This window comes from Candidatus Accumulibacter sp. ACC007, assembly GCF_907163205.1.
Classification (GTDB): domain Bacteria; phylum Pseudomonadota; class Gammaproteobacteria; order Burkholderiales; family Rhodocyclaceae; genus Accumulibacter; species Accumulibacter regalis.
Map to the genome: position 1 here is coordinate 2,352,467 of NZ_CAJQUD010000001.1, position 46,323 is coordinate 2,398,789.

Here is a 46,323-nt window from a genome sequence, read left to right on the forward strand (position 1 = left end):
GACGGCGAGCATCACCAGCCCCATGCCGACCATGATGCGAAAGGCGAAGAACGGGATCACCACTGGCGGGCGGTCTTCCTTGACAAACGATTCCAGCCCGACCTCGGCCGATGTCCAGTTGCCCGAGGCGATCATGCTGCCGAGCCGGGGTACGGTGATCGCGAACAGGTTGCGCTCGTTGGCCTCGTCGGGCCAGGCGATGAGCACCTCGCTGGCCGGCTGCTCGTTCTTCCAGCGTGCTTCGATGGCCGCAAACTTGGCCGGCTGGTGCTTGAGCACGTACAGCCCCGTCAGGTGACCGAAGAAAAGCTGCACCGGGATCAGCAGCGCCACCAGGGCCAGCCCCCAATGCAGCATCACCCGGCCTTCGTCGCGGTGCACCTTGCGCAACAGGTACCAGGCGCCGGTGGCGGCGACGCACATCGCGCTGGTCAGGAAGGCGGCGAGCAGCATGTGCGGCCAGCGCACCATCTGCACCGGGCCGAGGACGATCTGCATCCAGTCGGCGGGGACGATCCTGCCGTCGATGATTTCATGGCCCAGCGGCACCTGCATCCAGCTGTTGTTGGCGAGAATCCAGAACGACGAGAACATGGTTCCCAGCGAGACCATGCAGCAGGCGAAGAAATAGAAGCGCGGCGACACCCGCTCGCGCCCGAGCAGCATGACGCCGAAGAAAGTGGCTTCGAGCATGAAGGCGGTGAACGCCTCGTAGCCGAGCAGCGGGCCCTGGATCGAGCCGGTCTTCGCCGCCAGCACGCTCCAGTTGGTGCCGATCTGGAAGGCCATGACGATGCCGGTGACCACGCCCATGCCGAACGACACCGCGAAGACCTTGAGCCAGAAGTCGAAGACCCGCCGGTACAGCGCGTTGCCGGTGAACAGGCGTGCGCCTTCGATGGTCGCCAACCACGCTGCCAGCCCGATGGTGAAGGCCGGGAAGATGATATGGAAGCTGATGACGAACGCGAACTGGATTCGCGACAGGACAACCGGATCGAGTTCCATGGCGGTTCCCCTGCTAAAGGCCGGGACTTCCCTGCATGATGCCGCCGTCGGCGAAAATGGTCGTCGCCGTGACATAACTGGCGCCGTCGCCAGCGAGGAAGGCGACAACGCTGCCGATCTCGGACGGCTGCGCCATGCGGCCCAGTGGAATGGCGTCGTCGAGTTTCTTGAGCAGCGCGGGATCGTTCATCGTGGCGGTATTGATCGGCGTGGCGATGGCGCCCGGACCGACGCCGACGACGAGGATCGCGTGCGGCGCGAGTTCAACGCCCGCCGTGCGCGTGAGCATGCGCATGCCGCCCTTGGACAGGCAATAGGGCGTGTTGCCGGGCATCGGCCAGTCTTCATGCACCGAGGTGATGTTGATGATGCGGCCGCCCCCGCCCTGCTTGATCATCTGGCGCGCGGCCAGCTGGGTGCCGAAGAAGGCGCTCTTCAGGTTGATGGCCATGACTTTTTCGTATTGCTCCTCGCTGGTATCGAGAATCGACGTGCGCGTTTCCACGCCGGCGTTGTTGACCATGATGTCCACGCGACCGAAGGCATCGACGGCGGCGGCAATCAGCTTTTCCAGCTCAGCCACCTGGCTGACGTCGGCGTGCACGCCGATGGCCTGGTCGCCAAGGGCGCGAACCTCCCGTTCCAGCGCTTCGGCGGTCTCCGGATGGACGACGTAGTCGATGACGATGTTGGCGCCCTGGCGGGCCAGTTCGAGGACGATGGCCAGGCCGATGCCGCTGTTGCCGCCGGTGACAATGGCGACTTTTCCTTTCAGGTTCATGCTCGTTTTCCTTTTCCGATGGGAATCATGGTCTGCACAAAGGGTGGTCGGTCTTCGCGCTCGTCGCCGGGCGCGACGTTTCACGGCCCGCTCGGCCTGCGTTGCGGGCTGCGGACGACGAGAACGGCGAGCGCCGCCAGGCCCAGCGCGACCGCCGTCGTCGCGCCATAGATGACGTTCAAGTCGAGTCCGAGCCGGCCTTGCAGCGGTCCGACGCCGAAAGCCGCGATACCGTAACCCATCTGGTAGAAGGCGATCAGCCCGCCGGCCACCGAACTGGCCATGCCCGGCAGTTGCTGCTGGCCGAAGCTGATCGCCAGCGGCAGCAGCGCCGAGCAACCGAGACCGGCCAGCGCGAAAGTGGCAATGCCGAGGAGAGGGTCGCTCCTGGGCAGCAAAGCGGCGCCGATCAGCGCACCCGCGACGACCCAGGGCAGCAGTTGGCAGCTTCGCCGTGGCGGGAGGAATCTCTCGATGGCCGCGAAGAGCATGCGTCCGCCGGTCACCGATCCCCAGAAGACGGTCAGCGCGAGCGAGGCCATGGTCGCGCTCGCGCCAAGCTCACGGCTCATGTACAGCGACGCCCAGTTGGCGTTGATCGTTTCGCAGACCCCGTAGAGCAGCGCGAAGGCGGCGAAGAGCCAGAAGCGCGCCGGCAGGCCGCTGCTCATCGGTGCATCGTTCCCGCCGCCGATCGCCGGCGCGCCGGCACAGAATGTCAGGCGCCGACTGAAAAGCAGCAGCCCGACGAGGGCGACCGCGACGAGTAGCGGCAGGCCCCACCAGATTCCCAGCCCGACGAACAGGGCCACGAAGAGTGGCGCCAGCGCGGTGCCCAGCCCGAGCAGGGCGTTCAGTCCGAGCACCGCCCGGTCCACCCGCTGCGGGAAAAAGGCCGCGGCAAGCGTGTTCAGCGTCGGCACGGTGAACCCGAAGCCGACCCCCAGCGACGCCGTGGCGAGCAGTAGCAGCCCGTAGGCCAGGGTGTGCTGACGCATGACCAGGCTGCTGACGATGAGCAGCGCCATGGCCAGCAGGTTGGCGAGCAGGCCGAGCAGGTAGATGCGCTTCGCGCCGAGCCGGCGCGCCAGGCCGGCGCCGAGCAGCGAGGCGCCGATGGCGGTGATCGCCTGCGGCACGAACATGCCGCCGTACTCGGTACTCGACAGCCCGTAGCCGGCGGCGGCGGTGAACACCGCGCTGGCCGCCGGGAAGGTCACCAGGGCGACGCCCTGAGCGACGCCGGCCAGATAGACGGCCGCGATTTCGCTGCGCTGTGCCATCGCCACCCCTCTCAGCGCAGACGTTCGAGCAGGTGGTCGCCGACGCGCAGGGCGTTGGCGATCGCCGTCAGCGAGGGGTTGACCGCGCCGATACTGGGGAAGAAGCTGGTGTCGACGACGTAGAGGTTGTCGACTTCGTGCGTCCTGCAGTTCACGTCGAGCACCGAACTGGCCGGGTCGCTGCCGAACCTGCAGGTACCCGCCTGATGGGCGACACCGGCGATCGGGATGTGTTTGCCGAAATAGAGGTTGTTCGGGATCAGATGCGGGTGCATGTCCATGTCTTCGAGCATGGACTGCAGTTTCCGGCGCAGGCGAGCGAGGGGCTCGAGGTTGGTGAACTCGTAGTGCAGCTTGATCTCGCCCCGGGGATTCAGCGTCACACGGTTCTCTGGCAGCGCCAGGTCTTCGCTGGTCAGCCAGAAGTCCACCGCGTGCCTGGCCATCTGATCGAGCGTGAACCCCGGCGCCAACCTGGGCGCATCGTCCCTGAACATCGGCCCCTTGGATTTGCCGAGCATCTGGATGTTGCCGAGCGGGAACTCGTAGTCGGGTGCGCCGCGGTAGAAATCGTTGATGGTCAGCGTTTTCTGGAACTCGGTGCTGTTCTCGCGCCGGGACAGCGCAACCAGCGCAATGGCGTTGTGAAACATGTAATGGCGGCCGACCATGTCCGAGCCGTTACCCAGACCACGCGGATGCTTGCTGCCGGCCGACATCAACAGCAGCCGCGCCGAGTTGGCCGCGCCACAGGAAACGACCACCACGCCAGCGGTGAATTCCTCGCGCCCGCCGTTGCGGTCGACGATCACCCTGCTCACCTCGCGGCCGCTGGCGCTGGTCTCCAGTCGCTGCACATGCGCGCCAGTCAACAAGCTGACGTTGGGGTACTGCAGGGCGGGACGAACGGCGATGACTTCGGCGTCGGCCTTGGCGTGCACCAGGCAGGGGTAGCCATCGCAGGAATCACAACGGATGCAGCGGCTGTTCGCCCGGTCGGCCTCGTCGAGCAGGATCGCACTCGGCGCATACGACGGGTGATAGCCGGCGCGGCGCAGGCCCTCGGCGATTTCGGCGATGCGCGGCTCGTGGCTGACCGGCGGATGGGGATAGGGCGCGCTGGCCGGCGGATCGGTCGGATCGTCGCCGCGCTGGCCATGTACCTGATACAGCTGCTCGGCCTGCGTGTAATACGGTTCGAAGTCGCGGTAAGCGATCGGCCAATCGGCAGTCAGGCCGTCGGCCGTGCGGTGCGCGGTGAAATCGTGCTCACGCAGGCGGAAGAGCGCCGCGCCATACATCTTGGTCGCGCCACCGACGAAATAGTGAACGCCCGGCTGGAACGGCTTGTCGTCCCGGTCATGCCAGGTGTCGCGGGAAACGTAGCGATTTCTGACGAAGACCTCGTTCGCGTCCCAGTTCTGCTTTTCGCGCGGCAGATAGTCGCCACGTTCGAGGATCAGGATCCGTTTGCCCGACGGGGCGAGCTTGAGCGCCAGCGTGCCGCCGCCGGCGCCACTGCCGATGATGATGACGTCGTAGTCGTTGCTCATTGTCTTTCCTCGCTCGCTGGCGCCGGCCTTGCTGGCGCCCGGGCAAGCGGCAGTTCCTCGAACTGGCTGCTGCCGGGCTGCAGAAGTTTCGCGACCAGGCCGGTCCAGCCGGTCTGATGGGCGGCGCCCAGGCCACGACCATCGTCACCGTGAAAATACTCGTGAAACAGGATGCAGTCGCGAAAATGCGGGTCGGTCGCCAGCTTGGGATGCGTCTTGAGCACCGGCCGCTGGCCGTCTTCGCCCTTGAGGAACAGGCCCGTCAGGCGCTGGCTCAGTTCGTTGGCCACCTCCTTGAGGGTGAGGAGCTTCCCCGATCCGGTCGGGCACTCGACCTTGAAATCGTCACCGTAGTAGTGGTGAAACTGCTGCAGCGACTCGATGATCAGGTAGTTGATCGGCATCCAGACCGGTCCACGCCAGTTCGAATTGCCGCCGAACAGGCCGCTGCGCGACTCACCCGGCCAGTAGTCGACTTCGTAGCTCGCACCGCCGACATCGACGCGGAAGGGTTCGTTCTGGTGAATTTTCGAGAGCGCGCGCACCCCGTAGGGAGACAGGAAGCCGCTCTCGTCGAGCATCCGGCGCAGCAGGGCCTTGGTGCGGTGGCCGCGCAGCAGCGACAGCAGAACGCGATTGGCGCAGCCCGGGACGTGCCAGTTCGAGATCAGCGCGGCCAGTTCGGGACGATGCTCGAGGTACCACTCCATGCGCGCCGAGAATTCGGGCAATTGCTCGACCAGTTCGAGGTCCGCCGGCTGCACGGCAAGCAGGGGAATCAGGCCGACGATGGAATGTACGCGCAAGGGGATGTTGCGTCCGTCGGGAAGGCTCAGGTGGTCGTAGTAGAACTGGTCGGCCTCGTCCCAGAGGCCGGGTGATTCGTCGCCAACGCCGTTGATCGCGCCGGCGATGGCCAGGAAGTGCTCGAAGAACTTGCTGGCGATGTCCTCATAGACGTGGTTGTGGACCGCCAGCTCGACCGCAATGCGCAGCAGGTTGAGGCAGAACATGGCCATCCAGCTGGTGCCGTCTGCCTGGTTGATGAAGCCGCCGGTCGGCAAGGGCTTGCTGCGGTCGAAGCAGCCGATGTTGTCGAGCCCGAGGAAGCCTCCCTGGAAAATGTTGCGTCCCTGTTCGTCCTTGCGGTTCACCCACCAGGTGAAGTTGAGCAGCAGCTTCTGGAAGACGCGTTCGAGAAAGACCAGGTCGCCGGGGTCGGACGGGTCGCCCTGCTCAGCCTCGCGGCGCTGGCGGCGGTCGATCTGGAAAACGCGAAAGGCCGCCCAGGCGTGCACCGGCGGATTGACGTCGCTGAACTCCCACTCGTACGCGGGTAGCTGACCGTTGGGATGCATGTACCACTCGCGGGTCAACAGGACCAACTGCGCCTTGGCGAACTCGGCGTCGATCACCGCCAGCGGCAGGCAGTGGAATGCGAGGTCCCAGGCGGCGAACCACGGATACTCCCACTTGTCCGGCATCGACAGGACCTCGGCGCTGGCGAAATGCTTCCAGTCGCAATTGCGGCCGTGTTTGCGCGCCGGCGGAGGCGTTGGCTGGCCGGGGTCGCCGGCAAGCCACTTCTCGACGTCGTAGTGGAAGAACTGCTTGCTCCAGACCATCCCGGCGAAGGCCTGGCGCTGGACCAGGCGCGCGTCGGGATCGCCGATCTCGCGCTGCAGGTCGGCATAGAAGCGATCGGCTTCGCCGCGCCGGCGTGCGAAGATGGCATCGAAGTCGGCGAAGGGCGGCGCGCGCTTCCCGCCTGGTGCGCTCGCCGTCAAGCGCAGCCGCACACGCACGCTGCCACCTGCCGGCACGCTCAGTGAGTAATGCGCTCCGGCCTTGGTTCCGGTCTGCGCGGGATTGACCGCCGTGATCCTGCCCTCGACGACGTACTCGTGAAAGGCATCCTTGAAGAAACCCGTCGCTTCCGGCTGATCAAAGTGGCGCCTGGCGTTGGTTTCGTTGTCGCAAAAAAGCAGTGTGGGTGCGCAATCGCCGTCGGCATCGCAGTCGAGGCGGAAGCTGCCCAGCTCCGGGTGTTCGATGCTGACGCCGCCGGCCGCTGCCGAGAGGGTGGGTTTCAGGGTTCCCGCGCGCCACGACCAGGTGTTGCGGCAGCACAGTTGCGGCAGCAACGACAGCTTCGCCGTCTCGGCGCCGCGATTGTGCGCGGTCACCTGCATCAGGATGTCGTCGGTTGCGGCCTTTGCGTACTCGACGAACACGTCGAAGTAAGCGTCGGCGTCGAACAGGCCGGTGTCGAGCAACTCGAACTCCGCCTGCTCCGCACTGCGCTGCCGGTTCTCGTGCAGCAGCCGGCGGTAAGGGAATTCCCCCTGCGGGTATTTGTACAGCATCTTCAGGAAGGAATGCGTCGGCGTCGCATCGAGGTAGTAGTAGAGCTCCTTGACGTCCTCGCCGTGATTTCCCTCGCTGTTGGTCAGCCCGAACAGTCTTTCCTTGAGCAGCGGGTCACGGCCGTTCCACAGGGCCAGCGAAAGGCAGAGGTGTTGCCGGTCGTCGCTGAAACCGGCAATGCCGTCCTCGCCCCAGCGATAGGCACGGCTGCGCGCGTGCTCGTGCGGCAGGTAGCTCCAGGCGTTGCCGTCGGGACTGTAGTCCTCGCGGACGGTGCCCCATTGCCGCTCGGAGACGTAGGGACCCCAGCGACGCCAGTCGGCGCGACCGGCCTTGTCGTCGGCCAGGCGCTGTTTTTCAGCGGCCATCGTGTCCACGCCTTGCTGCCGGCGAGGCGGGATGATGACCATTGCCGTGAACAGCATCTTTACGGCAGCGCAGGGCGTCCGGGTAAAGGCGCCGGCGCAGGGTTGGCACGCCGTGGCAGGCGGCGTCCGGCAGATCCCTCCCGCCCGGGAAGTCCTTTTTGACCCGTACCACTGCTGCTCCTTTCGCTTCCATGAGGGGCGGCCGCCACAGCCGTCCGACAGCCGTGTTGGAGAATAAGGTGACGAGCCGTGTCTGCAGGGGGCTTCCTTGCAGGCCTCGGGTGCTGACTCATGCCACGTCAGAGCCCGCCACTCCCGTGCCACCGGCTGCTAGCGCCGGACTGATTCTAGTCGATGCGCGCGACGCTGGCTGAAGTTTGGACGCCCCCGCTTGCGGCGGGTCGATCACAGCGCTACCGCCCTTCCCTGCTACCGCGTCAGCGCCATGAACAGCTCCGGCAGCCGTTCCGGCAGGCGCTCGATGTTGTCGATCACCGTATAGCGCCGACCGAAGATGTCACCGACGTAGTCGTCGGCCTGGCGGTCGAGGTTGATGCAGTAGCTGAAGATGCCCTGCTGATCGAGTTCCTCGACCGACTTGCGGGCGTCTTCGATGAGCAGGCGCTCGTCATGGACGTCGACGTCGGCGGGCTGGCCGTCGGTGAGCACGAGCAGCAGTTTCTTGTCCGCCTTCTGCGCCGCCAGGTAGTGCGCGGCGTGGCGCATGGCGGCGCCCATGCGCGTCGAGTAGCCGGCCTGCATCGCCGCCAGACGGCCCTTGACGACGTCGCCCCAGCGCTCGCTGTAACCCTTGAGGTGCAGGTAACGGACGTCGTGGCGGCTGTCGGAGTGAAAACCGGCGATGGCGAAGGGGTCGCCGAGTTGCTCGATCGACCAGGCGAGCAGGGACACCGCTTCCTGACTCAGTTCGAGAATGCTCTGCTCGCCGCCGCCGGCGCCGACCTTGACCTTGTCGGCGAGCGACTGTGAAAGGTCGAGCAGGACCAGAACGGCCAGGTCGCGGCCGTTGCGGCGGTGACTCATGTTGATACGCGGATCCGGGCTGGCGCCGCCCTTGAAGTCGATCAGCGAGCGCAGGGCGACGTCGAGGTCGAGTTCGCTGCCGTCTTCCTGGTAGCGAATGCGCACCTTGTCCTGCGGTTTGAGGGTGTCCAGCAGACGCTTCAGACGCCTGGCCAGCACGGCGTGTTTTTCGAGCAGACGGTCGATCTCGGCGGCGTCGCCCGCCGGGTGCAGCGATTCGTAGAGGCTGACCCAGTCCGGCCGGTAGCTTTGGCTCTGGTAGTCCCACTCCGGGTAGTGGCGTGGCGGCAGGCGGTCGACGTCGGCAGCGACGGGCGTCGGACGCTGCTCGTCGACCATTTCCTCGTCGTCGCTGAGTTCGTGAAATCGCCACAGGTGGCGGTTGTCGTCACGATAGCTGACCTCGGTATCGGCAAAATGGACGTCGGCCAACTGGTCGCTCTGGCGGCGGGTACGGGCGATGTAGGCCAGCGCCAGGTCGGCGATTTCTTCGCTGCTCGACTCGCCCCGCGCCATCGTCTCGCGAAAGTGACGCACGAATTTTAGCAGCTCGGCGTCCTGGTAAGCGTGTGTGGAATCGAGCAAGGCGCGCGAGAGCATGCTCAGGCGATGGCGTAGACAGGAGGTGGTTTCCGGGTCGCAGGCGCCGGCGCGCGGCGCCGGGTGCAGGGCCAGAAAAGTCCGCCGCAGGCCGGGGTAGGCGCGCATCACCAGCGTCTCGATGCGGCTGTCTTCGAAGACCTCGATCGCCATGCGCTGCATCGGGCTGCAGTTGTCGGCGAACATCGGCGTGCTCCAGCGGCGATGGCCGGCGATGTGCGCCAGCGTTGCACGGTAGCGGTCGATGCCGGAAACGCCGTGCGCATCGTCAAGCACGTCGGGCAGGCGGATTCCGGAAGCGTCGTAATAGGGCAGCGATTTCTGCGGCGGGTCGAGGTGGCTCGAATACGGCACCAGTTGCGTGCTGTCGCCCCAAAGCCCGCGCAGGTAGAGGTCGAGCAGGCGTTCGTTGTCGACCAGCAGCGTGCCGTGCCGCTCGCGCTGCAGCACGGCGCGGCTGTCCGCCGACTTGAGGCTGAAGTAGTCGCGTTGCCGCTCGGGATGGTTGGGGTAGTTGCGGATACCGTAATCGACCCAGTTGCGCAGCCCGGCGATCGACAGCTGGTCGAGAAGCGTCGGTGCCTGGGCAAGAAAATCGGGCAGGCCGGGGCTGGCGAAAGTCTGGTGAATGCCGTGGATCGAACCGGTCGTGCGCTCGCTGAACTCCTGCGTCAGGTCCAGGTAGCGCTGCAGCTGCTGGCGCGAAGGCAGACGGCGGACGACAGCGGCCAGCGTCTGCAGGAAGGGCGTGATCGCCTTGGCATTCGGCGACTTGCACAGGGCATGCAGACTGGCGGTGATCGCCGGCAGGGCCGCTTCGCCGACCAGCGTGGCGATCGGCGGCCATTCTTCGAGGAAAACCAGTACCGGCTCGACGCCACGGCCCATGCCGCCGAGGAAGCGCGCCGTATCGAGATAGCCGTCGACACCCTCGGCCGAGAGTACGGCCAGCGCTTCGCGCATGCACTCTGCGAAGACGTCACCGACCTGCGGGAAGCCACAGGCGAGCTGTTCGCGGTAGCCGTGCAGGCGCTGTTCCCAGGCCGGGCCGGCAGTATTTTCGGGAGGGGCCATGGCCTGGACCTGTGCCTGGCGACCGCGCTCAGGCGAAGGTGGCGTCGATGGCATGATCGAGGGTATCGCGAATGTCGCGGTCGTCGGTGATCGGGCGCACCAGCGCCATCCGGCAGGCATCCACCGGGGCGACCCCCCCCTTGATCAGCGTTGCGGCATAAACCAGCAGACGCGTCGAAATTCCCTCGTCGAGGCCATGCCCCTTGAGGCGCCGGGCGGCGGCGCCGACGCTCACCAGTTGCGTGGCGGTGGCTTCGTCGATGCCGCTTTCGCTGACCAGGATGGCGATTTCCAGCGCCGCGTCCGGGTAGTCGAACTCGAAAGCGGTGAAGCGCTGCTTGGTCGACTGCTTGAGGTCCTTCATCAGGCTCTGGTAGCCGGGGTTGTACGAGATCACCAGCTGAAAATCGGCGTGCGCCTGGATCAGCTCGCCCTTCTTGTCGAGCGGCAGCGTGCGTCGGTGGTCGGTCAGCGGATGGATGACGACGGTGGTGTCCTGGCGTGCTTCGACGACCTCGTCGAGGTAGCAGATGGCGCCGATTCGCGCCGCGGTGGTCAGCGGCCCGTCGAGCCAGCGGGTGCCGTTGGCTTCGAGCAGGTAGCGCCCGACCAGATCGGACGCGGTCATGTCTTCGTTGCAGGCAACGGTGATCAACGGGCGCGCGAGCTTCCAGGCCATGAACTCGATGAAGCGCGACTTGCCGCAGCCGGTCGGCCCCTTGACCATCACCGGCAGACGCGCCGCGTAAGCCGCCTCGTAAAGCGCCACTTCCTTGCCCTGCGCCTGATAGAAAGGCTCTTCGCGAACCTTGAACTGCTCCTTGTCGGTCATTGCCTGTTCCTGTTCCCGTTGCTGTCTCGATCGCTGTTCGAAAGTCGTTCGTGCGGCGGCCAGCCGGCCGCTCAGCGATGCGCGCCGAGCTTGTCGCGCCACCCTGGATAGAGCGTGTCGGCGTCGCCCGGGAAGGACTCGAAGGCACGCGCAAACTCCTCGTGCTCCCTGGCCCATTCGATCGGGTCGGCACCGGCCTGCCAGCACTCGTAGGCCTGGCGCAGTGAAATGGCGCCGGCGGCGGGGCTGTCGATGTGACCGTACGAACCGCCACCCGAGGTGTTGATGACGTTACCGTGGCCGAGGTTGGCAAAGAAGCCGGGCAGGCGAAGGGCGTTCATGCCGCCGGAAATGATCGGCGTCGTCGGCTTCATGCCGTACCACTTCTGGAAATAGGCCGGGCCCTGGTACTCGTCACGCTCGATGATGTAGGCGATCGCCCGGTCGTCGGCAGTGCCTTCCATCTTGCCGTAGCCCATGGTGCCGACGTGAATTCCCGAGGCCCCCTGCAGGCGCGCCATCTTGGCCAGAACGTAGGCGTCGTAACCGCGCTTCGAACTCGGCGAGGTGACCGCGCCGTGACCGGCGCGGTGGTAGTGCAGGTACTGGTTGGGGTACTGCCGACGCGCGGTGGTGACCATGCCCGGACCGCCGACGTAGCCGTCGACCAGGAAAGCGACCTTGTCGGCGTCGGGCCCGAAGGTCTCGAGGATGTAGTCGGCACGGGCACACATCTCGTAGTGATCGTCGGCGGTGATGTTGGCCGAGAAGAGCTTTGCCTGCCCGGTCTCGTCCTGCGCACGTTTCATCGCGTCGACCACCAGCGGCATGACCTTCTTCATCGGCGCAAAGACCTGATTGCCCTGCGGCTCGTCGTTCTTGATGAAGTCGCCGCCGAGCCAGAACTGGTACGCGGCCTTGGCGAACGGTTCGGGGCGCAGGCCCAGCTTGGGCTTGATGATCGTCCCGGCAATGTAGCCGCCGTCCTTGACCGGGCGGCCGAGAATGCGCCACATGTCGGAAATGTCCTTGGCCGGACCGTCGAACAACTGCAGAGCACGCTCGGGCACGTAGAAGTCATAGATCTTGGCGTGCTCGATGTCGCCCATGCCCTGATTGTTGCCGATCACGAGGGTCAGGAAGGAAACGATCATCATCCGACCGTCGGTGACGTTGCGGTCGAAGAGGTCGAGCGGATAGGCAATGCGCATCTCTTCGCTGGCTTCGTCGATCAGATAGACCAGGGCATCGACGCCGCGGGTGAAATCGTCGGTGGTACTCACCTCGACGTTGGTCCCGGTGGACGACTCGGCGGCAAAGTGCGCGGCGGCCTGCAGGTAGTCGTAACCGGCCTTGGGCTTCATCCTGTAGGCCACCAGAATATGCTTGCCGCCACTGATCAGCTCGTCTTCCCTGAGGCTGAGGTCGGCGTAACGATTCGATTGGTCCATGCTTGTCTCCGTGTCGAGTAATGGTCAAGAAAGTGTTCGTGGGTGTTTTTACCCGTAGGCCGGCTGCCCGTCAGTGGTTCATGTCGACCACCGCCTTGCGCTGCCAAAGGCGCAGCTGGGCAAGGTCGACGAATTCCCGGGCCAGCGGCGCCCCCGCCAGGCGGCGCGCGGGCGCGCCAGGCTCACCGAGATCGGAAAGCACGCTCAGCGCGCCGGCGAAGTCGTCGTCTGCGCCATAGGCGTTGACGGTGATTACGGTCGGGATGCCGGCGGCTGTCGCCGCCCGCAGCCCGGGCAGCGAATCCTCGACCGCCAGGCAGGCTTGCGGGGGCAGGTTCATTTGCCGCAAAACCCAGTGATAGATATCCGGAGCGGGCTTCTTGTCGGCCACCACATCACCGGCGCCGATGACTTCGAAGAGCGACTCGGCCTGGTCGCCAAAGCGGGTGAGCAGCAGGCTGTGCAGGCTCGACGGCGTCGTTGTCGTGGCGATCGCCAGGCGCACACCCGCGCTGCGCAACTCGCCCAGCAGGCGCGCCACGCCAGGCCGCAGGGCGATGTGACCGGCGCCCACCAGCTGCGCGTAGATCTCGCTCTTCAAGCGATGCAACCCGGCCAGCCAGGCGTCACCCGCTGCCCGCCGCAGAAACTGCGGTGCGTGCTGTGCCGCGAAGTGACGGATGCGCTCCTTGCCACCGGTCACCGCGAGCAATTCGCCGTAGGTGGCGACCGACCACTCCCAGTCCAGGCCGGACTGTGCAAAAGCCCGGTTGAAGGCCACGCGGTGGCCGTCGCGCTCGCTATCGGCGAGCGTCCCGTCAACGTCGAAGATGACCGCCTGCAGGACGACCGATTGCCCAAGCGTCGCGCTGCAAGGGCGCGTGATCATTGTGCGTTCGGCCGGCTGGTCTGCGTGCATTCGGGTCACATGGCGTCGTTCGATAGCGACCAGTGTAGGCGGCACAATCGATAATTAAAAGTTAAACTTTTTTCAATTTATAGTTAGCTTTTGCTATTTAATAAACCACTACGCATGAGCCATGGCTGTCTGTAGTCACAAGCAGCCACCTCCTCGTGCGGCGTCACAAGGGAAGGTGGCAATGCCTGCTGTTTTGGCGGATAATTTGCCCATGCGACCCAACAACCCGCTTCTGATCGGCAAATTATCGTGCCTATTGCGTTTACCGCCCTGACCAACGTCATCCGCGCCCTTGCCATGGACGCGGTGCAACAAGCCAACTCCGGCCACCCAGGCATGCCAATGGGAATGGCTGAAATCGCCGAAGTGCTCTGGCGTCGCCACCTGCGCCACAACCCGGGTAATCCACACTGGCCGGACCGCGACCGTTTCGTCCTGTCGAACGGCCACGGCTCGATGCTGCTCTACACGCTGCTGCATCTCACCGGCTACGACGTCTCGATCGACGACCTGAAGAACTTCCGCCAGTTTCGCTCGAAGACACCCGGGCACCCGGAAGTGGGACATACCCCGGGCGTCGAGACGACGACCGGTCCGCTCGGCCAGGGTCTGGCCAACGCGGTCGGCATGGCCATCGCCGAGAAGGTCCTGGCCGCCGACTTCAATCGTCCCGGGCACGAGGTCGTGAATCACTCGACCTACGTATTCCTCGGTGACGGCTGCCTGATGGAGGGCATTTCACACGAGGTCTGCTCGCTGGCGGGAACGCTCGGACTGGGCAAGCTGATCGCCCTCTATGACGACAACGGCATTTCCATCGACGGCCATGTCGAAGGCTGGTTCACCGATGACACGCCGCAACGCTTCGCCGCCTACGGCTGGCAGGTCATCGCCGCCGTCGACGGCCACGATGGCGAAGCGGTCGACCAGGCGCTGCGCGCGGCGCGTGCCGACATCGACCGCCCGACGCTGATCTGCTGCAAGACACGCATCGGCGAGGGTTCGCCGAACAAGGTGGGCAGTCACGACGTCCATGGCGCGCCTCTGGGAAGCGAGGAAGTTGCCGCGACCCGCGCGCATCTCGGCTGGCCGCACGCGCCCTTCGAAATTCCTGACGCCGTCTATTCGAGCTGGGACGGCCGCATGCGCGGTAACGTCTTCGAAAACAATTGGCAAGCGCGCTTCGCGACCTATCAGGCCGCGTTCCCGGAGTTGGCTGCCGAGTTCAGCCGCCGCACGAATGGCGAGCTGCCCGCCGACTGGAACGTGACTGCCGCGCAGGCGCTGGCCGAGGTCGCGGGCAAGGCGGAAAACATCGCCACCCGCAAGGCTTCGCAGAATGCCATCAGCGCCTTCGCGCCGCAGTTGCCAGAACTCATTGGCGGCTCGGCGGATCTGGCCGGATCGAACCTGACGCTGTGGAAGGGCTCGCAGGGCATCAGCCGCACCCAGGGCGGCAACTATGTCTATTACGGGGTGCGTGAGTTCGGCATGACGGCGATCGCCAATGGCCTCGCCCTGCACGGCGGTCTGATCCCGTACACCGCGACCTTCCTGGTCTTCTCGGACTACGCGCGCAACGCGATCCGCATGGCAGCCCTGATGAAAGTGCGCCAGATCATGGTGTATACGCACGATTCGATCGGCCTTGGCGAAGATGGCCCGACGCACCAACCGGTCGAACACGTCGCCAGCCTGCGCCTGATTCCCAACGTTGACGTCTGGCGCCCGGCGGACGCCAGCGAAACGGCCGTGTCCTGGATCGCCGCTATCGAACGCAACGACGGGCCGACGATTCTGGCGCTCTCGCGACAGAATCTGCCGACGGTGAGCAGTGGCGTCGCGCCCGAAGTGATTCGCCGCGGGGCCTACGTGCTGGCGGACTGCGCCGACCCACAGGCGCTGCTGATCGCCACCGGCTCGGAAGTCAAGCTGGCACTCGACGCACGCCAGGCGCTGGCCGACGAAGGGATCGCCGTGCGCGTCATCTCGATGCCCTGCGCCGAGGTCTTCGATCGCCAGGAGGCGTCGTACCGGGAAGCAGTATTGCCCCGCGCGCTACCGCGAGTGGCGATCGAAGCGGGAGTCAGCAGTTTCTGGCGCAAGTACGTCGGACTCGACGGCGCCGTAATCGGCATCGATCGTTTTGGAGAGTCGGCACCGGCAGGCCAGGTGTTCGACTTTTTCGGTTTCACGGTGACCAATGTGGTCACGACCGTGAAGACAGTGTTGTAATTTCTCAAGGAGACCGTTTCATGACAATCAAAGTAGGGATCAATGGCTTTGGCCGTATCGGACGGATGGTGTTTCGCGCTGCTGTGCAAGATTTCTCGGACGACATCGAAATCGTCGGCATCAACGACCTACTCGAACCCGATTACCTGGCGTACATGCTCAAGTATGATTCCGTGCATCGTCGTTTCCAGGGCACCATTGCGGTCGACGGCAATTCGCTGGTCGTCAATGGCAAGAAAGTCCGCCTGACCGCCGTCAAGGATCCGGCCGAGCTGAAGTGGAACGAAATTGGCGCCGATATCGTCGTCGACGCGACCGGCCTCTTCCTGACCACCGAGTCCTGCCAGAAGCACATCGCCGCGGGCGCCAAGAAAGTCATCCAGAGCGCACCGAGCAAGGACGACACGCCGATGTTCGTGTTTGGCGTCAATGACAGCACCTATGCCGGCCAGACGATCATTTCGAACGCTTCCTGCACCACCAACTGCCTCGCCCCGGTGGCCAAGGTACTGAATGACAACTGGGGTATCAAGCGCGGCCTGATGACCACCGTTCATGCAGCCACCGCCACCCAGAAAACCGTTGATGGCCCGTCCAACAAGGACTGGCGCGGTGGTCGCGGCATCCTCGAGAACATCATTCCGTCCTCGACCGGTGCAGCCAAGGCCGTCGGCAAGGTCATTCCCGAGCTCAACAAGAAACTGACCGGCATGGCTTTCCGCGTACCGACGTCCGACGTCTCGGTCGTCGACCTGACGGTCGAGTTGAACAAGGAAACCACCTACGAGCAGATCTGCGCGGCGATGAAGGCTGCGTCGGAAGGCCCGATGAAGGGCGTGCTCGGCTACACCGCCGAAAAAGTGGTGGCCACCGACTTCCGTGGCGAGAGCTGCACGTCGGTGTTTGACTCGGATGCCGGCATGGCGCTTGACGGTACCTTCGTCAAGGTCGTCTCCTGGTACGACAACGAGTGGGGTTACTCCTGCAAGGTGCTGGAGATGATCAAGGTAATGGCGCGCTAAACAGCCATTCAGGGGCGCTTTCGGGCGCCCCTTTTCCTGACCCTCCTCACCGCCCTCCCGCGCCCTCCTCGGCTTCCTGAGGCAAAGCCCTTGACGACCTCTTGCTGGTCGCTCGACCGGCACCTGTTGCCGCTGGACCGGGGCCGACAGTGCCCGAACTGAGCACATCGCCACTCGCCATGCCGCCCCTCGACAAGCGCTGCAAGCCGTCGCCACGAAAACGATCGCCAGGCGATCGCCAGGCAAGCACTCGCCCCCCTTCACTGCGTTGCGCGTACAGTACACGGCAATCACGCAGCTACGGATCTGTCGGCTGCACTCAACCCAAGTCGGGTAGCCCTGACTCCGATCTAATTCTCACCCTCCCGCGAATCAGCACGCTCGGCAGGGACAACACTCCCGGTTGAACGTGGCACGGCCAGGCACTGTCACAGAAAACTGCTGACAAGTCGGCTCGTGCGTGCCCAGCCAACACCCCAAGAAAACTGCCCCAGATGGAAGCCTCGTCTGTACAACAAGAATAGGAACCCCATGCCCCGCGATACAAAGATCGTTGCCACCCTCGGGCCCGCGTCGTCGGACGCCGATGTGCTCGAACGCATGATCCGCGCCGGCGTCGACGTCGTGCGCCTCAATTTTTCCCATGGCAAACCGCAGGATCACATTGCCCGCGCGCAGCTGGTACGTGAGGCGGCGGCCCGTGTCGGGCGCCCGGTAGGTATCCTCGCTGACCTGCAGGGTCCGAAAATCCGTGTCGGCAAGTTTGCCGACGGCAAGATCTGGCTCGATAAAGGCGCCCCCTTCATTCTCGACGCCAAGTGCGAACTGGGTAACGCCGACCGCGCCGGCCTGGACTACAAGGATCTGACGCGCGATGTCTCCGCGGGCAGCGTCCTCCTGCTCGACGACGGCCGCATCGTGCTCGACGTTCAGCGCGTGCTTGGCTCGGAAATCTTCACCATCGTTCGTCACGGCGGCGAACTGTCCGACAACAAGGGCATCAACCGCCAGGGAGGTGGCCTCTCCGCCGCCGCGCTGACCGCCAAGGACATGGACGATATTCGTACCGCGGCCAGCATCGACGTTGATTTTGTCGCTATCTCGTTCCCCAAGAGCGCGGCCGACATGTACATGGCCAGGCAATTGATGCATGCCGCCGGCGGACACGCGCTAACCATCGCCAAGATCGAACGCGTCGAGGCGGTCGCCGCGCTCGAGGAGATCATCAGCGCCTCGGACGGGATCATGGTCGCCCGCGGCGACCTCGCCGTCGAAGTCGGCGACGCCGCTGTACCGGCGCTGCAGAAGCGCATGATTCGCATGGCGCGCGAGAGAAACAAACTGGTAATTACGGCAACCCAGATGATGGAGTCGATGATCATCTCGCCGGCACCGACCCGTGCCGAAGTTTCCGACGTCGCGAACGCGGTTCTTGACGGCACCGACGCGGTGATGCTCTCGGCCGAAACGGCGGCCGGCCGCTTTCCGGTCGAAACCATCGAAGCGATGGCGCGGATCTGCCTGGAAGCAGAGAAGTCCGCCGAAGTGACTCTCGAACGCGAGTTCCTCAACCAGGTTTTCACGCGCATCGATCAGACCATTTCGCTGGCCGCCATCTGGGCAGCGCATCACCTGAAAGTAAAGGCGATCGCCGCGCTCACCGAGTCCGGTTCGACGGCGCTCTGGATGAGCCGTCTGAACTGCGGAGTACCGGTCTACGCGCTGACCCCGCGCAGCGCAGCGTTGACCAAAATGAGCCTCTATCGGGCCGTCTTCCCGGTGCTGATGGACCAGCAGCCGAGTAGCCGCGATGAGCTGCTGTACGAGGCCGAACAGTTGCTGATGAAGGAGAATCTGGTCGAAAAAGGCGATTTCATCGTGCTCACCGCCGGCGAGCCGATGGGCAACAGCGGCGGTACCAATACGCTGAAAATCGTTCGCGTAGGCGATCAGAAGCCGGCCGCGAGCTGACGCGAACCATCGCCACGTCATGCCGTGGCGATAGCCGGCCGCTGACAGATGGCCGTGCCGGGAAACGACAGAACACGGATCGCCGAGCCAGGAAGGATCACCAGGCCCGGGCGACGCCGAAAGCGGCGAGCGCCGATGACACGCGCTTGGCAAGCGTGATGTGTCCTATAATCCCAACGCTCGACTGCCGCCGCTGCGATTACCCGCTCACATCACTCCCCACCGGATCAGCCACGTGACCGATGCCCTCTTTGAATCGACGATCAAGAGCCTGCCGCTGCTCGGCCGCGGCAAGGTGCGCGACATCTATGCCGTCGGCGACGACAAGCTGCTGATCGTCACCAGCGATCGCCTCTCGGCCTTCGACGTCGTCCTCCCGGACCCGATTCCGGGCAAGGGCCAGCTGCTCACCCAGCTGGCCTGCTTCTGGTTCGAAAAACTCGCGGCCTTCGTCCCCAACCAGATGACCGGGATCGATCCTGAAACGGTGGTCGCCGCCGACGAGCGCGCGCAGGTGCATGGCCGCGCGCTGGTCGTCAAGCGCTTGCGGCCGCTGCCCATCGAAGCGGTGGTGCGCGGCTATCTGATCGGTTCGGGGTGGAAGGATTACCAGGCCAGCGGTGCCGTCTGCGGCATCCCGCTGCCACCGGGATTGCGCCTCGCCAGCCGCCTGCCCGAGCCGATCTTCACGCCGGCGACGAAGGCTGCCCTTGGCGATCACGACGAGAACGTTTCGTTCGAGCGCGCGCAAGCCGACTGCGCACGCACGCTCGCCGACATCCTTGCCGCCACCGGCAGGAGCGGCGCCGATATTGCCGCGCAGGCGCGCGACGTGGCCATAGCCCTGTACACCGCCGCCGCCGCGCACGCCGCTGCGCGCGGCATCATCATCGCCGACACCAAGTTCGAGTTCGGCGTCGATACCACCGGCACACTGCACCTGATCGACGAAGTACTGACCCCCGACTCGTCACGTTTCTGGCCCGCCGACGCCTACCGCGAGGGAAGCAACCCCCCGTCGTACGACAAGCAGTACATCCGCGATTATCTGGAAACACTGCCCTGGAACAAGCAGGCGCCTGGCCCAGCGCTGCCGCTGGCGGTAATCGCCGGAACGCATGCGCGCTATGTCGAGGCCCTGCAGCGCCTGACCGGAGACACACCTGTCGAGTGACCGCCGCGCGCGCGCGGCGCATGACAACCGGCCTACGCCCTTCAGCAAGGAGACCGCATGGGTCTAGAAGCCACGTCACCTGAGCGGCGCCGAGCGCCGTTGAACGTTCGCAGTGTCGCCATCGGCCAGCCCCTGGTCTGGTTGGCCGCAGCCTGGAGCGACATGCGCGCCAATCCCGTCGCCAGCCTTTCGTATGGGCTGCTGTTTGCCATCTTTGGCGACCTGATCACCATTTTTGCCTGGCGCCAGGGCCACCTGTTCATCGCCGCCACTTCCGGCTTCCTGCTGATTGCGCCGCTGCTCTGCGGCGGGCTGTACGAGATCAGCCGCCGCCGTCAGGCAGGCCAGTCCTCGACTTTTCTCGTCTCGCTGGCGGGTGGCCGCCGCAACGTGCGCGAGCTGATCAAGCTGGGACTGCTGCTGGCCATCATCGGACTGAGCTGGGAGCGCGTTTCGACGCTGCTCTTCGCTCTTCTGGCACCCCACATTCCGCCCGATCTGATGATTTTGCTCGCCGAGATGCCCAAGCTCACGGAAAATCGCGATCTGATGATCATCTGGCTGCTGAGCGGAGGCAGCCTGGCTCTGCTGGTTTTCGCCATCACCGTCGTCTCGGTGCCGCTCCTGCTCGATCGCCGGGTGGACTTCGTCGCCGCGATGCGCACCAGCCTGCGCGCTGTCGACGCCAACATCCGCCTGATGATCGTCTGGGCGGCGATGGTCACGACGCTGACCGCGCTCGGCATTGCGACGCTTTTCTTTGGCTTGATCGTTCTCATGCCCTTGATCGGGCACGCGTCGTGGCACGCTTATCGCGACCTTGTAGAATAGCGAGGTGCTGGCGAGCACCCTCCCCTGCAACCACGGAACCCTGATGACTGCCTCCCCCCTGTGCGACAACCCTCTTCTTGACCTGTCCGGCCTGCCGCGCTTCGACGCCATTGTGCCCAGCGACGTGCAGCCGGCGATCGGCAAGCTTCTCGACGACTGCCGCGCACTGATCGCGCGGCTGACGGCGGCAGGGGCAGCAACGACCTGGGACGGCTTCGCCGCAGCGCTGAGCGATGGCCTCGAACCGCTGTCGCGCGCCTGGGGTGTTGTCGGTCATCTGCACGCCGTCAATGACGTCCCCGAATGGCGCGAGGCTTATAACCGCATGCTGCCCGAAGTCTCGCGCTTCTATGCCGAGTTCGGTCAGAACCTCAAGCTCTTCGCCGCTTACCAGGCAATCGCCGGAAGCGCTGAATACGCAAGGCTTTCGCCAACCCGGCAGCGCATCATTGACAACGAGATTCGCGACTTTCGGCTCGCCGGCGCGGAGCTGCGCGACGATCAGAAGCCGCGCTTCCAGGCGATTGCAGAGGAACTTTCGCAGCTCTCGGCGAAGTTCTCGGAAAACCTGCTCGACGCCACCAACGCCTTTGCCGAACTGGTGAGCGATGAGGCCGAACTGGCCGGCCTTCCCGACGACGCCTGTCAGGCCGCGCACGAGGCGGCCGAGAAGGATGGCCACAGCGGCTGGAAATTCACGCTGCACATGCCTTCCTACCTGCCGGTGATGCAATACGCCGACAGTCGCCGTCTGCGGGCGGTGATGTACCGTGCCTACGCCACTCGCGCCGCCGAATTCGGGGCTGCCGAGTTGGACAATACGCCGCTGATCGGCCAGATTCTCCGGCTGCGCCGTGAAGAGGCACGGATGCTGGGCTACGCCAGCTTCGCCGAAGTGTCGCTGGTACCAAAAATGGCCGAATCGGTGCCCCAGGTACTCGCGTTTCTGCGCGACATGGCGATCAAGGCCAGGCCCTTTGCCGAACGGGATATTGCCGACCTGCGCGCCTTCGCGCGTAGCGAGCTGCAACTCCAGGACATCGAGCCCTGGGATGTCGGCTACGTTTCCGAAAAGCTCCTGCAGGAGCGGTACGCCTTTTCCGAGCAGGAAGTAAAGCAGTATTTCACCGAGGACAAGGTTCTCAGTGGCCTCTTCGAAGTCATCGAAACGCTGTTCGGCGTCTGTCTCAAACGCGATAGCGCGCCAGTCTGGCACCCGGACGTGCGCTTTTTCCGCATCGAAACGCCGGCCGGCGAACTGCTTGGCCAGTTCTACCTCGACCTTTACGCCCGCGAAACGAAGCGCGGCGGCGCCTGGATGGACGAAGCGATCACCCGCCGCCGACTGCCGTCCAGGGCGGTGGCGACCGACCACATCCAGAAGCCGGTGGCCTATCTCAACTGCAACTTCTCGCGGCCGATCGGCAGCACGAATGGTCAGGCACGGCCGGCGACCTTCACGCACGACGAAGTGATCACCCTCTTTCACGAGACCGGCCACGGCCTGCACCACCTGCTGACACGCGTCGACGAGCTGGCCGTTGCCGGCATCCACGGTGTCGAGTGGGACGCCGTCGAACTGCCATCGCAGTTCATGGAGAACTACTGCTGGGAGTGGAGCGTCGTGCAGGGGATGAGCAGCCACGTCGACACCGGCCAGGCGCTGCCGCGCGCGCTGTTCAACAAGATGCTGGCGGCGAGGAATTTCCAGAGCGGCATGCAGACGCTTCGCCAGATCGAGTTTTCGCTCTTCGACCTGCTCTTGCACAGCGATTTCGACCCGGCTGGCGAACGCAGCGTTCTCGACCTGCTCGGCGACGTGCGCCGCGAAGTCGCGGTTCTTGTCCCGCCCGAGTGGCACCGCTTCCCGAACAGTTTCGCGCACATCTTCGCCGGGGGTTACGGCGCCGGCTACTACAGCTACAAGTGGGCCGAAGTCCTCTCGGCCGACTGCTACGGCGCTTTCGAAGAGGCCGGCGACCCTTTCGACCAGAACACCGGACAACGCTTCCTGAGCAGCATTCTGTCGGTCGGCGGCAGTCGTCCGGCGATCGAGAACTTCCGCGCCTTCCGCGGTCGTGATCCGCAGGTCGACGCGCTGCTCAGGCACAGCGGCATGGTTTCCGTGTAAAGGGAGGTCACCCCATGCACCCGATAACCGCCGTGCGCTTCGCCGCCATCGCCGCTGCCCTGCTGGCGGCCAGCGCGGTCAACGCACAACACACCTACCGCTGGATCGACGCGCGCAGCGGCGTCACCGTGATCTCCGACCGGCCACCGCCGCCGGGAACGCCCGGAGTAACCGTCTCCGAGGGCACCACCGCAGGCGAGGACGAGCAGCGACTTCCTTATGCCGTACGCCAGGCGAGCGCCAGATTCCCCGTCGTCCTGTACACCAGCGCCGACTGTGGCGCCTGCCAGCACGCGCGCGTGCTGCTCAATGGCCGCGGCGTTCCGTTCGCGGAGAAGCTGCTCACCAGCCAGGACGAGCTGACCGCGCTTGGCCGGCAACTGGGCGGCGACGCCGTGCTGCCAAGCATCAGCGTCGGCCGGCAAAACGCCACCGGCTTTACTGCCGCCACCTGGAACGAGCTGCTCGACTTTGCCGGCTATCCGACCACCGCTCCCTACGGCTTCAAACCTGCCGGCCCGCCCCGCGAATGAAGATCGCCAGCTGGAACGTCAATTCGCTCAAGGTCCGGCTGCCGCAGTTGCTCGACTGGCTGGCGGCGCAGCAACCCGATGTCGTCTGCCTGCAGGAAACCAAGCTCGACGACCCGTTCTTCCCGAAGGCGGAGCTCGAGGCCGCCGGATATCACGCGCTCTTCTCCGGACAGAAGACGTACAACGGTGTCGCCCTACTGACTCGCGAGCCGCCGACGGAGATCGTTTGTGGCAACCCGCTCTATGCGGATCCGCAGAAGCGCCTGCTGGCGGCAACCCTGAGCGGGATTTGCGTGGTCTGCGCCTACGTGCCGAACGGACAGGCAGTCGGCAGCGACAAGTACGCCTACAAACTTGCCTGGCTGGACGCGCTGATCAACTGGATCGCCGCGCAGCTGGCCGTGAATCCGCGCCTGGTCCTGGCCGGAGACTTCAACATTGCGCCCGACGACCGCGACGTGCACGACCCGGCAGCCTGGGCTGGACAGATCCTGTGCTCCGCAGCCGAGCGGGCGGCTTTCCAGCGCCTGCTGGACCTGGGCCTGCGAGACAGCTTTCGCCTCTTCGAGCAGCCGGAGAAGAGCTTTTCATGGTGGGATTACCGGATGCTCGGTTTCCAGAAGAACCGCGGGCTGCGCATCGACCACATCCTGCTGTCGACGGCACTCGCCGGGCGCTGTACGGGGGCCGAAATCAAGCGCGACCTGCGCAAGCTCGAACGACCGTCGGATCACGCGCCGGTGACCGCGGAACTGGCCGATTGATGCACCGCACGCCACCTGGCAGTCTGCCGCCGTCCCTGCTCGCACTCTATCCGGCACTGAGCTCGCTGCCGGCCGATCAACTCGCAGATCTCGGCCAGAAAATGACGCAGCGCGACCTGCCCGCCGGCACGAAGCTGTTCAGCGAACGTCAGGACTGCCTGGGGTTCCCGCTGATTCTGGCCGGCACGATCAAGGTCGTCAAGAGCACCGCCGGCGGCCGCGAGATGCTGCTCTACCGTGTCGAGCCGGGCGGCTCGTGCATCATCAGCTCGAGTTGCCTGCTCGGGCACACGCCTTATTCGGCGCGCGGCATTGCCGAGACGTCCCTGTCGCTGCTGCTCCTGCCGATGGCGGTGTTCGAGAAACTGCTCGCCGAGAACGGGAGCTTCCGCAACTTCGTCTTCCACCTGTTTGCCGAGCGCATTGCCGAGCTGATGCAACTGGTCGAAGAAGTGGCTTTCCACCGCCTCGACCAGCGCTTGGCAAAGCTGCTAGTGGCCAGGGGCGAAAGCATCCAAATCACACACCAGGCACTGGCCGAGGAACTCGGCAGCGTCCGCGAGATGGTCAGTCGTCTGCTCAAGGGCTTCGCCGTGCAGGGACTGGTCAGGCTGGGCCGCGAACAGATTACGGTTATCGACGCGATCGGGCTGCAGCAACTGGCGGACAGCCCTCGCTGATAGCCGCTGGCCACCCGCTGGCGGCGCGACACTGCACGCCGTGACTCTGTGACTCTGTGACTGCGGTTACATACAGCCAGGCTGCAGCGGCGTAATCTGGCACCGTCACTCACCAACGCTCACGGAGCCAATCATGAAAACCAATGTCGGTGGAATCGACAAAATCCTGCGCATCGTCGTCGGTATCGCGCTGATCACGATGGCCGCCCTCGGGGTCGTCGGCGCCTGGGGCTGGATCGGCGTGGTACCGCTGCTGACCGGCCTGTTTGGTGTCTGTCCCGCCTACTTGCTGCTCGGAGCCAACACCTGTCCGGTCAAGAAAACCGGCTGAACGGCGAGCTGCCTGCGCGAACGGCGTCGCCGGACCGGCGACGCCGTTTTCACGTCAGGCTGTTGGCCAGGCGAACGTAATCGGCCACCGACAGCTCCTCCGCCCGACAAGTCGGTGAAACGCCGAGCGCCGCCAGCTGATCCTCGTCGACCATCCCCCGGAGACTGTTGCGCAGCATCTTGCGGCGCTGCCGGAAAGCGCTGGCGACCAGCGCCGAAAAGCGCGTTTCGTCGCCCGCCAGCAGAGTTTCTGGCGAACGCGGAATCAGGCGCACCAGCGCCGAGTGCACCTTGGGCGGCGGATCGAACGCCTCTGGCGGCACGTCGAGCAGACGATCGATGACGAAACGGTACTGCAGCATCACCGTCAGCCTGCCGACATCGCCACTACCCGGCTCGGCGACCATGCGGTCGACGACCTCGCTTTGCAGCATGAAGTGCATGTCGCGGACGCAGGTGGAATAATCGGCGAGATGAAAGAGGAGTGGCGTCGAGATGTTGTACGGCAGATTGCCGACAATGCGCAGGTGGGCGCCCGCGTTGCTGGCCAGTCGACCGAAATCGAAGGCCAGCGCGTCACCCTCGTGCACCGTCAGTTTGTCCGCCGAATAGATCTTCCCGAGTCGGGCAACGATGTCGCGGTCGATCTCGACGACGTGCAGATGGTCAAGGCGCCGCAACAGGGGAGCGGTCAGGGCGGCCAACCCTGGGCCAATCTCGACCACCGTCTCGCCACGGTGTACGGCCAGCTGGTCGATGATCTCGTCGATGACCTGTTCATCGACGAGAAAATTCTGGCCAAAGCGCTTGCGCGCGATGTGCTTCCTCATGCCCTCGCTGGCCTGCTGCCAGCGGCGCGCGCCACCATTTCGATGGCCTGCTCAATGGCCACCAGCAAGCTGCCGGGATCGGCCCGTCCGCTGCCCGCCAGTTCAAGTGCGGTGCCATGATCGACCGAGGTACGGATGATCGGCAGGCCCAGCGTGACATTGATGCCGTGGCCAAAACTCGCGTACTTGAGCGCGGTAAGGCCCTGGTCGTGGTACATGGCGAGAACGCAGTCGCCGCGCTCGAGGACCGGCCGAGAGAACATCGTATCGGCCGGCAGGGGGCCGAGCAGGGTCATGCCTTCGGCCCGCAGCCGCTCGAGCACCGGCGCGATCACCTCGATCTCCTCATGGCCGAGGTAGCCCCCCTCGCCGGCGTGCGGATTCAGGCCGGCAACCAGAATACGCGGGCGAGCGATGCCGTACTTCGCTGTCATCTCGCGGTGCAGGATACGCAGTGTCTCCTCGACGGCAGTCTGGGTGACCGCCGCTGGCACGTCACGCAGCGGCAAATGCGTCGTCACCAGTGCCACCCGCAAGCCGCCGCCGGCAAGCATCATCACCACCCGTGGCGTTGCCGTCCGCTCGGCCAGGTACTCGGTATGCCCGCTGAAGGGAATGCCGGCGTCGTTGATGACACCTTTGTGCACCGGGGCGGTGACCATGGCGGCAAATTCACCGCTCTGGCAGCCGCTCAGTGCTCGCTCCAGCAGTGCCAGCACGTAGCGGGAATTGGCCGGATCGAGACGACCGGGCGTCGCCGCGACGGCCAACGGCTGGTGAACCACTTCCAGCGTGCCGGCTTGCGGCGGCAGACTGGCTTGCCAGTCACGGAGCTTGCCGGGAAAGTGCAGGGCCTCGGCGCGCTCGGCGAGCAGTGAGCGATCCGCAAGAACGACGATTCGTGCCGGGAGGCGAGCATCCAGCGCGCAATCGGCCAGACGCAGGCAGATCTCGGGGCCGACGCCGGCCGGTTCGCCACTGCTGACGGCGATCACCGGCGCGCTCGACATGGCGCTCAACGCTCCTCCAGGCGGAGCTCCACGTAGGCGCGATCTCGCGTCTGGCGCAGCCAGTCCTGATAGGCCTCGTCACGCTTGCGCTCACGCAGCACCTGCCGTGCTGCCGCACGTTGGCGGTCACTCGATACATCCTGGACACGACGCTCGAGCACCTCGATCAGATGGAAGCCAAAGGGTGACTGCACCGGCTCACTGAGCTCGCCCGGGGCCAGCGCATTCATCGCCCGCTCGAACTCCGGGACCGTGTCACCCTCGTAAATCCAGCCAAGATCACCACCCTTTGACGCCGAGCCGTCCTGCGAGAAGAGCCTGGCCAGGTCGGCAAAGCTCTCGCCGTGCTTGATCCGTTGGCGCAGACTCTCCAGGGTGTGCCGGGCCTCGGGCTCCGAGACCACTTCGTTGACCTTGATCAGGATATGCCGTGCGTGCGTTTGCTGAACAGCCGGCAAGGCACCGCCACCCCGCTTGCCCAGCAATTTGATCAAGTGAAATCCGTTCGAGCTGCGCAGAACCGGCGACACGTCGCCCACCTTGAGCGTCGCCGCCACTTCGGCAAACATCGTCGGCAGGCGGTTGAGCGAACGCCAGCCAAGTTCGCCGCCACGCAGACCATCCGGCGCATCGGAATAAGCGGCAGCCAGCTGGGCAAAGTTCTCGCCTTTGCGCAGCCGTTCAACGATCTGGTCGGTCTTGGCGCGCAACTGCTGAATCTGCTCCGGGCTGGCCGACTCGGGAGCGCGCAGCAGGATATGCGCCATCTGATACTCCTCGCCGGCAGCCGGCCCGGATTCGCCCACCAGGTAGTTATCGATCTCGCCTTCGGAGACGAAAATCCGGCTGTCGACCTCGCGCTCACGCAAGCGCGCGATGGTCATCTCGGCACGAATCTCTTCGCGAAAGCTGGCAAATGCAATACCGTCCTTTTCCAGGGCGGCGCGAAACTGTGCGAGTGACAGCTTGTTGTTGGCAGCAATACGTTGCAAAGCCTGGTCAAGCTGTGCGTCGTCGACGCGCAGGCCGACCTCGCGGGCAAACTGCAACTGCACCTTGTCCATGACCAGACGCTCAAGCATCTGCTTTTCGAGTACATCCCTGGGCGGCAGGGTGGTCCCCTGGCGCTGCAGCTGACCCAGCGCTGAAGCGAGACGCGAGCGCAACTCGTGATGCGTTATCACTTCGTCATTGATGACGGCGACGATACGGTCGGCAGGCAGCGGCTGGCTGGAGGGCTGTGCAGCGCTTTGCGCCGCGGCCACTCCGACCAGGAAAAGGGATAGCAGCAGCGCGCGAAATAAAAGCATCATGGTCAACACCTACTGTTCGGCCAGAGCCGAATCCGTCTGCGGCTGATTGGCCACGCCGTAGCCGGGAATCCGGCGCTGGAGGAGGCTGATCGGATTCGAGCCCAGGCGCGAGAAATCGCTCAGTTCAAGTTGCACGAAGGCTCGCGTCGTCGCGTTCGCCTCGGTGGTCTGCAGACGCTGCCCGACGACGCGCACCACCCAGCAGCCGGCGTTGTATTCCAGGCCGCCGATAATTTCGATCGGCTGGTTCTGCAGAAACGAATAGTTGTAGCGACCGACCGCCTGCCAGCGACCATCGATCGGCCACTGCCCGGAAACGTCGATCTGTTTGATCGGCGTCACCGCCTGCGTGTTGTAACTGTACGACGCATTGAGCAGCTTGCCGGCCTCCGGGAAATAGCGCGCACCGAAGGAATAGCGTTGAAACTCCTGATCGTCCACGGTGTATTGCAGGGCGGCGTCGGCATAGACCCGCGGCAGGATCTGCCCGGTGAAGCCGGCCAGGAAATCCGACTTATCCCACTGCCGAGTGCTCGCTCCCGGCAGCGCCACCTTGTCCTTGGTGAAATAGAGCCGCTGACCGACCATCCCGCGCATGATCTCATTACCGGAAGTCGGATTGATCAGGCGCGAGGAAAGGGCGGCGGTCAGCTGATTGGCGTTGTTGATACGGTCCCAGCCGGAGAACTGGTTATCGGCAAAGATCTGCGCAAAATTGAAGTCGGCCAGCGCAGTATCGAAGATCGGAATATCGTTCTGGTCCTCGTACGGTATGTTGAGGTAGTAAAGGCGGGGCTCCAGGGTCTGCGTATAGTCGCGACCGAACCAGTTGCTGGGGCGCTCGAAAGTCATTCCCGAATCGACGCTGAAGATCGGCAGGTTGCGATTGATCGACGTCGGGAGGACATTCGTCGAGCCTGGATAATTCAGGGCATAGTGAGTGACATTGACCCCGACGCGCGGCGTGACATACCAGCCGGGGGTGATGTAGGGCAGTGAAATCTGTGGTTGCACGACCGTCCGCTGTCCGTCGACGGTAGAAGAATCGGGACGGACAAAACTGGTGTACTGCCCGAAAAAGGCGCTGTCGGTCGACAACAAATCCGGCTGGCGCGCGTTTACGGTGATTTGCGGCAAGAGCTGATAGGGCGGAGTGACCGGGTTCTGGGGGTCCGGCTGCAGGGTCTGGAAGGACTGCACGTTAGCCGTCGCATTCCACCATCCTCCACCACCGTAGCTGAGCAACCCTTGCTGCAGAAGTTGCGTTTCGGAGGTCTTGGTGATCTCGCTCGACAGGTCGGTGTAGTAATCGCTGTCCGAGACCCGGTTGTAGTTGATCGCGCCCGAGAAACCGTTGGCGGCAACCTGAGAATGGGTCAAGGCCACACCCCAGCGATCGCGGTTCGCCACCCGATCATTCGGAAGATACTCACCACGGACGTTGCCGACGTAGGTTCCCCCGTAGGCCGCGTTGAGGTAGCGAAAGTCGGTGCCGAGCAGCAGACCGCGCTTGGTGAGCAGGGTCGGCTCGAACGTGGCATCCATGTTCGGTGCAATGTTCCAATAGTAGGGCAGGGTGAATTCGAAACCGCTGTCGCTGCTCGATCCATAGCTTGGCGTCAGAAAACCCGACTTGCGGTGATTGTTGAGCGAAAAGGATAACCACGGCGAGTAGAGAATCGGCACTCCGAGGAAGTGGACGGTGGCATCATTGCCACTACCCACCTCGTTATCGTAGTCGAGCTTCAGATCGGCGACGCTGAGAAACCAGTCGTCATTACCGGGCTTGCAGGTGGTGTAGGTAGCCGAGCTCAGACGAATCTGGTTCTCGCCCTCGAAATCGATGCGCTGCGCCGTGCCGCGCGCTTCGGTCGGCTCGCCGTTTGCGTCCTGGCGATACTTGAGCTTGGTCTGCCCGGGCACCAGGCCGAAGGACATGGGTGCCGCAAAACCGGCGCTGAATTCGCTGTCTGCTTCGGTTGGCGCCAGGCCGGAAGCCACGTCGCCGCCGGATTTCGCGCGTGCCACAGAACGCGGCGGGCGCTTCACGAAATACGAAGCATCGTCGAAGAAACCAAAATGATCTTCGAGCCGCATACGCATCTTGGTCCCTGAGACGACGTCATCACGCTGCTGAAAGCGCGCGCTCCCGACCGCCTCGACCTCGTCGTCGACCGGCCAGTAGGTCAGTTGATCGGCCGTCAATACCTTGTCGGCCTGGCGCAACTCGGCGTCGTCCTGGGCAATGAGCTCCCGGTCAACGACGCCCGAAATCCTCTGCGCACTCAGGAAGGTTGCTTGCAACCCGGCCTCCGTTTCGGGTGGCGGCGTAGCGCTGGCCGGCGACGAGGACGACGGCACGGCAGCCACCACCCCGGCGGGCTTGACCGGCACCGGCGAGGGCGTGGAAATCACGCTCGGCGCCGCCTTTTCGGCAGGCGGCGGCACGGCGGTCGTCGTGGCCGGCGATCCGGATAGCGCCGACGGGGCCGCGGTCTCCGCGCCACGAGCACTGGCTTCCGGCCTCTCGGCGAGCGGTTCGGCCAGGCCTTGATCGGGCCGGCTGATCCCCGGCTGCTCCGCGCCCCGCGCCAGCGCTTTTCCCGGCTGCACGTCGGGCCTGACGTTCGTGGCCGGCGAAACGGCGGCTTCAGCCGATGGCTGCTTGCTGACCTCGGCTGAAGCCTGCACTGGCTCTTCCGCTGTCGTCGGCGATGGCACGGGTCGCGCTTCGACGACCGGAGTCACGACAGGCTTGCTCTCCGCAGGCGCACTGTCTGCCTGCCCCGCAGGCGGCCGCTTGACCGGCAAGGCGGGCGCAATGGCCGGCAAGCCAAGCAACGCCGGATCGACGCGCAACGGTGGCGCCGGCTGCGCCTGCGCGACGCCGGGCAGGCTGGCGAGAAGCGTCGTGGCCACGGCGCAGCGAAAGATCAAGGTCCGCGGCTTGCGCCGAAAGGGAAACGTCATGCCAAAGTTGTCAGTAAAGGATGCCAGGAATTGTTGGGACCATTCCGATTGCTCAGACGCTGGGCTGTTGGTTTGGCCGTCTCTGCGGCGGCACTTCAAGCACTGCCCGGATGGTAGAATCGGTCGCATATTTTAGCACCATCGTTCAAGGAGAAGCGGCATGCCGCGTACCGCCCTGCTGCGCAACTGGCTCCGACAGGTCTTTGAGCCAACTTTCCCAGGCTGGGATGCGCGCCTCGAAGCGGCCTCGGCCGACGCCAGCTTCCGGCGTTACTTTCGCGTCGAGCTCCCCGATCGAACGACGCGCATCGTCATGGACGCGCCGCCGGAGAAAGAAGACTGCCGCCCCTTCATCAAGGTTGCCGCCCTGTTTCGCGAGGCCGAGGTGCATCTACCCGCGGTGCTCGCCGCCGATCTCGAACAAGGCTTCCTGCTCCTCTCCGACCTCGGCAACAGCACTTACCTGAGTGCCCTGCAGGACCGGAGCACGGCGGCGCGACTGTACGCCGACGCCAACCGGGCACTGCTCGCCATTCAGCTCGCCAGTCGACCCGGTGTCCTTTCCGAATACGACGGTGACCTGCTCGGCCGCGAACTGGCCCTGTTCCCCGACTGGTACCTGCGCCGTCACCTCGGAGTGACCATCGACAAAGGCATGCAATCCACCTTGCAGACGGTGTTCGCAGCGATCCTGGCCAACAACCTGCAACAGCCAAGGGTCTACGTCCATCGCGACTACCACTCGCGCAACCTGATGCTCGTCGGCGAACCCTCGCCCGCTTTTCCGAGCAACCCCGGAATCCTCGATTTCCAGGATGCTGTTTACGGTCCGCTGACCTACGACCTCGTCTCGCTCTACCGTGACGCCTACATTGACTGGCCAGAAGATCGGGAGCTCGATTTCGTGATCCGTTACTGGGAAGGCGCGCGCCAGGCCGGACTGCCGGTACAGGCCGATTTCCACGATTTCTACCGGGACTACGAATGGATGGGTGTACAGCGCCAGCTCAAGGTGCTCGGCATCTTCGCGCGCCTGTGCCATCGCGACGGCAAGGAAAACTACCTTGCGGACATGCCGCGCGTGCTCGGCTATCTGCGGCGAAGCTGCGAGCGCTACAGGGAACTGCGGCCGCTGGCACGCCTGCTCGACGTGGTCGAGAAACGACCGGTCGACGTCGGCTACAGCTTCTGATGAAAGCCATGATTCTTGCCGCCGGGCGCGGCGAACGCCTGCGGCCGCTCACCGATACCACCCCCAAACCGCTGCTGATGGCCGGCGGCAGGGCGCTGATCGCCTGGCATCTGCAAGCGCTGGCCAGGGCCGGTTGGCACGAGGTGGTGATCAACCACGCCCATCTCGGCGAACAGATCGAGGCGGCACTGGGCGACGGTAGCGAATTCGGTCTGCACATCGTCTACTCGCCCGAACCGGGCGGAGCGCTGGAAACCGCTGGCGGCATCGCCAACGCGCTGCCACTGCTTGGCGATGAACCCTTCCTGGTGGTCAACGGCGACATCTGGTGCGACTGGGATTTATCGCGGGCCAGGTGCATCGCCAGCACACTCGACCGAGAGCGTGCCCATCTGCTGCTGGTCGACAACCCGCCACACCATCCGGGCGGCGACTTTTCCCTGGATGGCCAGGTCGTGCGCACAGCGACCGGAAACCGAACTGGCACTCTGACCTACGCCGGCATTGGCGTCTTCCCGCCCAACTTCTTCGCCACCGTCGCGGCCGGCGTGAAAATGAAACTTCGCCCCCTGCTGGACGCGGCCATTGCCCGCGGCACGCTCACCGGCGAACGACACGGCGGTCGCTGGGTCGACGTCGGAACCCGCGAACGTCTGGCTGAACTCGACATGGAGCTTGCCCCAAGCAGATGAGCCTAAGACCCTACGCCAAGCGTCGCCAGCGGGTATTCGACAGCCTCGGTGACGGCGTCGCCGTCCTGGCCACGGCACCAGAGCGTCTGCGTAACCGCGACTCGCATTATCCCTACCGCTTCGACAGCTACTTCTGGTACCTGAGCGGCTTCCCCGAGCCCGATGCGGTGATCGTCCTGGTCGGCGGCGCGGAAGCGAAAGCGATCCTCTTCTGCCGCGAGAAGAACGAGGAGCGCGAAACCTGGGACGGTTTTCGCTACGGCCCCGACGCTGCCGCCGCCGCCTTCGGCTTTACTGAAGCGCATCCGATCGGCTGTCTCGACGAGATGCTGCCCAAGTTGATCGCCAACCGCGCGGCGCTGTGGCACTCGCTGGGTCACGACAGAGAATGGGACAGCCGCATCAGCAACGCGCTGAATGCGGTTCGTTCCCAGGGACGCAGCGGCACGCGCGCGCCCGGCGAAATCCGCGACCTGCGCAGCTTGCTGGATCAGATGCGCCTGAACAAGGACGAACACGAAGTCCAGCTCATGCGCCACGCCGCCGACATCGCTTCGGCCGGCCACAGCCGCGCGATGCGCGCGTGCAGGCCGGGCATGGCCGAATACGAACTCGAAGCAGAACTGAGCTACGAATTTCGCCGCCGCGGCGCCGACGGCCACGCCTACACGCCGATCGTCGCCGGTGGCGCCAATGCCTGCATCCTGCACTACGTCGAAAACAACAAGCTCCTGGCGGGCCAATCGCTGGTCCTGATCGACGCCGGCTGCGAGGTCGCTGGCTACGCCTCGGACATCACCCGCACCTTCCCGGTCAGCGGCCGCTTCAGCGCCGAGCAACGCGAGGTCTATGAAATCGTCCTCGCGGCGCAGCAGGCGGCGATTGCCGCGGTACACCCTGGCGCCTCGTTCACCGACTATCACCAGGCGGCCCTGCGCGTCCTGGCGCAGGGGCTGATCGATCTCAAGCTGCTCACCGGCAGCGTCGACGGCGCCGTCGAAAGCGAAGCCTACAAACCCTGGTACATGCACCGCACCGGTCACTGGCTGGGGCTCGACGTCCACGATGCCGGCGACTACAAGACCGGCACCGCCGACGACGACTGGGTCAAGCTGGCTGCGGGCATGACGCTGACCGTCGAGCCCGGCCTCTACCTGCGCCCCGGAAGCGCCGTTCCGGAACACCTGCACGGCATTGGCGTGCGCATCGAGGACGACGTACTGGTCACCAGCGACGGTTGCCTGGTGTACACCAACGCACCACGAACGGTTGCCGAAATCGAGGAGGTCATGCGCCATGAGTGAGCCGGCGAACGGCGCGGACAGCACGCGCAGCGCAAGCTCTGTCGACGTCGCCATCGTCGGTGCCGGGCCAGTTGGCATGTCGCTGGCCTTGGCGCTGGCCGGCGGGCCGCAGAGCGTGCTCTTGCTCGACAGCCGCCCGCACGCCGCCTGGGCCCGCGATCCGCGCGCGCTGGCGCTGGCGCATGGTAGCCGCCAGCTGCTTGAACGTCTCGGTGCCTGGAAGGCAAACGCCGCAACGGCGATCGAAAGTATCCACGTTTCGCAGCGCGGCGGTTTTGGTCGCACGCTGATCGATGCCAGCGAATACGGCATCGCCGCGCTCGGCTACGTGATGCGCTACCGCGATCTCGCCGCCACCCTCGACGCACGCATCGACGCGACGCAGTGCTTGCACGACTGCACGCTGCTCGGCATCACGACCGGCAACGACACGGCCGAGATCACTCTGGCGGCGCAGAACGGCGACCCCGCCGCACCGCGCCGGATCCGGGCCAGACTCGTTGTGCACGCCGAAGGTACGCCGGTCAGCGACCCCGACGTGCGCGTTTACGATTACCGGCAGCACGCCGTGGTCGCCGAAGTTCGCCCCGTTCCTGGTCACCAGCAGCGCGCCTGGGAACGTTTTACGCCCGATGGTCCGCTTGCCCTGCTGCCGCTGGGGCAGGACTACTCGCTGGTGTTTACCGTGCCACCGGAAAAGGCCGCCAACTTGCTCGCCCTCGACGAGGGTGATTTCCTCGCCGCGCTACGGGCGCAGTTCGGCAGCCGCCTCGCTTTCGTTGCCAGTGGTCCGCGCACCAGCTTTCCGTTGGCGCTGCGTGTCCGCGAGCAACTGGTTGGCCCACGCCAGGTGTGGATCGGCAACGCCGCGCAAAGCCTGCACCCGGTTTCCGGACAGGGCTTCAACCTCGGTTTGCGCGACGCCTGGGAACTCGCGTCGGCGCTGCTCGCCAACGCCAGCGACGACGCGGGAGATGCCGGTGTCCTGGCCGCCTACGCGCGTGCTCGCCGCCTCGACCGCCAGGGCAGCATCGCCTTCACCGACGGCCTCGTGCGCCTCTTCGGCAATGACCTGGCGCCGCTACGGATCGCTCGTGGCGCAGGCCTGCTGGCACTCGACGTCTTGCCGCCACTGCGCCACTTCGTCGCCAGACGAATGATTTGGGGAGCCCGCGCCTGGCCATAGACGGTCGACGCCAGGCTGCGGGCGGCGGTTGAACGCTGACGACAGCTCCCGCAAGGCACGAAAATGTCATCGCCGCAGTTCGCTTTTACAGGCGATTCCGCTAGACTTCGTCGATTCCCCAGTTCCTGCCAGAGCGCCCTCACGATCCCATGCCGCCAACCAACAAGACCCCACCGCTGATCGAGTTCAAGGGAACCACCCTGCCCATCGTCACGGTCAGCCTGCGATCGCTGCAACTGGGCGAACTCGGCGAAGCAGCCAGCGCGCTGTTCGGCGACGATCCATTTTTCGATGGCGACGCTGCCGTGCTCGACCTGTCGCAGGCGGGTGCCGCCTCGTCGGCCAAATGGCAGTTCTTGAAGGAGCTCTTCAGGACCCACGGGCTGAACGTAATCGGTGTCCGGGGCGGCAGCGATGAGCTTCGCGAAAGCGCCCGCACGGCCGGCCTGCCGACCTACGCCGCCGTCGATCGTTCGCTACGCGCGGCGCCCCGTGCCGACGACGAGCGTCCGGTGCCCACCGCGCCGCCGCCAGCGCTGGAACCAAAGCCGGAGGCAAAGCCCGAGCCAGCGCCGGAAGCAAAGCCCGAGCCCGCCGCCAGCGCTGGCGCACGGTCGCCAACGCTGTTCCTCACTCGGCCCTTGCGTTCGGGGCAACAGATCTACGCCCGTGGCGGCGACCTGGTCGTTCTCGCCGCGGTCAACTCCGGTGCCGAAGTCATCGCCGACGGCAACATCCACATCTACGCTCCCTTGCACGGTCGTGCGCTGGCGGGTGCCAGCGGCGATACCGAGGCACGCATCTTCAGCACTCGCTTCGATGCCCAACTGGTCTCGGTTGCCGGACTGTATCGGACTTTCGACAGTGGCGTACCGAGCGATCTGGCGGGCAAAGCGGTGCAGGTCAGGCTCGCTGAAAGAACTGGCGACAGCTCCGGTAAGCTGGTCGTCGAACCACTCAGGATCGATTAGAAGCGACTCGGGCAGCGGCAATGGCACTGCCAGCGCTGCGCGGATCAACAGAAAGCCCATTCTGCGGGTAGAATCTCGTCTTTAATCTGCGGAGAAACATCCGTGACACGTATTGTCGTCGTAACGTCGGGCAAGGGTGGGGTCGGCAAGACCACCACCAGCGCCAGCTTCGCATCAGGGCTCGCCCTGCGTGGTTACAAAACTGCCGTCATCGATTTTGACGTCGGTCTGCGCAACCTGGATCTCATCATGGGCTGCGAGCGCCGCGTGGTCTATGACCTGGTCAACGTTCTCAACGGAGAAGCGACGCTCACCCAGGCGCTGATCAAGGACAAGCACTGCGAGAACGGCAATCTCTTCGTCCTGCCGGCTTCACAGACCCGCGACAAGGACGCGCTCAGCGAAGAAGGTGTCGAGAAAGTCCTCAAGGAACTCGAACACATGGCCTTCGATTACGTCGTCTGCGATTCGCCGGCGGGCATCGAGCGCGGCGCGGTTCTGGCCCTGACCTTTGCCGACGAGGCGCTGGTGGTCAGCAACCCGGAAGTTTCCTCGGTACGCGACTCGGACCGCATTCTCGGCATCATCCAGGCCAAGTCACGCCGCGCCCTGAGCGGCGGCGAGCCGGTCAAGGAACATCTGCTGATCACCCGCTACTCGCCGAAACGCGTCGAGGAAGGGGAAATGCTCTCGTACAAGGATGTGCAGGAGATTCTGCGCGTGCCGATCATCGGCGTCATTCCCGAGTCGGAAGCAGTACTGCAGTCGTCGAACGCGGGCTCGCCGGCGATCCACCTCGCCAACAGCGATGTTGCCGGCGCCTACCTCGACGTGGTCGGCCGCTTCCTCGGCGAAACCATCCCCCTACGTTACGTCGCCTACGAAAAGCCCGGCCTGTTCAAGCGATTCTTCGGGGGTAAATAAGGATGTCCCTGTTCTCCCTGATCTTCGGCGGCAGCAAGCCCAGGACGGCGTCCATTGCCAAGGAACGCCTGCAGCTGATCATTGCCCACGAACGCAATGACAGTAACAACACGCCCGATTTCCTGCCGGCGTTGCAGCAGGAATTGATGGCCGTGATCTCGAAGTACATCTCGGTAAACCCGGAAGACATCAAGGTGTCGATCGAGAAGCAGGGAAACATGGAAGTACTCGAGGTGAACATCGTCATGCCGGACAAGGCCAGCAAGACCTAGCCCGAAGCTCGACTTCCGAGCGGAGAAACCGCGTCGGTGGTCGCGAGCCAAGGTCGCGGAAGCCGTGCGCAACAGACCCAGGCGGCCCGCCCGAAAGCGCAGCTTGGCAGTGAGCCTGGCAATTGCGCGATGCGGCATCCCTGCCAAGCAAACTCGCCGGCACGCAAGATCGTCTGTTTTTCGGGCGCCAATCGCGGTAGAATCCCCGTCTTGCCTTGCGCCCCGGCACCGCACCGCCATGGAATTCCTCGGATTTACGCTTCGCAACAACCTGTTTGTCGCGCCGATGGCAGGTGTGACCGACCGGCCTTTCAGACAGCTCTGCAAGAGCCTTGGCGCCGGCCTCGCCGTCTCCGAAATGGTGACTTCGAACTCACTGCTCTACGGTAGCGCGAAAACCCGCCGCCGCGCCAATCACGATGGCGAAGTAGCGCCGATCTCGGTGCAGATCGCCGGCGCAGACCCGGCGATGATGGCCGATGCGGCGCGCTACAACGTCGACCGCGGAGCGCAGATCATCGATATCAACATGGGTTGCCCGGCCAAGAAGATCTGCAATGTGATGGCCGGCTCTGCCCTGCTCCGTGACGAGCCGCTGGTCGGCAAGATCCTGTCGGCGGTGGTCAATGCGGTACCGCAGACGCCGGTGACGCTGAAGATCCGGACCGGCTGGGACACCAGCAACCGTAACGCCCTGAGCATTCTGAAAATTGCCGAGCAGTCCGGGATCCGGGCCCTGGCCATGCATGGACGGACGCGCGCCTGTGGCTACAGCGGTCACGCGGAGTACGACACCATCCGCGCGGTGAAGGCCGAGGCCCGCATTCCGCTGATCGCCAACGGCGACATCGTCTCTCCGGAGACGGCGAAGTTCGTTCTCGAGAGCACCCGCGCCGACGCGCTGATGATCGGCCGCGCGGCCCAGGGTCGTCCCTGGCTGTTCCGCGAGATCGAGCACTTCCTGAACACCGGCACGCATCTGATGCCGCCGCGGGTCACCGAGATTCACCGCATCCTGCTCGCCCACCTGGAAGACCTCTACCTCTTCTACGGGACGGAAACTGGCGTGCGCGTCGCCCGCAAGCATATCTCGTGGTACACCAAGGGGCTGGTCGGATCGGCAGCCTTCCGCCACATGATGAACCAATTGCCGACGATCGCCCTGCAACGGCAAGCGTGTCAACGACTTTTCCTGGCGCTCGCCGAGCACAACGAGCACCTGCCCTACGTCAGCAGCGATCCGGCCACGCCGGCGCTGGCCAACGCCAATTGTGAGGATCTCGCCGCATGAAGCGACAACACGATGAGGATGAGGACATTGCAAGCTTCGTCCGCAAGGCGCTGGAAAACTATTTCCAGCACCTTGACGGCGAAAAGCCGGCACCGGTGTACGAGATGGTGATCAAGAGCGTCGAACGCCCGATGCTCGAAGTCGTGCTCAAACAGGCCGGCGGCAACCAGACTTTCGCTGCCGAAATTCTCGGAATCAACCGCAACACTCTGCGCAAGAAACTGATCGATCACCGGCTCATCGCCTGAGCCGACCTCTTGCTCCAATCCTCCTTACCCTGCCGCAAACCTGCCCACCATGAAAATACGCCAAGCCCTGATCAGCCTCTCCAACAAGAATCGTGCTCTCGAATTTGCCCAGGGCCTTGCCGCCTACGGCGTCAGACTGCTGTCGACCGGCGGCACGGCCAAAATGCTGCGCGATGCCGGCCTTGAGGTCACCGAGGTCGGCGATTACACGGGCTTCCCGGAAATGCTCGACGGCCGCGTGAAAACGCTGCATCCGAAGGTGCACGGCGGCATCCTCGCCCGCCGCGATCTGCCGGAACACCTGGCGACCATCGAGCAGCACGGCATTCCGGCGATCGATCTGGTTTGCGTCAACCTCTACCCTTTCCGCGAGACGATTGCCAAACCCGACGTCACGCTCGCCGAGGCCATCGAGAACATCGACATTGGCGGTCCAGCCATGGTCCGTTCGGCGGCCAAGAATTACACCGGCGTGGCCGTGGTCACCGATCCCGAAGACTACCCGGCACTCCTCTCGGAAATGGCGACCAACGACGGCGGGCTGAGCGCGGCCACCCGCTTCGCCCTGGCCAAGAAAGCCTTCGTACATACCGCGCGCTATGACGCGGCCATCGCCAACTGGCTGACCTCCCTTGACGATAGCGAACAGGCAAAGCCCTTTCCCGAGCGGCTGCAGCTGGCTTTCGATCGTGGCGAGACGCTGCGTTACGGCGAAAACCCACACCAGCAGGCCGCCTTCTACCGTGATCCAGAGCCGGTCTCAGGCTCGATCGCCAACTACCGGCAGCTACAGGGCAAGGAACTGTCCTACAACAACATCGCCGACGCGGACGCCGCCTGGGAATGCGTCAAGACCCTTCGGACACGCCCGCCTGCGTGATCGTCAAGCACGCCAATCCCTGTGGCGTCGCGATCAGCGCCGACCTTCTGTCGGCTTACGAAAAAGCCTTTCAGACCGACTCGACGTCGGCGTTTGGCGGCATCATTGCTTTCAACGGCACGGTAGACGCCGACGTCGTCGTGGCCATGAATTCGCGCAAGCATTTCGTCGAGGTTCTGCTCGCTCCCGCGTTCACCGCCGCGGCCAGGGAACTGCTGTCCGGCAAGCAAAACCTGCGCGTCCTGGAACTGCCACTGGCCAAGGTCTACCACGACTTCGAGATGAAGCGCATCGGCGGTGGCCTGTTGCTGCAGACACCGGACCGATTCAACGTGCAGGCGTCCGACCTCAGGGTGGTCAGCGCCCTGGCGCCAAGCGAGTCGCAGATCGAGAACCTTCTTTTTGCCTACCGCGTCGCCAAGTTCGTCAAGTCCAATGCCATCGTCTTCTGTGGCCGCGGCATGACCCTGGGCGTTGGCGCCGGCCAGATGAGCCGCGTCGACTCGACGCGAATTGCCGTAAGCAAGGCCCAGAACGCCTGTCTCGAACTGGCCGGTTCGGTGGTCGCCTCCGACGCGTTCTTCCCCTTCCGTGACGGCATCGATGTCCTCGCGGCGGCGGGCGCCAAGGCGGTCATCCAGCCGGGAGGGTCGATGCGCGACGAGGAGGTGATTGCCGCCGCCAACGAGCATGGACTGACGATGGTGTTCACCGGCGCCCGTCACTTCCGGCACTGATCGCAGTGCGGCGGCAAAGACGCGAAGTGTGACGGGCTTTTGAGCTGATCTAATACCAGCGGAATTGTCGACGGCAATCGTTCTGCTGCGGACCAGCAGCATGCCGCCGCGGCCGCTCTCGGGGGAGAGGATTTTTATGAAGTTACTGGTCATCGGTTCGGGCGGTCGCGAACACGCACTCGCCTGGTGTCTGGCCAAGACGCCCGGCCTGCAGAAGGTCTTCGTCGCGCCTGGCAACGCCGGCACAGGCTGCGGACCGGGCGCTGGAGAACGTGGCCATCACCGATCTCGACGCGCTCGCCGACTTCGCCGAGCAAGAAAGGGTGTCGCTGACCATCGTCGGCCCCGAAGCGCCGCTGGCGGCCGGCATCGTCAACCTTTTTCGCGCCCCGCGGCCTGAAGATCTTCGGCCCGAGCAAGGAAGCCGCGCAACTTGAAAGCTCGAAGGACTTTGCCAAGCGCTTCATGGCCAGGCACGGCATCCCGACGGCGCGCTTTGCAAGTTTCACCGACCGCGCTTCGGCGCACGCCTACGTAGACCAGCAGGGTGCGCCAATTGTCATCAAGGCCGATGGCCTCGCTGCCGGCAAGGGGGTGGTGGGTGGCGATGACTCTCGCGAGGCGCACGCTGCGCTCGACCGCATGCTGCCAGAGAATGGCGCGTGCGCGCCGGAGGGTGGCACGCCGACGCAGGTGGTCGTCGAAGAGTTCCTGGAGGGCGAGGAAGCCAGCTTCATCGTCCTGGTCGACGGCAAGGATGTCCTGCCGCTGGCATCGAGCCAGGACCACAAGGCGTATTCGGCGACGGCGATACCGGCCCCAACACCGGCGCATGGGCGCCTACTCGCCAGCGCTGGTGGTGACCCGAGGTGCACGCCGGACGATGGCGCGAACTCATCCTGCCGACGGGTAGGGGAATGGCCGCCGAGGGAATCCCCTACACCGTTTCCCTCTACGCCGGGCTGATGATCGGCAAGGGACGGATCGGTTCAGACGGTTGAATCAATTGCCGTCTCGGCGACCCGGAAGCGCAACCGATCCTGATGCGCCTGAAGTCGGACCTGTTCATGCTGCTCGACCACGCTGTCGCCGGCCGCTCGACCAGGTCTGAAGCGAGCTGGGATCGGCGCGTCGCCCTGGGCGTCGTTCTCGCGGCCGCCAACTACCCTGGCACCCCGCACATGGGCGACGTGATCAGCGGCCTGCCGAAAGGCGGCGCAAGCAGCGAAGACAGTCCATGTTTCCACGCCGGGACCAGCGAACGCGAGGGCCAGACGGTCACCGCCGGTGGCCGCGTACTCTGCGTCACGGCGCTCGGCGACAACGTCAAGCAGGCGCAGAAGCGGCCTACATCTGATTATCGGAATTCACTTCGACGGTATGCAGTATCGCCACGACATCGGCCACCGCGCCGTGCCACGATGAGGAGTCAGAGCAGGCAGGGGATCTGGTTGGGGTCGGCCGGCGAACCCTCGAAATGATCGGACGCGGCACTCCTGAGGACTATTTCACCGGCTTTGCAGACGCGCATAGTCGCGGGCGCTGGAAGCAATCGAGGGGCGCCGACGGCAGACAATTCCGCGCCGATAGCTGGCAAAAGGCAGCCGGTGGGCCGCTCGCCGGCAAGGGGCTGCACGTGCATCATCGGAGGGCGGTCGCGTCTTCGAGCGCGGTGGCGTAGCCTTCCTCGCAGGTCATCGGTTCCACGCTGCCCGCTTCGGCGACCGCAAAGCGGCCAGAACTGCTGGTCGCGCCTATCGAAGCGATGGGCGATCGCTGGTGTTACACCCGCAAAACCCTTACTGCCCCGACCGCGCACATGAACGTGCGCGCGCTGGTGGCGACCAGGAGCGATGCTGAACCGGTGTGGTGGTCGGCGGGTGGCATGGACCTGACCCCCTACTATCCATTCAGCGAAGACATCCGGCATTTCCACGCCACGTGCAAGAAGGCGCTGCTCCCTTTCGGGAAAGACGTCCACGCGCGCTACAAGAAATGGTGCGACGAGTACTTTTTCCTCAAACACCGCAATGAACCACGTGGCGTCGGTGGCGTGTTTCTTCGACGACCTGAGCGAGGGTGGTTTCGAGCGTTGCTTCGCCCTGACTCAAGCCGTCGGAGAAGCGTTTACCGAAGCCTACCTGCGATCATCGACAAGCGCCAGGGAACGCCCTACGGAGAACGCTGAGCGCGACTTTCAGGCGTATAGGCGGGGGCGCTACGTCGAATTCAATCTGGTCTGGGATCGCGGAACGCTGTTTGGCCTGCAGTCGGGCGGACGAACCGAGTCGATCCTGATGTCGCTGCCACGACCGTCAAATGGGCGTTACGACTGGCGACCCACGGCCGGCAGCCCTGAAGCAGAACTCTACGCGCTGCTGGAACCGCGAGAGTGGGTTAAGCGGGAGGGAGACCGATAGACCTAGCCGGGCAAACGAGGGCACTGCGCGAGGAGAGCTCAGGCCAGGGCGAAGAAGCGGGCGTTGAAGGACCGCAGGGCGACTGCTCGGCGGCGGCCCGGTAATGCGGCCATGGCCTCATCCAGCGTTCGGTCGGCTCGAAGAGGCGAGCCAACCTCAAGCCTGACCGCGCGCTGATCGACCAGCGACAGTGAGGCCTCGAGTAGATTTGCGCTTTAACCCCACAAACGCTGCTGCAAACACAGGCGGCCCAAGGCGAGCAGCAGTTGTGCGTCGTCGGGATGCTGCGGCAGCCATTTCTCGGCGCGAGCAATACACGAAGTCAGGTCGCTGCCCCGCACCTGGCCATAGAGTTGCACCAAGTCCGAATCCCACTGCACGTCGAGCTGTTTCTCGATCATGCGCTGCGCATCATCGTCAACCCCGTGTTCAAGCAAGGCTTCGCAGGCGGTGTGCGTCAGCCTCAGGCTGCGCTCCTTGGCCGGTATGGCACGCAGGTAGGCGAGCAATTGGCCCTCGTCGGCCTGTTGCTGCCGGCGGATGGTTTCCTGGTGCGCCTGGGTCTTGATTTCCTGCGCCAATTCCGGAGCCAAAGCTTCGCGCTTCTCGAGCAGGCGTGCCAGCCGCAACACCTCCGGCCAGTTGCCGCAACCCTGCTGGGCACGCAGTTCAAGGCGCAACGCGGCGATGTGCCGACCAGAAATGTTCTGCAGGGCGTGCAACAAGCTCACCGCCTCGACATACTGCTCATGGTCGATGGCCATTTCGGCTTCCAGCATCAGCCGGGCAGGATCCAGCCGCGAGTCGTTGACGCGGCCGAGCCACTCCTGCTCCTTCTCGGGTTCGCAAAGACCGTGCGCGGCCCGTGCGGCCAGCAAGGCTGCCACGCCCGGCGACTGGCCAGCAGCGTGCGCCTCGCCGGCTTTCTTCAAAGCCTGCGTGAAACGCCCTTCGAAGAGCAGGCGAATGGCCTCATGAAGAGACGCCGTGGCCTTCTCGCGACGGCGACGTGCGCGATAGTCGCCAAACCGGCCGGGCAGGGAGAGCGTCAGCCCAATTGTCCGCAGCAGCAGGTACAGCAGGGCGAAGGAGGTGAAGAAGAGAAGAATCGCCAGACTGAGTGCGATCTCGATGCGATACGGCGGGACGATCAGCAGCAGATAGCCGTCGTTGTACCGTGCTGCCAGCGAAACGCCGACAGCCGTGGCAGCAAGTGCCAGTAGCCAAAGTAGCCCTCTCACTGGCGCTCCTGACCGAGCTTGAAGGTCTTGACCGCCGACAGGCTTTCATTGAGCGTCGGCATCTCGATGTTGATCTCGGTGGCAACGAGCTGGTCCAGATTGCTTTGCGCGGTCTGCAGCGAGCTATCGCTGGTATCAAAGTAGCGATCGATCCACGCCCGGGCATGCTTCAGCTCGTTCTGGAAAGTCCATTGATCGCGCGCCAGCAAAGCCAGGCGCGCGTTGAGTAGACGCAACTTGAGATTCTCGCGCAAGAAAAACGCCTGGCCCGGCGCGAGCAAGGCCGGCTCATCGCGGTCAACGCGCTGGAATCCGGATCAGCGACTTGACTTCGCCCAGATCTCGCGACCCAATCGCTGCCACAGCTCAGCGCTGACCAGTTTCTCCCAGAACTCGACGCTGCTTACCGAAGGCCATTCAGCAGCCGGGGGCGACGACACTTCCGCCGCCGCACCGTCTGCGCTTTCTTTCGCGCCCTCGCCGTTCGGCCGGGAACGTCCATCGACAGCCAGGGGAATCGTGTCGATGGCGTTGATGACACTTTCCAGGCGCAAACTCATGGCCGCAACATCGATCTGCGGCAAAGCACGCAGGCGGTCGAGATCATTGCTCAAAACCTTGCGCAGGCTGACGAACTGTGGCCGGCTGCTCGCCGCCAGGCGGGCGTCGGCGGTTTGCAGGGCGAGTACGGCTGCCTGCACATTGCCCGCCAGCTGCAACTGCTGCGCGGCCAGGGTCACACTTTGTTCGACTTCGGCGAGTGCCCACTCATCCCGGTTGCGGGCGATATCCTGGTACAACTTCTCGAGCATCGCCTGCTGGCTCTGCGATTCGCCAATTTTCCCCTCAAGGGCCGCAAGGCGACCGAGAACACCAGCCACCTGCTCGGTCGCACCCTTGGATAGCGCGCGGATTTCGGCGCCACTCGAATCGCTGTCGGCGAGGCGACGGGCCAACTCCTGTTGCGTATCGGCCAGTTTCTCCCGGGTTTCGAACCACTGCCAGCCGGCCAGCCCAAGGGCTACCAGCACCACCAGCAACCACGGACTGCGCCAGCCGGGCGACTGCTGATCCGCCGCCGCCCGGCTTGCCGGGGGCTGGCCTGTACCCTGTGCACTGTCAGGCGTTGGCTGACTGGCCGGCGATGGCGTCTGAGCAGCACTCTCTGCAGATGCTTGCACCTCGGCGCGTGGCGGATCCTCGGGCGTCGTTGCTCGACTTTCCGGCAACGGCTCCTTGTCGACCGGTGACTCAGCTTCCGGGACCTGCCCCGTCTCCGGCCGCTGTTCGCCCGCGGGCAACGACTCGCTCTCGGGTTCTGCGCGAGTACCCGCTGACGGCTGCTCCTCTGGTGGCGGCTTGCCAGCCGACTCCGCGGCAGCTTGTTCGGAAAGTGGAGACCTTGGGTCGATTTCTTCTTTCATCATGACCGCCAATTATATACGTTCAGAGCAGCAATGATCCCAGCATCTGCCGGTTCGGTCAGAATCACCCGCTGCAAACCAAGTTTCTGCGCCAAATCGGCGATCCGCTGGTGTGGCACGAACACCGGGAGTGGTACACAGAGACGCACGCGCGGAGGCGTCGAGCAGGTCGACAAGGTGTCCGCCAACCTCGCTGTAGGCGACTGTCGGGGCTTCAAGGCGGCTTGCCGCGAACTACAACCGCCAAGGCGCTTGAGCACGGCGGCACTCTCCGGCGACGCACGCTGGTAACAGCTCACGTAGTCCGACCCTCGCGCCCCTCGCTCCTCCCGCAAGCGGTGTCAAGGAACTCACGGCACGTTGCCGCGAAAGATTATCCACACCGTTGCACACAACACGGGCCTGCAATGCCGGAAGTTCGAGCAAGGACTCTGAATCGACGCGTTTCGAGCGAGCGAGCGGGTTCC

At 64.6% G+C, this 46,323-nt stretch carries 35 protein-coding genes and 4 pseudogenes (1 of these 39 running past the window's edge); 23 read left to right on the forward strand and 16 right to left on the reverse strand.

What is annotated here, in order from left to right:
- The 9 genes from QZ634_RS10300 to QZ634_RS10340 all read right to left on the reverse strand — a co-directional run.
- Positions 1-1,008, reverse strand: partial view of a cytochrome ubiquinol oxidase subunit I gene (locus QZ634_RS10300; RefSeq protein ID WP_291987840.1) — the 5' portion only. 402 nt of this gene lie to the left of the window's left edge; only the first 1,008 of its 1,410 coding nucleotides appear in the window; the start codon lies at positions 1,006-1,008; its stop codon lies off the left edge, out of view.
- Positions 1,009-1,021: 13 nt separating this feature from the next.
- Positions 1,022-1,789 (reverse strand): glucose 1-dehydrogenase, encoded by a 768-nt coding sequence (locus tag QZ634_RS10305; protein ID WP_291987842.1) that lies wholly within the window; start codon positions 1,787-1,789, stop codon positions 1,022-1,024.
- An 80-nt stretch (positions 1,790-1,869) separates the two neighbouring features.
- Positions 1,870-3,072, reverse strand: a complete 1,203-nt coding sequence (locus QZ634_RS10310) for an MFS transporter (RefSeq protein ID WP_291987844.1) — start codon at positions 3,070-3,072, stop codon at positions 1,870-1,872.
- 11 nt (positions 3,073-3,083) lie between these two features.
- Positions 3,084-4,625 (reverse strand): GMC family oxidoreductase, encoded by a 1,542-nt coding sequence (locus QZ634_RS10315; RefSeq protein ID WP_291987846.1) that lies wholly within the window; start codon positions 4,623-4,625, stop codon positions 3,084-3,086.
- Entirely contained in the window at positions 4,622-7,360 is a 2,739-nt protein-coding gene (locus tag QZ634_RS10320) for a glucosidase (protein WP_291987847.1), read from the reverse strand. The genes QZ634_RS10315 and QZ634_RS10320 overlap by 4 nt, the downstream gene beginning before the upstream one ends.
- A gap of 429 nt (positions 7,361-7,789) precedes the next feature.
- Positions 7,790-10,078, reverse strand: a complete 2,289-nt coding sequence (locus tag QZ634_RS10325) for a VWA domain-containing protein (RefSeq protein ID WP_291987849.1) — start codon at positions 10,076-10,078, stop codon at positions 7,790-7,792.
- A gap of 28 nt (positions 10,079-10,106) precedes the next feature.
- Positions 10,107-10,910 carry a CbbQ/NirQ/NorQ/GpvN family protein gene (locus QZ634_RS10330; RefSeq protein ID WP_291987851.1) on the reverse strand — a complete coding sequence of 268 codons (804 nt, stop codon included), beginning with the start codon at positions 10,908-10,910 and terminating at the stop codon, positions 10,107-10,109.
- A 71-nt stretch (positions 10,911-10,981) separates the two neighbouring features.
- Positions 10,982-12,361 carry a ribulose-bisphosphate carboxylase gene (locus QZ634_RS10335; RefSeq protein ID WP_291987853.1) on the reverse strand — a complete coding sequence of 460 codons (1,380 nt, stop codon included), beginning with the start codon at positions 12,359-12,361 and terminating at the stop codon, positions 10,982-10,984.
- Positions 12,362-12,431: 70 nt separating this feature from the next.
- The gene (locus tag QZ634_RS10340; protein WP_291987855.1) at positions 12,432-13,250 is read right to left on the reverse strand and encodes an HAD-IA family hydrolase; all 819 of its coding nucleotides are present in this window, start codon (positions 13,248-13,250) and stop codon (positions 12,432-12,434) included.
- Positions 13,251-13,529: 279 nt separating this feature from the next.
- Between QZ634_RS10340 and tkt the strand changes: the two genes are divergently transcribed.
- The 10 genes from tkt to QZ634_RS10390 all read left to right on the forward strand — a co-directional run bounded on the left by tkt (position 13,530) and on the right by QZ634_RS10390 (position 24,952).
- Complete coding sequence (tkt, locus tag QZ634_RS10345) at positions 13,530-15,515, forward strand: transketolase (RefSeq protein WP_291987857.1); 1,986 nt, start codon at positions 13,530-13,532, stop codon at positions 15,513-15,515.
- A 20-nt stretch (positions 15,516-15,535) separates the two neighbouring features.
- Positions 15,536-16,537, forward strand: coding sequence for a type I glyceraldehyde-3-phosphate dehydrogenase (gap, locus tag QZ634_RS10350; protein ID WP_291987859.1), 1,002 nt, complete (start codon positions 15,536-15,538; stop codon positions 16,535-16,537).
- A gap of 531 nt (positions 16,538-17,068) precedes the next feature.
- A complete protein-coding gene (gene pyk / locus QZ634_RS10355; RefSeq protein ID WP_291987861.1) occupies positions 17,069-18,508 on the forward strand; it encodes a pyruvate kinase in 1,440 nt (479 codons plus the stop codon).
- Positions 18,509-18,743: 235 nt separating this feature from the next.
- Positions 18,744-19,682: a phosphoribosylaminoimidazolesuccinocarboxamide synthase gene (locus QZ634_RS10360; RefSeq protein ID WP_291987863.1), complete on the forward strand. Its 939-nt coding sequence runs from the start codon at positions 18,744-18,746 to the stop codon at positions 19,680-19,682.
- A 57-nt stretch (positions 19,683-19,739) separates the two neighbouring features.
- Positions 19,740-20,513, forward strand: a complete 774-nt coding sequence (locus tag QZ634_RS10365) for a DUF2189 domain-containing protein (RefSeq protein ID WP_291987865.1) — start codon at positions 19,740-19,742, stop codon at positions 20,511-20,513.
- Between the two features lie 43 nt (positions 20,514-20,556).
- A complete protein-coding gene (locus QZ634_RS10370; protein WP_291987867.1) occupies positions 20,557-22,644 on the forward strand; it encodes a M3 family metallopeptidase in 2,088 nt (695 codons plus the stop codon).
- A gap of 14 nt (positions 22,645-22,658) precedes the next feature.
- The gene (locus QZ634_RS10375) at positions 22,659-23,177 is read left to right on the forward strand and encodes a glutaredoxin family protein (protein WP_291987869.1); all 519 of its coding nucleotides are present in this window, start codon (positions 22,659-22,661) and stop codon (positions 23,175-23,177) included.
- Entirely contained in the window at positions 23,174-23,941 is a 768-nt protein-coding gene (gene xth / locus QZ634_RS10380) for an exodeoxyribonuclease III (RefSeq protein WP_291987871.1), read from the forward strand. Before QZ634_RS10375 ends, xth begins: the two co-directional genes overlap by 4 nt.
- Positions 23,941-24,621 (forward strand): Crp/Fnr family transcriptional regulator, encoded by a 681-nt coding sequence (locus QZ634_RS10385; RefSeq protein ID WP_291987873.1) that lies wholly within the window; start codon positions 23,941-23,943, stop codon positions 24,619-24,621. The genes xth and QZ634_RS10385 overlap by 1 nt, the downstream gene beginning before the upstream one ends.
- A gap of 133 nt (positions 24,622-24,754) precedes the next feature.
- Positions 24,755-24,952, forward strand: a complete 198-nt coding sequence (locus QZ634_RS10390) for a DUF2892 domain-containing protein (protein WP_043566451.1) — start codon at positions 24,755-24,757, stop codon at positions 24,950-24,952.
- Positions 24,953-25,001: 49 nt separating this feature from the next.
- On the opposite strand, the gene rsmA is transcribed toward QZ634_RS10390, so the two are convergent.
- Genes rsmA through lptD form a run of 4 tightly spaced genes read right to left on the reverse strand, consistent with a single transcriptional unit; the run spans position 25,002 to position 31,074 of the window.
- Positions 25,002-25,781, reverse strand: coding sequence for a 16S rRNA (adenine(1518)-N(6)/adenine(1519)-N(6))-dimethyltransferase RsmA (gene rsmA, locus QZ634_RS10395; RefSeq protein WP_291987875.1), 780 nt, complete (start codon positions 25,779-25,781; stop codon positions 25,002-25,004).
- Complete coding sequence (gene pdxA, locus QZ634_RS10400) at positions 25,778-26,791, reverse strand: 4-hydroxythreonine-4-phosphate dehydrogenase PdxA (RefSeq protein ID WP_291987877.1); 1,014 nt, start codon at positions 26,789-26,791, stop codon at positions 25,778-25,780. The genes rsmA and pdxA overlap by 4 nt, the downstream gene beginning before the upstream one ends.
- Before the next feature lie 5 nt (positions 26,792-26,796).
- Positions 26,797-28,104, reverse strand: a complete 1,308-nt coding sequence (locus tag QZ634_RS10405) for a peptidylprolyl isomerase (RefSeq protein ID WP_291987879.1) — start codon at positions 28,102-28,104, stop codon at positions 26,797-26,799.
- Between the two features lie 9 nt (positions 28,105-28,113).
- Positions 28,114-31,074 carry an LPS assembly protein LptD gene (lptD, locus tag QZ634_RS10410; protein WP_291987881.1) on the reverse strand — a complete coding sequence of 987 codons (2,961 nt, stop codon included), beginning with the start codon at positions 31,072-31,074 and terminating at the stop codon, positions 28,114-28,116.
- 160 nt (positions 31,075-31,234) lie between these two features.
- Here lptD and QZ634_RS10415 point away from each other — a divergent pair, with 160 nt between their 5' ends.
- The 13 genes and pseudogenes from QZ634_RS10415 (at position 31,235) to QZ634_RS10475 (ending at position 43,191) form a co-directional block, all read left to right on the forward strand.
- Positions 31,235-32,266 (forward strand): phosphotransferase, encoded by a 1,032-nt coding sequence (locus QZ634_RS10415; protein WP_291987883.1) that lies wholly within the window; start codon positions 31,235-31,237, stop codon positions 32,264-32,266.
- Positions 32,266-32,958 (forward strand): N-acetylmuramate alpha-1-phosphate uridylyltransferase MurU, encoded by a 693-nt coding sequence (murU, locus tag QZ634_RS10420; protein ID WP_291987885.1) that lies wholly within the window; start codon positions 32,266-32,268, stop codon positions 32,956-32,958. Before QZ634_RS10415 ends, murU begins: the two co-directional genes overlap by 1 nt.
- Complete coding sequence (locus tag QZ634_RS10425) at positions 32,955-34,262, forward strand: aminopeptidase P N-terminal domain-containing protein (protein ID WP_291987887.1); 1,308 nt, start codon at positions 32,955-32,957, stop codon at positions 34,260-34,262. The genes murU and QZ634_RS10425 overlap by 4 nt, the downstream gene beginning before the upstream one ends.
- Positions 34,255-35,448, forward strand: a complete 1,194-nt coding sequence (locus tag QZ634_RS10430) for an FAD-dependent monooxygenase (RefSeq protein WP_291987889.1) — start codon at positions 34,255-34,257, stop codon at positions 35,446-35,448. Before QZ634_RS10425 ends, QZ634_RS10430 begins: the two co-directional genes overlap by 8 nt.
- Positions 35,449-35,597: 149 nt before the next feature.
- Complete coding sequence (gene minC / locus QZ634_RS10435; RefSeq protein WP_291987891.1) at positions 35,598-36,419, forward strand: septum site-determining protein MinC; 822 nt, start codon at positions 35,598-35,600, stop codon at positions 36,417-36,419.
- Between the two features lie 102 nt (positions 36,420-36,521).
- On the forward strand, positions 36,522-37,343 hold the full coding sequence (minD, locus tag QZ634_RS10440; protein WP_291987893.1) for a septum site-determining protein MinD: 822 nt from the start codon (positions 36,522-36,524) through the stop codon (positions 37,341-37,343).
- Between the two features lie 2 nt (positions 37,344-37,345).
- Positions 37,346-37,615, forward strand: coding sequence for a cell division topological specificity factor MinE (minE, locus tag QZ634_RS10445; protein ID WP_291987895.1), 270 nt, complete (start codon positions 37,346-37,348; stop codon positions 37,613-37,615).
- Between the two features lie 238 nt (positions 37,616-37,853).
- Positions 37,854-38,906, forward strand: a complete 1,053-nt coding sequence (gene dusB, locus QZ634_RS10450) for a tRNA dihydrouridine synthase DusB (RefSeq protein WP_291987897.1) — start codon at positions 37,854-37,856, stop codon at positions 38,904-38,906.
- A complete protein-coding gene (locus QZ634_RS10455; protein ID WP_291987900.1) occupies positions 38,903-39,154 on the forward strand; it encodes a helix-turn-helix domain-containing protein in 252 nt (83 codons plus the stop codon). Before dusB ends, QZ634_RS10455 begins: the two co-directional genes overlap by 4 nt.
- 49 nt (positions 39,155-39,203) lie before the next feature.
- Positions 39,204-40,771: pseudogene (gene purH / locus QZ634_RS10460) on the forward strand (bifunctional phosphoribosylaminoimidazolecarboxamide formyltransferase/IMP cyclohydrolase).
- A gap of 136 nt (positions 40,772-40,907) precedes the next feature.
- A pseudogene (purD, locus tag QZ634_RS10465) lies at positions 40,908-42,196 on the forward strand (phosphoribosylamine--glycine ligase).
- A gap of 319 nt (positions 42,197-42,515) precedes the next feature.
- Positions 42,516-42,764: pseudogene (locus QZ634_RS10470) on the forward strand (coproporphyrinogen III oxidase); the annotation flags it as partial.
- Positions 42,765-42,801: 37 nt separating this feature from the next.
- Positions 42,802-43,191 carry a coproporphyrinogen III oxidase gene (locus QZ634_RS10475; RefSeq protein WP_291987902.1) on the forward strand — a complete coding sequence of 130 codons (390 nt, stop codon included), beginning with the start codon at positions 42,802-42,804 and terminating at the stop codon, positions 43,189-43,191.
- A 215-nt stretch (positions 43,192-43,406) separates the two neighbouring features.
- Here the strand turns inward: QZ634_RS10475 and QZ634_RS10480 are convergent, their stop codons facing one another.
- From QZ634_RS10480 to QZ634_RS10490, 3 genes and pseudogenes are all read right to left on the reverse strand, one after another.
- Positions 43,407-44,432 carry a heme biosynthesis HemY N-terminal domain-containing protein gene (locus QZ634_RS10480; RefSeq protein WP_291987904.1) on the reverse strand — a complete coding sequence of 342 codons (1,026 nt, stop codon included), beginning with the start codon at positions 44,430-44,432 and terminating at the stop codon, positions 43,407-43,409.
- Positions 44,429-44,725 (reverse strand): annotated as a pseudogene (locus QZ634_RS10485) (uroporphyrinogen-III C-methyltransferase); the annotation flags it as partial. The pseudogene QZ634_RS10485 and the gene QZ634_RS10480, both read right to left, overlap by 4 nt.
- 24 nt (positions 44,726-44,749) lie before the next feature.
- The gene (locus tag QZ634_RS10490; protein ID WP_291987906.1) at positions 44,750-45,859 is read right to left on the reverse strand and encodes a uroporphyrinogen-III C-methyltransferase; all 1,110 of its coding nucleotides are present in this window, start codon (positions 45,857-45,859) and stop codon (positions 44,750-44,752) included.
- Positions 45,860-46,323: the final 464 nt, after the last annotated feature.

Bases quoted from the DNA above. Each gene is read 5' to 3' on its own strand.
- QZ634_RS10325 (WP_291987849.1), bottom strand. From the start codon at position 10,078: ATGGCCCCTCCCGAAAATACTGCCGGCCCGGCCTGGGAACAGCGCCTG.
- QZ634_RS10310 (WP_291987844.1), bottom strand. From the start codon at position 3,072: ATGGCACAGCGCAGCGAAATCGCGGCCGTCTATCTGGCCGGCGTCGCT.
- minC (WP_291987891.1), top strand. From the start codon at position 35,598: ATGCCGCCAACCAACAAGACCCCACCGCTGATCGAGTTCAAGGGAACC.
- QZ634_RS10385 (WP_291987873.1), top strand. From the start codon at position 23,941: ATGCACCGCACGCCACCTGGCAGTCTGCCGCCGTCCCTGCTCGCACTC.
- QZ634_RS10365 (WP_291987865.1), top strand. From the start codon at position 19,740: ATGGGTCTAGAAGCCACGTCACCTGAGCGGCGCCGAGCGCCGTTGAAC.
- QZ634_RS10430 (WP_291987889.1), top strand. From the start codon at position 34,255: ATGAGTGAGCCGGCGAACGGCGCGGACAGCACGCGCAGCGCAAGCTCT.
- QZ634_RS10335 (WP_291987853.1), bottom strand. From the start codon at position 12,361: ATGGACCAATCGAATCGTTACGCCGACCTCAGCCTCAGGGAAGACGAG.
- QZ634_RS10475 (WP_291987902.1), top strand. From the start codon at position 42,802: ATGAACCACGTGGCGTCGGTGGCGTGTTTCTTCGACGACCTGAGCGAG.
- QZ634_RS10455 (WP_291987900.1), top strand. From the start codon at position 38,903: ATGAAGCGACAACACGATGAGGATGAGGACATTGCAAGCTTCGTCCGC.
- QZ634_RS10390 (WP_043566451.1), top strand. From the start codon at position 24,755: ATGAAAACCAATGTCGGTGGAATCGACAAAATCCTGCGCATCGTCGTC.
- QZ634_RS10405 (WP_291987879.1), bottom strand. From the start codon at position 28,104: ATGATGCTTTTATTTCGCGCGCTGCTGCTATCCCTTTTCCTGGTCGGA.
- QZ634_RS10375 (WP_291987869.1), top strand. From the start codon at position 22,659: ATGCACCCGATAACCGCCGTGCGCTTCGCCGCCATCGCCGCTGCCCTG.
- QZ634_RS10330 (WP_291987851.1), bottom strand. From the start codon at position 10,910: ATGACCGACAAGGAGCAGTTCAAGGTTCGCGAAGAGCCTTTCTATCAG.
- QZ634_RS10340 (WP_291987855.1), bottom strand. From the start codon at position 13,250: ATGATCACGCGCCCTTGCAGCGCGACGCTTGGGCAATCGGTCGTCCTG.
- pdxA (WP_291987877.1), bottom strand. From the start codon at position 26,791: ATGTCGAGCGCGCCGGTGATCGCCGTCAGCAGTGGCGAACCGGCCGGC.
- minE (WP_291987895.1), top strand. From the start codon at position 37,346: ATGTCCCTGTTCTCCCTGATCTTCGGCGGCAGCAAGCCCAGGACGGCG.
- pyk (WP_291987861.1), top strand. From the start codon at position 17,069: ATGCCCCGCGATACAAAGATCGTTGCCACCCTCGGGCCCGCGTCGTCG.
- lptD (WP_291987881.1), bottom strand. From the start codon at position 31,074: ATGACGTTTCCCTTTCGGCGCAAGCCGCGGACCTTGATCTTTCGCTGC.
- QZ634_RS10315 (WP_291987846.1), bottom strand. From the start codon at position 4,625: ATGAGCAACGACTACGACGTCATCATCATCGGCAGTGGCGCCGGCGGC.
- dusB (WP_291987897.1), top strand. From the start codon at position 37,854: ATGGAATTCCTCGGATTTACGCTTCGCAACAACCTGTTTGTCGCGCCG.
- QZ634_RS10370 (WP_291987867.1), top strand. From the start codon at position 20,557: ATGACTGCCTCCCCCCTGTGCGACAACCCTCTTCTTGACCTGTCCGGC.
- QZ634_RS10415 (WP_291987883.1), top strand. From the start codon at position 31,235: ATGCCGCGTACCGCCCTGCTGCGCAACTGGCTCCGACAGGTCTTTGAG.
- gap (WP_291987859.1), top strand. From the start codon at position 15,536: ATGACAATCAAAGTAGGGATCAATGGCTTTGGCCGTATCGGACGGATG.
- murU (WP_291987885.1), top strand. From the start codon at position 32,266: ATGAAAGCCATGATTCTTGCCGCCGGGCGCGGCGAACGCCTGCGGCCG.
- QZ634_RS10305 (WP_291987842.1), bottom strand. From the start codon at position 1,789: ATGAACCTGAAAGGAAAAGTCGCCATTGTCACCGGCGGCAACAGCGGC.
- QZ634_RS10320 (WP_291987847.1), bottom strand. From the start codon at position 7,360: ATGGCCGCTGAAAAACAGCGCCTGGCCGACGACAAGGCCGGTCGCGCC.
- xth (WP_291987871.1), top strand. From the start codon at position 23,174: ATGAAGATCGCCAGCTGGAACGTCAATTCGCTCAAGGTCCGGCTGCCG.
- QZ634_RS10490 (WP_291987906.1), bottom strand. From the start codon at position 45,859: ATGATGAAAGAAGAAATCGACCCAAGGTCTCCACTTTCCGAACAAGCT.
- QZ634_RS10425 (WP_291987887.1), top strand. From the start codon at position 32,955: ATGAGCCTAAGACCCTACGCCAAGCGTCGCCAGCGGGTATTCGACAGC.
- rsmA (WP_291987875.1), bottom strand. From the start codon at position 25,781: ATGAGGAAGCACATCGCGCGCAAGCGCTTTGGCCAGAATTTTCTCGTC.